38 protein-coding genes and 2 pseudogenes are annotated in these 43,941 nt (G+C 68.8%); 16 read left to right on the top strand and 24 right to left on the bottom strand.

Annotated features, from left to right (window positions below; genetic code table 11):
• Nucleotides 1-50 precede the first annotated feature (50 nt).
• Both hmgA and fahA read left to right on the top strand, forming a co-directional pair.
• Nucleotides 51-1,262 (top strand): annotated as a pseudogene (gene hmgA / locus IE209_RS30265) (homogentisate 1,2-dioxygenase); the annotation flags it as partial.
• Nucleotides 1,259-2,581: a fumarylacetoacetase gene (gene fahA, locus IE209_RS30270; protein WP_017404927.1), complete on the top strand. Its 1,323-nt coding sequence runs from the start codon at nt 1,259-1,261 to the stop codon at nt 2,579-2,581. The pseudogene hmgA and the gene fahA, both read left to right, overlap by 4 nt.
• A 55-nt stretch (nt 2,582-2,636) precedes the next feature.
• On the opposite strand, the gene IE209_RS30275 is transcribed toward fahA, so the two are convergent.
• The 3 genes from IE209_RS30275 to IE209_RS30285 form a co-directional block, all read right to left on the bottom strand.
• On the bottom strand, nt 2,637-2,933 hold the full coding sequence (locus tag IE209_RS30275; RefSeq protein ID WP_017404926.1) for a hypothetical protein: 297 nt from the start codon (nt 2,931-2,933) through the stop codon (nt 2,637-2,639).
• A gap of 405 nt (nt 2,934-3,338) precedes the next feature.
• The gene (locus IE209_RS30280; RefSeq protein WP_026062255.1) at nt 3,339-4,505 is read right to left on the bottom strand and encodes an ABC transporter substrate-binding protein; all 1,167 of its coding nucleotides are present in this window, start codon (nt 4,503-4,505) and stop codon (nt 3,339-3,341) included.
• Nucleotides 4,506-4,836: 331 nt separating this feature from the next.
• A complete protein-coding gene (locus tag IE209_RS30285; RefSeq protein ID WP_017404924.1) occupies nt 4,837-5,748 on the bottom strand; it encodes a LysR substrate-binding domain-containing protein in 912 nt (303 codons plus the stop codon).
• A gap of 125 nt (nt 5,749-5,873) precedes the next feature.
• Between IE209_RS30285 and IE209_RS30290 the strand changes: the two genes are divergently transcribed.
• From IE209_RS30290 to IE209_RS30330, 9 genes are all read left to right on the top strand, one after another.
• Nucleotides 5,874-6,533, top strand: a complete 660-nt coding sequence (locus tag IE209_RS30290) for a substrate-binding domain-containing protein (RefSeq protein ID WP_017404923.1) — start codon at nt 5,874-5,876, stop codon at nt 6,531-6,533.
• Nucleotides 6,534-6,566: 33 nt separating this feature from the next.
• Nucleotides 6,567-7,601: an amidohydrolase family protein gene (locus tag IE209_RS30295; RefSeq protein WP_059400368.1), complete on the top strand. Its 1,035-nt coding sequence runs from the start codon at nt 6,567-6,569 to the stop codon at nt 7,599-7,601.
• A gap of 1 nt (nt 7,602) precedes the next feature.
• Nucleotides 7,603-8,286 (top strand): 4-carboxy-4-hydroxy-2-oxoadipate aldolase/oxaloacetate decarboxylase, encoded by a 684-nt coding sequence (gene ligK / locus IE209_RS30300; protein WP_059400367.1) that lies wholly within the window; start codon nt 7,603-7,605, stop codon nt 8,284-8,286.
• An 11-nt stretch (nt 8,287-8,297) separates the two neighbouring features.
• Nucleotides 8,298-9,230: a DUF1932 domain-containing protein gene (locus tag IE209_RS30305; protein WP_017407889.1), complete on the top strand. Its 933-nt coding sequence runs from the start codon at nt 8,298-8,300 to the stop codon at nt 9,228-9,230.
• Nucleotides 9,227-10,147, top strand: a complete 921-nt coding sequence (locus IE209_RS30310; RefSeq protein ID WP_059400366.1) for an amidohydrolase family protein — start codon at nt 9,227-9,229, stop codon at nt 10,145-10,147. Before IE209_RS30305 ends, IE209_RS30310 begins: the two co-directional genes overlap by 4 nt.
• 12 nt (nt 10,148-10,159) lie before the next feature.
• A complete protein-coding gene (gene ligA, locus IE209_RS30315; RefSeq protein WP_059400365.1) occupies nt 10,160-10,609 on the top strand; it encodes a protocatechuate 4,5-dioxygenase subunit alpha in 450 nt (149 codons plus the stop codon).
• A gap of 1 nt (nt 10,610) precedes the next feature.
• Nucleotides 10,611-11,483 (top strand): class III extradiol dioxygenase subunit beta, encoded by an 873-nt coding sequence (locus IE209_RS30320; protein WP_059400364.1) that lies wholly within the window; start codon nt 10,611-10,613, stop codon nt 11,481-11,483.
• A 40-nt stretch (nt 11,484-11,523) separates the two neighbouring features.
• Nucleotides 11,524-12,483 carry a Gfo/Idh/MocA family oxidoreductase gene (locus IE209_RS30325; protein ID WP_059400363.1) on the top strand — a complete coding sequence of 320 codons (960 nt, stop codon included), beginning with the start codon at nt 11,524-11,526 and terminating at the stop codon, nt 12,481-12,483.
• Between the two features lie 78 nt (nt 12,484-12,561).
• A complete protein-coding gene (locus tag IE209_RS30330; RefSeq protein ID WP_017404468.1) occupies nt 12,562-13,563 on the top strand; it encodes an aldo/keto reductase in 1,002 nt (333 codons plus the stop codon).
• A 155-nt stretch (nt 13,564-13,718) separates the two neighbouring features.
• Here IE209_RS30330 and IE209_RS30335 read toward each other — a convergent pair whose 3' ends face one another.
• The 6 genes from IE209_RS30335 to IE209_RS30360 all read right to left on the bottom strand — a co-directional run bounded on the left by IE209_RS30335 (nt 13,719) and on the right by IE209_RS30360 (nt 19,991).
• Nucleotides 13,719-14,456 (bottom strand): maleate cis-trans isomerase family protein, encoded by a 738-nt coding sequence (locus IE209_RS30335; RefSeq protein WP_017404467.1) that lies wholly within the window; start codon nt 14,454-14,456, stop codon nt 13,719-13,721.
• Nucleotides 14,457-14,469: 13 nt separating this feature from the next.
• Complete coding sequence (locus IE209_RS30340; protein WP_189690613.1) at nt 14,470-15,465, bottom strand: Bug family tripartite tricarboxylate transporter substrate binding protein; 996 nt, start codon at nt 15,463-15,465, stop codon at nt 14,470-14,472.
• Nucleotides 15,466-15,526: 61 nt separating this feature from the next.
• Nucleotides 15,527-16,318 (bottom strand): amidohydrolase family protein, encoded by a 792-nt coding sequence (locus tag IE209_RS30345; protein ID WP_017404465.1) that lies wholly within the window; start codon nt 16,316-16,318, stop codon nt 15,527-15,529.
• Between the two features lie 119 nt (nt 16,319-16,437).
• On the bottom strand, nt 16,438-16,962 hold the full coding sequence (locus tag IE209_RS30350) for a cupin domain-containing protein (RefSeq protein WP_017404464.1): 525 nt from the start codon (nt 16,960-16,962) through the stop codon (nt 16,438-16,440).
• Between the two features lie 21 nt (nt 16,963-16,983).
• On the bottom strand, nt 16,984-17,961 hold the full coding sequence (locus IE209_RS30355) for a Bug family tripartite tricarboxylate transporter substrate binding protein (protein ID WP_059400362.1): 978 nt from the start codon (nt 17,959-17,961) through the stop codon (nt 16,984-16,986).
• 908 nt (nt 17,962-18,869) lie between these two features.
• On the bottom strand, nt 18,870-19,991 hold the full coding sequence (locus tag IE209_RS30360) for a porin (RefSeq protein WP_026062147.1): 1,122 nt from the start codon (nt 19,989-19,991) through the stop codon (nt 18,870-18,872).
• A gap of 926 nt (nt 19,992-20,917) precedes the next feature.
• On the opposite strand from IE209_RS30360, the gene IE209_RS30365 reads away from it, so the two are divergent.
• The 4 genes from IE209_RS30365 (at nt 20,918) to IE209_RS30380 (ending at nt 26,855) form a co-directional block, all read left to right on the top strand.
• A complete protein-coding gene (locus IE209_RS30365; protein WP_026062146.1) occupies nt 20,918-21,910 on the top strand; it encodes a Bug family tripartite tricarboxylate transporter substrate binding protein in 993 nt (330 codons plus the stop codon).
• 12 nt (nt 21,911-21,922) lie between these two features.
• Nucleotides 21,923-23,731 (top strand): thiamine pyrophosphate-binding protein, encoded by a 1,809-nt coding sequence (locus tag IE209_RS30370; protein WP_059400360.1) that lies wholly within the window; start codon nt 21,923-21,925, stop codon nt 23,729-23,731.
• Entirely contained in the window at nt 23,728-25,230 is a 1,503-nt protein-coding gene (locus IE209_RS30375) for an aldehyde dehydrogenase family protein (RefSeq protein WP_017404458.1), read from the top strand. Before IE209_RS30370 ends, IE209_RS30375 begins: the two co-directional genes overlap by 4 nt.
• 629 nt (nt 25,231-25,859) lie before the next feature.
• Entirely contained in the window at nt 25,860-26,855 is a 996-nt protein-coding gene (locus IE209_RS30380) for an alpha/beta fold hydrolase (RefSeq protein WP_017404457.1), read from the top strand.
• Nucleotides 26,856-26,871: 16 nt separating this feature from the next.
• On the opposite strand, the gene IE209_RS30385 is transcribed toward IE209_RS30380, so the two are convergent.
• The 12 genes from IE209_RS30385 to IE209_RS30440 form a co-directional block, all read right to left on the bottom strand.
• Nucleotides 26,872-27,036 carry an aminotransferase class IV gene (locus IE209_RS30385; RefSeq protein WP_172739421.1) on the bottom strand — a complete coding sequence of 55 codons (165 nt, stop codon included), beginning with the start codon at nt 27,034-27,036 and terminating at the stop codon, nt 26,872-26,874.
• 162 nt (nt 27,037-27,198) lie between these two features.
• Nucleotides 27,199-28,482 carry a citrate/2-methylcitrate synthase gene (locus tag IE209_RS30390; RefSeq protein WP_017404455.1) on the bottom strand — a complete coding sequence of 428 codons (1,284 nt, stop codon included), beginning with the start codon at nt 28,480-28,482 and terminating at the stop codon, nt 27,199-27,201.
• A 376-nt stretch (nt 28,483-28,858) separates the two neighbouring features.
• A complete protein-coding gene (locus IE209_RS30395) occupies nt 28,859-29,362 on the bottom strand; it encodes a MarR family winged helix-turn-helix transcriptional regulator (protein ID WP_189690614.1) in 504 nt (167 codons plus the stop codon).
• 675 nt (nt 29,363-30,037) lie between these two features.
• Nucleotides 30,038-31,207, bottom strand: a complete 1,170-nt coding sequence (locus IE209_RS30400) for an alpha-hydroxy acid oxidase (protein WP_059400358.1) — start codon at nt 31,205-31,207, stop codon at nt 30,038-30,040.
• 9 nt (nt 31,208-31,216) lie between these two features.
• The gene (locus tag IE209_RS30405; RefSeq protein ID WP_026062140.1) at nt 31,217-32,191 is read right to left on the bottom strand and encodes a tripartite tricarboxylate transporter substrate binding protein; all 975 of its coding nucleotides are present in this window, start codon (nt 32,189-32,191) and stop codon (nt 31,217-31,219) included.
• A 179-nt stretch (nt 32,192-32,370) separates the two neighbouring features.
• A complete protein-coding gene (locus tag IE209_RS30410; RefSeq protein ID WP_229883141.1) occupies nt 32,371-33,264 on the bottom strand; it encodes a LysR family transcriptional regulator in 894 nt (297 codons plus the stop codon).
• A gap of 212 nt (nt 33,265-33,476) precedes the next feature.
• Nucleotides 33,477-34,655 carry a Gfo/Idh/MocA family protein gene (locus IE209_RS30415; RefSeq protein ID WP_026062141.1) on the bottom strand — a complete coding sequence of 393 codons (1,179 nt, stop codon included), beginning with the start codon at nt 34,653-34,655 and terminating at the stop codon, nt 33,477-33,479.
• Complete coding sequence (locus tag IE209_RS30420; protein WP_017404442.1) at nt 34,652-35,629, bottom strand: PDR/VanB family oxidoreductase; 978 nt, start codon at nt 35,627-35,629, stop codon at nt 34,652-34,654. Before IE209_RS30420 ends, IE209_RS30415 begins: the two co-directional genes overlap by 4 nt.
• A 9-nt stretch (nt 35,630-35,638) precedes the next feature.
• The gene (locus IE209_RS30425) at nt 35,639-36,616 is read right to left on the bottom strand and encodes a Bug family tripartite tricarboxylate transporter substrate binding protein (protein ID WP_017404443.1); all 978 of its coding nucleotides are present in this window, start codon (nt 36,614-36,616) and stop codon (nt 35,639-35,641) included.
• A 32-nt stretch (nt 36,617-36,648) separates the two neighbouring features.
• The gene (locus IE209_RS30430) at nt 36,649-37,638 is read right to left on the bottom strand and encodes an ABC transporter substrate-binding protein (protein ID WP_026062142.1); all 990 of its coding nucleotides are present in this window, start codon (nt 37,636-37,638) and stop codon (nt 36,649-36,651) included.
• 4 nt (nt 37,639-37,642) lie between these two features.
• Nucleotides 37,643-38,962 carry a Rieske 2Fe-2S domain-containing protein gene (locus tag IE209_RS30435; RefSeq protein WP_148748456.1) on the bottom strand — a complete coding sequence of 440 codons (1,320 nt, stop codon included), beginning with the start codon at nt 38,960-38,962 and terminating at the stop codon, nt 37,643-37,645.
• Nucleotides 38,963-39,006: 44 nt separating this feature from the next.
• Complete coding sequence (locus tag IE209_RS30440; RefSeq protein ID WP_088167133.1) at nt 39,007-39,468, bottom strand: bacteriohemerythrin; 462 nt, start codon at nt 39,466-39,468, stop codon at nt 39,007-39,009.
• A 362-nt stretch (nt 39,469-39,830) separates the two neighbouring features.
• Between IE209_RS30440 and nadC the strand changes: the two genes are divergently transcribed.
• The gene (gene nadC / locus IE209_RS30445) at nt 39,831-40,688 is read left to right on the top strand and encodes a carboxylating nicotinate-nucleotide diphosphorylase (RefSeq protein ID WP_103738775.1); all 858 of its coding nucleotides are present in this window, start codon (nt 39,831-39,833) and stop codon (nt 40,686-40,688) included.
• Nucleotides 40,689-40,788: 100 nt separating this feature from the next.
• On the opposite strand, the gene IE209_RS30450 is transcribed toward nadC, so the two are convergent.
• From IE209_RS30450 to IE209_RS30460, 3 genes and pseudogenes are all read right to left on the bottom strand, one after another.
• Nucleotides 40,789-41,844 (bottom strand): zinc-dependent alcohol dehydrogenase family protein, encoded by a 1,056-nt coding sequence (locus IE209_RS30450; protein ID WP_017404448.1) that lies wholly within the window; start codon nt 41,842-41,844, stop codon nt 40,789-40,791.
• A 47-nt stretch (nt 41,845-41,891) separates the two neighbouring features.
• Entirely contained in the window at nt 41,892-43,373 is a 1,482-nt protein-coding gene (locus IE209_RS30455) for an aldehyde dehydrogenase (RefSeq protein WP_017404449.1), read from the bottom strand.
• 137 nt (nt 43,374-43,510) lie between these two features.
• A pseudogene (locus tag IE209_RS30460) lies at nt 43,511-43,870 on the bottom strand (ABC transporter substrate-binding protein); the annotation flags it as partial.
• Nucleotides 43,871-43,941: the final 71 nt, after the last annotated feature.

Raw genomic sequence — 43,941 nt, forward strand, 5'->3', positions numbered from 1 at the left:
AGTGCTAGCTTTTCGTACCGTCACTTATTGCACTGAAAACGAGGAGACCCCCCCATGGGCGCAACTCCCCGCAGCGCGCGCCGTACGGCCTGTACGCCGAGCAGCTCTCCGGCACGGCGTTCACCGCGCCGCGCCACGCCAACCGCCGCGCCTGGCTCTACCGCATCCGGCCTTCGACGCTGCACCATCCTTTCGCCCTCGTGGATGCGGGACGGTGGACGAGCCGGGCCGGCGACGGCCCCGTGACGCCCAACCAGCTGCGCTGGGACCCGCTTCCTATGCCCGAGCGGCCGACGGACTTCATCGAGGGCATGACGACGATGGCGTGCAACGCGTCCTGCGCGGTCCACCTCTATGCCGCCAACCGGTCGATGGAGACGCGGTTCCTGTACGACGCCGACGCGGAGCTGCTCCTCGTGCCCCAGGCTGGTCGCCTCGAGCTGGCAACGGAAATGGGCCGTCTGCAGCTCGAGCCCCAGGAGATCGCCGTGATCCCCCGGGGCGTGCGCTTCCAGGTGCGGCTGCTGGACGCCCAGGCGCGGGGCTACGTGTGCGAGAACTTCGGCGCCGCCCTCAAGCTGCCGGACCTCGGTGTCATCGGCTCCAACGGGCTGGCGAATCCCCGGGACTTCTGCACGCCGGTCGCGGCCTACGAAGACCGCGAAGGCGACTTCGAGCTGGTCGCGCGCTTCCAGGGAAACCTGTGGAGCGCGCGCATCGGCCACAGCCCGCTCGACGTGGTCGCCTGGCATGGCAACCACGCGCCCTACAAGTACGACCTGCGGCGGTTCAACACCATCGGCTCGATCAGCTACGACCATCCCGATCCGTCCATCTTCCTGGTGCTGCAGTCCGTCAGCGACACCCCGGGCGTCGACACCATCGACTTCGTGGTGTTCCCGCCGCGCATCCTCGTGGCCCAGAACACGTTCCGGCCGCCCTGGTACCACCGTAACGTCGCGAGCGAGTTCATGGGGCTGATCCACGGGGCCTACGACGCCAAGGCCGAGGGCTTCGTGCCCGGCGGCGCGTCCCTGCACAACTGCATGAGCGCGCACGGACCGGATGCCGACACCTTCGCCAAGGCCAGTGCCGCTGACACCTCCCGGCCGGACTACCTCACCGAGACGATGGCCTTCATGTTCGAGTCGTGCGACGTCTTCAGGCCGACGACGTTCGCCCTGGAGACCGCCCAGCTGCAGGAGGACTATTTCCGCTGCTGGCAGAACCTCGGGAAGCACTTCGATCCGGCGCGGCCATGACGCGGGTGAACGAAACCCACGCGCCGGACCTGCGCAGCTGGGTCGGGTCCGCGAACGAGGACACGACGGATTTCCCGATCCAGAATTTGCCCTTCGGCGTCTTCCGCCGGCGCGGCTCCTCCGGGCCGTTTGGGGGCGGCGTGGCCATCGGGGACCAGATCCTCGACCTGGCCGCCGCGGCCGCCAGCGGCGCACTCGCCGGCGATGCGCGGGATGCCGCGGTGGCCGCCTCGCGCAAGCGCCTCAACGACTTCATGGCCATGGGGCCCGCCGCGTGGTCGGCGCTGCGCCTGGCGCTCTCGCGCGCGCTGCGCACGGGAGCCACGGAGCGCGGCAGGTTGGAGGGATGCCTTCTTGCCCAGCGCTCGGCCGAATACGCCCTGCCCGCGGCCATCGGCGACTACACCGACTTCTACATCGGCATCCACCATGCCACCGCCGTCGGCCGGTTGTTCCGGCCGGACGCACCGCTGCTTCCGAACTACAAATGGGTTCCCATCGGGTACCACGGCCGCAGTTCCTCCGTGGTCGTCAGCGGCGAACCGATCTACCGCCCGCTCGGCCAGAGCAGGGCCGAGGCCGGCGACCCGGAATTCGGTCCGAGCAGGCGCCTGGACTACGAACTGGAGCTCGGTTTCCTGGTGGGCCCGGGCAACCGGCGCGGCGAGCCCATTGCCATCGGCAGCGCCGAGAGCCACCTGTTCGGGGTCGCGCTGTTCAACGATTGGTCGGCGCGCGACATCCAGCCCTGGGAGTACCAGCCGCTGGGGCCCTTCCTGTCCAAGAACTTCGGCAGCACGCTCGCCCCGTGGGTCGTGACATTTGAGGCGCTGGCGCCGTTCCGGGCCGCTTGTCCGCGTGCGCCCGGCGACCCCGAGCCATTGCCCTATCTGAATTCCGAACGGAACCGGGCCAGCGGCTCGGTCGATGTGCAGCTCGAGGTGCTGCTCCAGACCGAGGCGATGGCCCGGTCGGGCCTGCTGCCAGCGCGCCTGTCGCGCTCGAGCTTCGTGGAGGCCGCCTACTGGACCCCCGCCCAGCTCGTGGCCCACCACACGGTCGGCGGCTGCAACCTCGCGCCTGGCGACCTGCTCGGATCGGGCACGCTGTCCGGGCCACATCCAGAACAGGCCGGCTCGCTCCTCGAGCGGACTGCCGGTGGACGGCAGGCCATCGCCCTGCCCTCGGGCGAGCACAGAACCTTCCTGGAGGACGGCGACACCGTCATCCTGCGCGCCTGGTGCGAACGCAGCGGAGCGCGACGCATCGGCTTCGGCGCATGCGCCAGCACCATCCACGCGCCGAAGCGCGCACCCTAGCCTCGCCGCGCGCTGCCCTGCACTGCCAAGCTGGCACCCGGGCGCGTCCTGCAATTCAGCGGCGAGGCAGGTTGGGACACTCGCTGACCGGCGTCGTGTGCCCGGCCGCCAGGCGCTGCGCGCATGCCGGCGCGTGGTCGCAGAACGTGCACCGGACTTCCGCCGCCCGGGTCGCCGGCAGGTCGTCCTGGGTCCTTGCCGCCTGCACCTGACGCCGGGCGGTGAACTTCCGCAGTTCCAGCGCGCCGGGATGCCGGAGCCTCCACCACTCGGGTTGCAGGTTCAGCCACAGCAGCGTGGCCGCACCGCCAAGAAGCGTCAAAATCACGAGAATCCCCAGAAGCTTGTCCATGATCGTTCCTTTCTGCCATCGTCGGCGGATGCAGGCTGGGCGGCCCTGCAGGTTCTGCCGTCTCCGCAGGCGCAGGCGATTTTTTGTTAGTCGCCTAACTATTAATCTAGGCCTGCCGCGGCCGGCCGTCAACCGCCGCGGGCGGCGTCCTGGACGAATGTTGATCTCGCGCAAACCCGGACGCACCCGCGCCGCCCTCCGACGCGGGGGATCCGCGGGTACGGCCGGAAGCGATCCACCGCTGCGGCCCTCCTCTCCCGCCGGCGGATGTCGTGCGCCGCAGACCCATCCGCGCCCCGAGGCACATGCAGGTACGGCCGGGGCACATGGCCGGTCGCTCCACGCGCGGCGGCGCGGCCGCCAATGCGCAGCGGCGCTGGGATCCGAGCCGTCCCGGCCGCGTACTCAGCGCAGCATGCGTCCGTTGTGCGTCATCACCAGGATGTCGGCCACGTCGATGCCGCTGGCGATCTTTCCCTCGGTCGGCGCGGAGAAGGAGACGCCGCCGAGGGACACCCCCTGCATCGCGCGCAGGGTGGCCTGGAGCGCGGGGCGCGTCAGCCCGGGTGCGCGCCGCAGGCCTTCCAGCAGCACCTGCGCGTTGATGTAGCCTTCGAACGAACTGAGGGACAGCCGGTCGTAGTTCCGGGCCTTCATCGCTGCCTGGTATTCGCGCGCCAGGGGAAGCAGCGTCGCATAGGGGTTCGGCACGACGCTGGAGAAGGCCGTGCCAACCGCATCGGCGCCCACTTGCTCCCACACCGAGCGCTCATCGACCGTGGAAAGGCAGACCATCTGCGCCCACAGTTTCGTCGCCACCTTGGCGCGGATGGCGGCGATCCCGGTCGCGGTCACGCCACCGACCACTACTACGTCGGCGCCGCTGCGCTCGATGCTCCGCGCCTGCTCGGTGTAGTCGGTGGCGTCCCGCGCATAGGGCACGGCGGCGACGAGCGGCAGTCCCTGCGCCTTCAGCACCGACTCGAACTGCGCGCGGAACGCCGTGCCCGAGTTGTCGGTCGCGTGCAGCACGGCGAAGCGGCTCCGGCCAATGGTGGGAAACAACGCGGCGATCGCGCGGGTCTCCGCGTCGAACGTCGCTCGCACATGGGTGACGATCTCGGTCCCCGGGCGGCGGAATGCATCGTTTCCGTGCAGCACGCCGACGATCGGCACGCCCGCGCGGGTCGCCGCCGGAATGGCGGCGCCGATGATCGGGCCGCCGAACAAAGAGGTCACCGCGACGACGGATTCCCTTGCCGCCAGCGACCCGATGGCCTCGACGGTCTTCTCGGCCTGGTACCCGTTGTCGATGGCCAGGAGCTTGACGGGCTGCCCCCGGATCCCTCCAGCGCGGTTCGCCTGTTCGAGCGCTCCGTCCACGCCCTGCCTGATCATCTCGGCCTGGCGCGCCTGTCCTCCCTGCAAAGGAAGCAGCATCGCGATCTGGATCTCGCGCGCCGCCGCCCGCGCTCGGAACGGCAATCCGACGGCCGCCGCTGCGAGCACCCCTCCGATGCACGAAAAGGTGCGGCGCCGCGCTCGGTCGGTACCCGTAGGTTCAGTGTTCATTGTCTGCCTCTCTCCATCATTGGTGCGCGCGATCGGTGCCGCAGCCCCACGCCGGCCGGTCGCGCTGACTTTTTGCGAGGCGACTCTAAACACTTTGTCGCGCGCTTGATAGATTGAGTCTCAGTCAATGTGAGTCCGCCGCGCGGGTGCGACTTCCGCACGGACAGAGGCCTGCATCGCCGGGCGGGGTACTGCCCGCATGCGTCCTGCATCTCGCCGAGGGCGGCTGCGCCGCACCGGGCCATATGCGCCGAAAGGCCGTGGCCTGCAAGGCTGTCACCACGGACGGCCCGGCGGGCATCGGACACGCCGAGCCGGGCCGACCGGGCCTTCACGCCGGCCGGAGGACTTCGGAGACCGTCAGCCGCACCAGGTCCAGCGTGGTCTTCTGGACCTGCGTGGCGGGGCGTTGCAGGCTGGTCGCCAGGGACAGCGCTATGCGCAGCGGCGGCGCACCGATGACCTGGGCGCTGTAGGCAGAAGGAACAGGCGAATTGAGCAGCGCGTTGCGCGGCAGCACCGCGTACCCGGCCCCGTCGGCCACCATGTCCAGGATGGCGGCGACCCCGTCGATCTCCAGCGCGATCTCGGGCCGGCAGCCGATGAGCGCCATCTCGGCTTCCACGTGCATGCGGATCGCGTTGGGGCGCGAGGGAATGACCAGCGGCAGCCGCGCGAGCTCGGCGAGCGCGATGGGGCCGGGCGGCGGGTCCTCGGCCAGCCCGCGCGGGCGGGCGCGCACGAGCAGCAGATCCTCGTCCATGAGGTGCGACACATCCACATCGCGCACCGGCTGGCCGTTGTAGAGCACGACGATGTCCAGGCGACCGCTGACCAGTCCTCTCAGGAGTTCGCTCGAAAGCCCTTCGCTGATCGAGAGCCGAGCCTCCGGCAATTCCTTGCGGAAGGCGCGCATGAGCGGCACCGCCATCGCGCGCGCCACGCTGCTGGGCAGCCCGATGGCGACGGCGCCCGAGACGCCGCCGCGCAGGCGCTCCATGTCCTCCCGCGCCCGGGCCATCTGGTGCAGGATGCCCCGCCCATGGTCGACCAGCAACCGGCCCGCCTCCGTGGGCGTGACGCCGCGGCCATTGCGCACCAGCAGGTTCTGGCGCAGCTCCACCTCCAGCAGGCGCACCTGCCGGCTCAGGGCCGACTGGGCCATGCCGAGGGCCGCCGCGGCATGGGTGAAGCTGCCCATTTCGGCGACCCGCACAAAGTACTCGAGCTGCTTCAGATCCATCGACAAATGAGATATCTGGTAGACCAATCCGCCACTTCTTGTATAGCTGGAATTGCAGCAGAATACCCCAAAATACTTAGCCACCAAACAATCCTATGAATGCTCCGCTTCGTGGAATCTCCTCCATGGCCACCCGCCAGGTGTTGGCCGAGCTGCTGGCCGCCTACGAGCAGCAGACCGGCCAGCGCGCAGCCATCGAGGCCGTGGGCGGCGTGGACGCGGCCAAGCGGGTGCAGGCCGGCGAGGCTTTCGACGTGGTGGTGCTTGCCTCTGACGCCATCGACAAGCTCATCGCGGCCGGCGCCGTCGTGGCCGGCAGCAGGACCGACTGGGTGCGCTCCGGCGTGGCCGTGGCGGTGCGCGCGGGCGCGCCGCTGCCCGACATCGGCTCGGAAGACGCAGTGCGCAGTGCCGTGCTGGCCGCGCGCAGCATCAGCTATTCCACCGGCCCGAGCGGCGTGGCGCTGGCGAAACTGTTCGAGCGCTGGGGCATTGCCGACCAGGTGGCCGGCCGCATGGTGCAGGCCCCGCCCGGCGTGCCCGTGGGCTCCCTGGTGGCACGTGGCGATGTGGAGCTCGGCTTCCAGCAACTGAGCGAGCTGCTGCACGTGGAGGGCATCACCATCGTGGGCCCGCTGCCGCCTGCGATCCAGATCACCACCATTTTTTCATCGGGCGTCGCTGCCTCCAGCCAGCAGCCCGAGGCCGCCAAGGCGCTGCTCGACTTCTTCGCATCGCCAGCGGCGGCCGAAGCCAAGCAACGCCAGGGCATGGACCCTGCCTGAACCCGAACACCAAGATCCAAGGAGCACAACGCAATGAGCCTCATCATCGACTGCCATGGCCACTACACCACGGCACCCAAGGCGCTGGAGAACTGGCGCAACCAGCAGATCGCCGGCATCAAGGACCCGGCCGCCATGCCCAAGGTCGCCGATTTGCAGATCAGCGACGACGAGCTGCGCGAGTCCATCGAGACCAACCAGCTGCGCCTGATGAAGGAGCGCGGCAGCGACATCACGCTGTTCTCGCCGCGCGCCAGTTTCATGGCCCACCACATCGGCGACTTCAATGTCTCCAGCACCTGGGCGGCCATCTGCAACGAGCTGTGCCACCGCGTCTCCACCCTGTTCCCCGACAACTTCGTGCCCGTGGCCATGCTGCCGCAAAGCCCCGGGGTGGACCCCGCGACCTGCATCCCCGAGCTGGAGAAGTGCGTCAAGGAATACGGCGCGGTGGGCATCAACCTCAACCCCGACCCCTCGGGCGGCCACTGGACCAGCCCGCCGCTGACCGACCGCCACTGGTACCCCATCTACGAGAAGATGGTGGAGTACGACCTGCCCGCCATGATCCACGTGAGCACCAGCTGCAACGCGTGCTTCCACACCACGGGCGCGCACTACCTGAACGCCGACACCACGGCCTTCATGCAGTGCATCCAGGGCGACCTGTTCAAGGACTTCCCCACGCTCAAGTTCCTGATCCCGCACGGCGGCGGTGCCGTGCCCTACCACTGGGGCCGTTTCCGCGGCCTGGCGCAGGAGATGAAGAAGCCCCTGCTCGAAGACCACCTGCTGAACAACATCTTCTTCGACACCTGCGTGTACCACCAGCCGGGCATCGACCTGCTGAACACCGTGATCCCGGTGAAGAACGTGCTGTTCGCCTCCGAAATGATCGGCGCGGTGCGCGGCATCGACCCCACCACCGGCCACTACTACGACGACACCAAGCGCTACATCGAAGCGTCGAAGATCCTGAGCGGCGACGACAAGCACCAGATCTACGAAGGCAATGTGCGCCGCGTGTTCTCCCGACTCGATTCACGACTGAAGGCAAAGGGGCTCTGACATGTACGAATTAGGCGTTGTCTACCGCAACATCACCCGCGCCGATCGCGCAGCCGCTGACGGCCTGGCTGCCCTCGGCTCGGCTACCGTGCACGAGGCCATGGGCCGCGTGGGCCTGCTCAAGCCCTACATGCGCCCCATCTACGGCGGCCAGCAGGTCAGCGGCACAGCCGTCACCGTGCTGCTGCAGCCCGGCGACAACTGGATGATGCACGTGGCGGCCGAGCAGATCCAGCCCGGCGACGTGGTGGTGGCGGCCGTCACCTCCGAATGCACCGATGGCTATTTCGGCGACCTGCTGGCCACCTCGTTCCAGGCGCGCGGTGCGCGGGCGCTCATCATCGACGCCGGCGTGCGCGACGTGAAGACCCTGCAGGAGATGAATTTCCCCGTGTGGAGCCGCGCCATTTCCAGCAAGGGCACGATCAAGGCCACGCTGGGCTCGGTCAACATCCCGGTGGTGTGCGCCGGCATGTGGGTCACGCCGGGCGACGTGATCGTGGCCGACGACGATGGCGTGGTCTGCGTGCCCGCCGCGCGCGCCGCCGAGACGCTCGAGGCCGCGCGCAAGCGCGAGAGCTTCGAGGGCGAGAAACGCGCCAAGCTCGCCTCGGGCGTGCTCGGCCTGGATATGTACAACATGCGCCCCGGGCTCGAAAAGGCCGGGCTGCGCTACATCGACTGAGGACCTACGCCATGCCCATCCCCGCATCGGCGCAGGACTGGCACATCGGCCTCGTCGGCTACGGCGAGGTCGGCCGCATTCTCTGCGAGGACCTGCGCGCCCAGGGGCTGCGCGTCTCGGCCTACGACCGCAAGCTCGGCGGTGCGCTACAACGGCCCTTGTTGGAGCACGCGCGGGCCCATGGCGTCGAGTTGCTCGACAGCCACGCCCGGCTCGCGGCCACTGCCGACTTCGTGATCAGCGCCGTCACCGCCAGCCAGACGCTGGACGTGGCCCGGGCGTGCGCTCCGCAGGTGCGCAAGGAAGCCTTCTATCTGGACTTCAACTCGGCCTCCCCGGGTGCCAAGCAGGCGGCCGGCGCGCTGATTGATGCGGCCGGTGCCCGGTACGTCGAAGGCGCGGTGATGACCAGCATTCCACCTTACCGCATCAAGGTCCCGCTGCTGCTGGGCGGCGCCTCGGCCAGGGCGCTGGCCGAGGCCATCGCGCCGCTGGGCTTCGTCGCCAAGGTCGTCAGCGACCGGCTGGGCGTGGCCTCGGCCACCAAGATGTGCCGCAGCGTGATGGTCAAGGGCCTGGAGGCGATGGTGATCGAGAGCTTCACGGCCGCGCGGCACTACGGCGTGGAGGACGCGGTCATCGCCTCGCTCCAGGAGACCTTTCCCGGCATCGACTGGGAGAAGCAGGGCGCCTATTTCTTCCAGCGCGTGATCGAGCATGGCCGCCGCCGCAGCGAGGAGATGCACGAGTCCGCGAACACGGTGCGCGAAGCGGGCATGCCCGCCTTCTCCGCGCAGGGCACAGCCGAGCGCCAGGCCTGGATGGCGGACCGCGCGGACGCCGGGTCGTTCGGCGAACGCGGCGCTCCGGGATTCGCGCGCGCCGCCGACTGGCGCGCCGAGGCCGACCGCCTGTTGCAATCTCTCAAGGAACCCACCGCATGAGCACTTTCACGAAAACCCCAGGCTGGCTCGACTGGTACGCCGGACCCAGCAAGCCCCGCTTCCAGGTGCCGCCCGGCAGCGTGGACGCGCACTGCCACGTGTTCGGCCCGGGCGCGGAGTTCCCCTACGCGCCCGAGCGCAAGTACACGCCCTGCGATGCCTCGAAGCACGAGCTGTACGCGCTGCGCGACCACCTGGGCTTTGCCCGCAACGTGGTGGTGCAGGCCACCTGCCACGGCGCCGACAACCGCGCCATGGTCGATGCCTGCCTGTCCAGCGGTGGCAAGGCGCGCGGCGTGGCCACGGTCAAGCGCTCGGTGACCGATGAAGAATTGCAGGCCCTGCACGCCGCCGGTGTGCGCGGCGTGCGCTTCAACTTCGTCAAGCGCCTGGTGGACTTCACGCCCAAGGACGAGCTGCTGGAGATCGCCGGCCGCATCGCCAAGCTCGGCTGGCATGTGGTGATCTACTTCGAGGCGGTGGACCTGCCCGAGCTGTGGGATTTCTTCACGGCCTTGCCTACCACCGTGGTGGTGGACCACATGGGCCGGCCCGACGTGACCAAGCCCATCGATGGGCCCGAGTTCGAGCTGTTCCTGAAGTTCATGCGCCAGCACCCCAACGTGTGGAGCAAGGTCAGTTGCCCCGAGCGCCTGTCGGTCACCGGGCCGAAGGCGCTCAACGGCGAGCAGGCGGCCTACCAGGACGTGGTGCCGTTCGCGCGAAAGGTGGTGGAGGAGTTCCCCGACCGCGTGCTCTGGGGCACCGACTGGCCGCACCCCAACCTCAAGGACCACATGCCCGACGACGGCCTGCTGGTGGACTTCATCCCCCACATCGCGCCCACGGCCGAGCTGCAAAAGAAGCTGCTCGTGGACAACCCCATGCGCCTGTATTGGCCCGAAGAGGCGAAGTAAGGAGAGCGCGCCATGTCCCTCGACAAACCCTACCTCGACGTGCCCGGCACCATCATCTTCGATGCCGAGCAGTCCCGCAAAGGCTACTGGCTCAACCAGTTCTGCATGTCGCTGATGAAGGCAGAGAACCGCGAGCGCTTCAAGGCCGACGAGCGCGCCTACCTCGACGAATGGGCCATGACCGAGGAACAGAAGCAGGCCGTGCTGGCCCGCGACCTCAACTGGTGCATGCGCACGGGCGGCAACATCTACTTCCTGGCCAAGATCGGCGCCACCGACGGCAAGAGCTTCCAGCAGATGGCCGGCAGCATGACCGGCATGACCGAGGAGGAATACCGCAACATGATGGTCGGTGGCGGCCGCTCCCCGGAGGGCAACCGTTTTCTCGGCGAGGACGGCGACGCCCAGCCGCAACACCAACCCCAAGGCAAGGCCGGCCATAAAACCACGGGCAGCAACTGACATGGCCAAGATCACCGCATCCGTCTACACCTCCCACGTGCCCGCCATCGGCGCCGCCATCGATCTGGGCAAGACCCAGGAACCGTACTGGCAGCCGCTGTTCGCGGGCTACGACTTCTCCAAGGAATGGGAAAAGGCCCAGAAGCCCGACGTGGTGTTCCTGGTCTTCAACGACCACGCCACCGCGTTCAGCCTGGACATGATCCCGACCTTCGCCATCGGTACGGCCGCCGAGTACCAGCCCGCCGACGAAGGCTGGGGCCCGCGCCCTGTGCCCGCCGTCCACGGCCATCCGGCGCTGGCGGCGCACATCGCGCAGTCCGTCATCCAGGACGACTTCGACCTCACCATCGTCAACAAGATGGACGTGGACCACGGCCTCACCGTGCCGCTGTCGCTGATGTTCGGTCAGCCCCCCCAGTCCGACTATCGCTGGCCCTGCAAGGTCATCCCGTTCGCCGTCAACGTGGTGCAGTACCCCGTGCCCTCGGGCAACCGCTGCTTCCAGCTGGGCAAGGCGATCCGCAAGGCCATCGAGTCGTTCGACGAAGACCTCAACGTGCAGATCTGGGGCACGGGCGGCATGAGCCACCAGCTGCAGGGCCCGCGCGCCGGCCTCATCAACAAGGACTGGGACAACCGGTTCCTGGACCGCCTCATCGCCGAGCCCGCCGAGCTGGCCAAGGTGCCGCACATCGAATACGTGCGCGAGGCCGGCAGCGAAGGCATCGAGCTGGTGATGTGGCTCATCGCCCGCGGCGCCATGGCCGACGTCGCTGGCGGACCTGCGCCCAAGGTGGTGTACCGCTTCTTCCATGTGCCCGCCAGCAACACCGCGGTGGGCCACCTGATCCTGGAGAATCAGCCCGCCTGAGGCTGGCTGATTTCGAATCAACCCGTAAAGGACCCCCACCATGACCATCAAAGTAGCCCTGGCCGGCGCCGGCGCCTTCGGCATCAAGCACCTGGACGGCATCAAGAACATCGACGGTGTCGAAGTCGTCTCCCTCGTCAGCCGCGACCTGGCCAAGACCCGGGAAGTGGCCGACAAGTATGGCATCCAGCACGTGACCACCAAGCTCGAAGACAGCCTGGCCATCAAGGAAGTGGACGCGGTGATCCTCTGCACCCCCACGCAGATGCATGCCAGCCAGTCCATCGCCTGCCTGGAAGCCGGCAAGCACGTGCAGGTCGAGATCCCGCTGTGCGACGTGCTGGCCGACGGCGAGAAGGTCGCCGCCCTGCAGAAGCAGACCGGCCTCGTCGCCATGTGCGGCCACACCCGCCGCTTCAACCCCAGCCACCAGTACGTGCACAAGAAGATCAAGGCGGGCGAGTTCAATATCCAGCAGATGGATGTGCAGACGTTCTTCTTCCGCCGCACCAACATGAACGCGCTGGGCCAGCCGCGCAGCTGGACCGACCACCTGCTGTGGCACCACGCCGCCCACACCGTGGACCTGTTCGCCTACCAGGCCGGCAGCCCGATCGTGAAGGCCAACGCGATCCAGGGCCCGATTCACAAGGAGCTGGGCATCGCGATGGACATGAGCATCCAGCTGCAGGCAGCCAACGGCGCCATCTGCACGCTCAGCCTCTCGTTCAACAACGACGGCCCGCTGGGCACCTTCTTCCGCTACATCGGCGACACCGCCACCTACATCGCGCGCTACGACGACCTGGTGCAGTCGCACAGCAAGGGCCCCGAGACGCCGGTGGACGTGAGCCAGGTCGACGTGAGCATGAACGGCATCGAGCTGCAGGACCGCGAGTTCTTCGCCGCGATCAAGGAAGGCCGGGAGCCCAATGCCAGCGTGGCACAGGTCCTGCCGTGCTACCAGGTGCTGAACGGCCTGGAACGGCAACTCAACTGAGTCCGCGCCATTTGGCACTGTATCGTTTCCACTGCCTGCACGGCAAGCGCCGCGGGCGTTCTTCCTGGGAGAAGCGCAATGCAGACACGCACCCTCGGCCCATTCGAAGTCAGCGCCATCGGTCTGGGCTGCATGAACCTCTCGCACGCCTACGGCGCGCCCGTCTCCGCCGACACGGGTGAGCGCGTGCTGCTGGCGGCGCTGGATGCCGGCGTGACGCTGTTCGACACGGCGGCGCTGTACGGCTTCGGTGCCAACGAGGAGTTGGTGGGCCGCGTCCTCCGGCCCCATCGCCAGCGCATCACCCTGTGCAGCAAGGGCGGCATGGCCGGCGTGAAGGGCGAGGACGGCGTGACGCGCCGCGTGATCGACGGCCGCCCCGCCACGCTGCGCAGCAACTGCGAGGACAGCCTGCGCCGCCTGGGCACCGACGTGATCGACCTGTACTACCTGCACCGCTGGGACAAGCAGGTGCCCATCGAGGACTCGGTGGGCGAGCTGTCGCGGCTGGTCGCGGCAGGCAAGGTGCGGGCCATCGGCCTGTCGGAGGTCTCCGCCGCCACATTGCACCGCGCGCACGCCGTGCACCCCGTCGCCGCCGTGCAGACCGAGTACTCGCTGTGGACGCGCAACCCGGAGATCGCGGTGCTCGACGCGTGCCGCGAGCTGGGCGCGGCCTTCGTTGCCTTCAGTCCCCTGGCGCGCGGCTTCCTCTGCGGCGAACTCGTGGACGTGGGTGCGCTCCACGAGAAGGACATCCGCCGCGCCATGCCGCGCTTCGCGCCCGAGGCCTACGCGGCCAACCTGAAGCTGCTGGACGGCTACCGCAGGATCGCGCGGGACGCGGGCTGCACCCCGGCACAGCTGGCCCTGGCCTGGCTGCTGCACCAGGGCGGCCACATCGTCCCCATTCCCGGCACCACGAGCGTGGAACACCTGCTGGACGACCTGGGCGCCGCCAACATGCGGCTGCACGCCGCGGTGATCGAGCGGCTGAACGTTCTGATCAACGAACTTACCGTGGTCGGCCAGCGCTACAGCGCGCAGAGCGCGAACGAGGTCGACACCGAAGCCTTCTGAACCGCGAAGGCCCCTGGCGTCCGCGAGCCCGCCTTCGCGGTGTTGCGGGCGCCCTGCTGCCGGTTCCACACGGTGCGAGGGCAGGAATGCCCAGGCGCGAGGTTGTGAGGTTCACCCCGCCCTCCTCCGGCGGTCGGGCCGCGCCCCGGACCGCGTCAGGGTGCTCCGGCGCGGGCCAGCAGGCGGCCGTAGCCTGGAACCCCCGGCAGCGCGCCAAGCTTGCGCATGCAGTACCAGGCCACCGCCGTGTTGCTCGTGACGACGGGCCGTCCCAGGGAACGCTCCAGGGCCTCGATGGTCTCGGCCGTCCGCACGGTGGTGCAACTGAGGACGTATGCGTCCGCCCGCGCATGGGCATGGCGCGTGGCGAACGCATGCCACGCCTGCGGCGCGATGGCCATCATCTCGCGGCCGGTGCGGCAATCCAGGCCGGCGTTGCCGAGGATCTCGAATCCATGCTCGGCGAAGTAAGCCGCCTCCCGGTCATTGACGGCCGCCGTGTACGGGGAGAGCAGCACCACGCGCCGCGCGGGCAGGGCCTGCAGCGCCGCCACCAGGGCCTGCGACGTGGCCACGCAGGGCAGCCCAGTCGCGGACTGGATGCGCGCGAGAATCGACGCCTCCAGCTCGGTGCTGTAGGTCGACACGGCGGTGCAATGGAACACCACGATGTCGACGCCCGCGTCCGCGAGCAGCTCGGCCGCCGGCTCGACATCCCGGGCCATGCCCAGCAGGCTCGCCTCCGAACTGTCCACGAGCTTCAGCCGCGTGACCGCGATGGCGATGTCGGCGGGAAGCATCGCGCGCAGTTGCGGCTCGGCGGCCTGGTTCACGGAGGGCAGCAGCACGCCGATGCGCCCGCCCGATCCGTAGTCGAGTGCTGGGGCGGTCATGCCGATGCGCCCTTCAGTTCAGCTTGAGCCCGAGCTCCTTGATCAGGGGCGCGTACTTGGCGGTCTCCCGCCGGATGGTCTCGTCCATCTCCTCGGGCGTGGTGCCCGCCGTCTCCAGACCGAACACCATGAGCTGGTCCCTGACTTCCTTGCGCTGCACGACCTCCACAACGTCCTTGTGGATCTTGTCGATGATCGCCCGCGGCGTGCCGGCGGGCGCGGACAGTGCATTCCACATCAACAGTTCGTAGCCCTTGAGCCCGGCCTCCGCCAGCGTCGGCACGTCGGGCAAGGCCGCGGAGCGGACCGGACCCGTCGTGGCCAGTGCACGGATCTTCCCGGACTGGATGTGCGGGACATTGGCGGCGATGCCGTCGAAGCTGACCTCGACGTCCCCCGAGAGCATTCCTTTGACGACCTCCGAGGCGCCGCGGTACGGCACCTGGACCAGCTTGATCCCGCTCTGCCGCGTGAACATCTCGCCTGCGAGCTGTGTGGACGTGGTGCTGGAGCCGTAGTTGATGCTGCCGGGCTGGGCCCGGGCGGCAGCCACCAGGTCGGCCACCGCCCTGAAGGGTGTCCGGTCGGTTGCGGTGAGCACCAGGGACTGGCGGGCGACGATCGAGATGGACGCGAAGTCCTTGATCGGATCGTAGGGCAGCCGCGAATACAGCGCCGGGTTCAGCGTGTAGGTCGAATCCAGGGGCATGAACAAGGTGTAGCCGTCGGGCGCGGCCCGGGCGGCCTCCTGCGCCGCGATCAGCGTGTTGGCCCCGCCCTTGTTGTCGACGACGACGGGCTGGCGCCACTTTTCGGACAGGCGTTGCGCGATCGCTCGGCCCAGCACGTCGGCGGGCCCACCGGCCGGGAAGGGCACGATCAGACGCACCGGCCTGGCGGGGAAGCTGGCCGCGGCCTGCGCCTGCGCAGCGGCGGGGAGGACCGGTAGCAGCAGCATCGGGACGAGCAGCGTGGCGCGCTGCGCCGCGCGGCGCAGCAGATGGAACATGGGCATGGGTGTCTCCTCTTTCTTTTGATCGCAGGGGGTCGGCGGCGCCGGGGCGGGCCGCTCAGAACCCGTACAACTGCTCGGGGTTGCGCACCAGGATCTGGTGGCGCTGTGCTCCGTCGGGCACCCAGGTCAGCATCTGGTCCAGCAGGTCCGTGGTGTTGGGCATCTCGCCCTTGAACGAGACGTGCGGCCAGTCGCTGGCCCATACCAGGCGGTCCGGCCGGGCGGCCAGCAGCGCCTGGACGTAGGGCACCATGTCCTCGTAGGGCGGAGGCAGCGCCGACATCCGGTAGCCGCAGGACAGCTTGACCCAGCACCGCCCCGTGTTCACCAGCCTCAGCAGCGCCTGGAAGCCAGGCTGCCCCACGCCGTCTCCCGGCCTGAGCGAGCCCATGTGGTCGATCACGACGTCGGTGGGCAGTTCGCGCAGGGTGGGCTCCATCTCGGCCAGCGGAGCTCGGCCCTGGTCATCCATGACGTGGAGCTGCACATGCCAACCCAGGCGGGCGATGCGCGCCGCCAGCGCGGGCATCTCGGCCAGCGGGACGGCACCTGCATGGCCGATGTTGTAGCGCACTCCCCGCACGCCGGCTTCGTGCAGGCGGTCCAGTTCGGCATCCTGCACCTCGGCCCGCAGCGCGACGATGACGCGCGCCGGCCGGCCCAGCTCGGCCACCGCCTCCAGGTGCCGCCGGTTGTCGGTGCCATAGCCGCTGGGCTGCACGAGCACCAGGCGCTCGACGCCCAGGGTGTCGTGCAGCGCGCGCAGCCGCGCCGGCAAGGCGTCGGGCACATCGAAGGCGCGCGTCGCGGCCACGGGATAGCGGTCGGCGGGGCCATAGACATGCACATGGCAATCCGCGGTCCCCGGCGGGCAGATCAGCCTGGGCTTGCGGGGAGCGGGATCGGGAGGCTGGCACAGCGGAATCTCCGCGGAAGCTCGCGCGCTCGTTGCAGGCGACGGGCCGCTCATTCGAAGATCCGATCCTCGTGCAGCACCACGGGCACTTCCTTGTTCTTCTCGGAATAGCCATCGAAGGGCTTGCCCTCCAGGTCGATGCGCGCGAGCACGTCGCTGTCGGGGTCGATGTGCGCGCCGATGCGCAGCATGACGAGTTCCTCGCGGTCTTCCTTGGCGTGGAACCAGTAGAAGGTGCCGGCCGGCAGCAGCACGCAATCGTTCCTGCCTGCCTCGCGCGTCTCGCCATTCGGCCCGTGGAACACCGCGCCGCCCTGCAGGATGACGAACACGTGGTCCTCGTTGGAATGCGCGTGGATCTCGTTCTCGCCACCGCTCGCGTAGGTCTTGAGCACCACGTTCATGTAGCGCGACGCGCCGAGGACCTGGTTGGTGCGGCCCTGCTTCGGCAACTGGGTCCGGATGTGGAAGAAGCTGGGCTGGCCCGGCTTGTTCAGGCGCGCCATCTCCGCGCGCCACTCCGCGGCGCTGTTGACGATCGGGGCGAAGCTGTGGCTGGGGCTGTTCGTGGTCATGGTGAATCTCCTTCGTGAATGTCAATCGATCCTGATGCCGGCTTCCGCGATGACGGGACGCCACCTCGCGGCCTCCGAGGCGATGAAGCTGCGCAGCGCCTGCGGCGAGCTGGCGTCGGCCAGCAGCCCGGCGCCCAGGAGCTTCTCCTGCACGTCCTTGGACGCGAGGGCTTGCGTCAGCGCGCGGTTGAGCTCGTCCACCACCGCAGCGGGCGTGCCCTTGGGCGCCAGCAACGCCATCCACACGTCGATGTCGGGCAGCTTGATCCCCACATCGGCCATCGATGGCACGTTGGGCAGCGTGGGGATGGGCTTGGCGCTCAGGCGCGCGAGCGGCCGCAGCGTGCCCTTCTCGAAATGGGGCATGGCGGTCGTGATGCCGTCGATGGTGAACGTGACGTCCTTGGTCAGCAGGCTCTGGGTCGTGCCCGCGCTGCCCTTGTAGGGCACCGAGACCACCTCCTTGCCCAGCGTGCGCTTGAGCAGCTCGCCGGAGAGCTGGGACGTGAAGGTGCCGAAGCCATAGCTCATTGCGGCGGCGCCGGCCTTGGACTGCGCGAGCAGCGCCTGCATGGACTGGGGTCCGGCCTGGTGGGTCATGACCACCAGGGGCGTGGTGGCCACCTTGCCGATCGGCTCGAAATCCTGGACGGGATCGTAGGGCAGCTTGGCGTAGAGGTACTGGTTCATCACCAGCGTGTTGTCGATGGCCATCAGCAGCGTGTAGCCGTCCGGCGCCGCCTTCGCGACGGCATCGGCGCCAATGATGGTGTTGGCGCCCGGCTTGTTGTCCACCACGATCGGCTGGCGCATCAACTCGCCCATACGCTGCCCGACGACGCGGGCCAGCAGGTCGGTGGGACCGCCGGCGGGGAACGGTACGATCATCCGGATCGGCCGGCTGGGATAGTCACGGGAAGCTGGTGCTTGTGCGTGCACCGGAATGGCGGCGCAAATGAGCGACACGGCGAGGGCCGCGGCGACCTGGAAGGTTTTCATGGGGTGTCTCCTGGGCGGTTGTCGATATCCGCGATTCGTTGTCGCGGACGATTTGTTGACCGCTGTCAATTCTGGGGGGCCGGTGCGTGCCCGGCAACGCAGGCTGGCCTATTCGCTGTATCGAAGAAATGAATTCGCCATGCTCCGCGCCTTTCGGAGGTCTCCGCCGTCGTCGGCGGTGGCCGGCCACAAAGGGACGCGTCGCCCTCCAGGGGCATGGGCCAGGCGTTCACGCCACGCGGCGCGCGGGCGACGACCGCCAGCATGGTCACCGCTGGGTGCAGGCACGGTTGCACGAAGCGCAGTTCGTGCTCGACATCAACGCGGACCGGTTCGGCGCTCCGGAGATCCTGGTCCTGCCCTTGCCCGCCGCGCTTGCCTGGCAGCGGGCGAGCGCATCCGCATCGCTGAGCACTAGGCCGAAGCGCAACGTGCAGTCCTGCGCGAGAAGGCGCCCGCCGTCGCTCAAAGCCCGGGCGGCGCGGCCGAACGGCACGCGCCAGCGCATCCGACGGTCCCGGGGATCGGCGGTCCGGGAGAGTCCATGTTCAGTGACTGCACGGACGACGCGACGGGCCCTCGGCCGCGGCGCGCGCTCACCAGGCCACCGCGCGAGCCGATCAAGGCGGCGCCGCCGCTCCGGGGCGCAGCTCCAAGCAGGCTCCTTGTGCCGCCCCCAATGCGCGCCACCTTGGCCACCGCCTCGGGCGCGGGACGGTCGGCCCGACCTCGCGCGGGAGACGATGCCCTTGCCCACCTTCTCGGCGCTTTCCCCGGGCAGGCGCCCGTGCACAAAAAAAGGCGCCGGGTTGCCCCGGCACCAAACCTTGGAGATAACAATGCGGGGATCCCGGCGCCCAGCCACCGCGGCCCATCGCGGGGCCGCAGCGGCGTGCCGCCGGTCGCCATCAAAAGTTGTGACGGACCCCCATGTAGATGTTGCGGGAGCTGCCGCTGGACGAGCCGACCAGCATGGCCGGGGCCTGGGCAGTGCCGGTGCCCAGCACGTACTGCGACCCGTTCTTGTTGCTGATCTGTCCCACGCCGAAGTACAGGCGCGTCCTCTTGGACAGGTCGTAGTCGCCGCCAAGCGAGATCCAGTTCGCGTCCCGGTTGCCCGTCAACGCCGTGTAGTCGGACCGGTCGTTGACGCGGGTGAACTGGGCAACGGCCGTGAACTGTCCGAACGGCACGCGCACGCCGAGGTTGGTCAGCCGGAATTCGCTCGTCGAAGCACCGGGCATGCGGGCGATTGCCCCGGTGCAGGTCGCGCAGGAGTTCTTCTCCACCGTCATGCCCAGGAAGAACTTGGCGAAGCGGGCGTCGTAGGAGCCGCCAACCACCATCGCCGAGACCTTGCCCGCAGCATCGTCCGGCCCCTCCTGCCGCTGGAAGCCCGCATTGAGGTCGAAGCCCCCGGCCTGGTAGCGCGCGGATGCGCCGTACCCGCGTCCGATCGTCGTCGAGTTCTCGCCGAAGGAGTACTGGCCGCGGAACTCGATGCCGCCCCAGCGCGGGGACACGTAGTTGACCGCGTTGTCCTGCCGCGCCGACACCCCCATCGGCAGCACCTGGCGCTGCGTGGTGGGGCTGACGTTTCTGGTGAGCGCGAGCAGCCCGCCGGCGCCTTCCCAGACGAAGGCGTCCACACTGCTCTGGACCATGTAGTACGGAGTGGGAATACGGCCCATCTGCAGCGTGCCGAACCGCGCATCGCTCAGGCCGACCGACGCCTCGCGCCCGAACGCGCGACCGCCTTGGCCGAGCGTGCCGTCGTCGAGGTTGATGCCCATCTCGAGGCGGAAGACGGCGGCAAGCCCTCCTCCCAAGTCCTCCACGCCGCGAAAACCCAGGTTGCTCCCCGCACTTCCGCCCGATACCAGCCGATTGACACTCGAGCCCCCCGATCTCGGCGAGTCCATCCCGGCATCCACCCGCCCATACATGGTCACGCTGCTCTGGGCATTGGCTGCGCCGCAAACGCACAGCAGCGCGGCGCATGCAACCGCATGCTTGGCCATTCCGTTCATAGTTGTCTCCTTCGTTGAACTTGGGGCTTGGCCCCGATTCCTCTTCTTCACATTGCGCCTGGCGTCTCATGGGAAAGCTCCACGCGCAGCCCGCCAAAGACCACATCGTTCGATGACTCGCGGGTTCATCGTGGTTCCTCCGGCTCGTTCAGTATAGATAGACGCCTAATCTTTTTGATAGTCGCCTAATCAAATTTTCCGGATTCAGAACGCCCGGCTGTGGCGGGCGTGCGACGCTTTCACGCCTGACCCGTTGGTGGCCGCGAAACACTGGCAGAGACCATCCCGCACGGCATCGGAACCAACCCGGATTGATTGGATGATCAATGCCTCGCGCCGGACTCCGCAGCATCCCGTCGGGTTCGAATCCCGTTGTCGCCGCAAGGAGCAATGGACGAACGAAGACGGTGCAACGTCGATTCACAACCGATGGGGTGCCTGGCCAGCGAGCCAGTCGCGCGCCGGCCTCTGCCCGCCGTTCACGGGCACGCGGGCACGTCCGCCAGCGGCGTTCTTCCAAGTTCCACGCGCTGCTTATCGGGCCATCGCCGGCCCGCTGCACCGGTGCGCGAGACCGTGGTCACCGTGCAGCGGCACACGGACATGCGGACCGGTTGTCAGGACAGTGCGGCGTCTTCACCAATGCCCGCGAGGCACGATGGAAGCCGAGCGCATTGGCCATGCGGGCGCACAGCGCACCTCCGGGCGCGAGAGCCCTGCGCACCCTGGAGGACAGGATGGCCACCGGGCGGCGCCGGTTGAACCATCGATCAACCTCGGGATGAACCCTAGCTCGCCACGCGGGCTGCCACGCCGCGTTGCTTCTTCATAGGTTGACCGCGCATTCAAGCTTGATGCACATCAACCTTGTTCCTAGGATCGGGATCTTCTTAGGGCACGTGTAGTTGCCTGCAACCGGAGACACCATGAAGAATCCATCAAGCCCCACTCGGCGCTCGCTGCTCGCGGCCGCCGCCATGATCGCCGCAGGCTTCGGCCACTCGGCCATCGCACAAGAGAACTATCCCACCAAGCCGGTCACCCTCATCGTGCCCTTCACTCCCGGCGGGAGCAACGACGTCATCGCCCGCGTGATCGGCCAGCGGCTCAGCCAGATCTGGAACCAGCCGGTCATCGTGGACAACAAGGCAGGCGCGGCCGGAAGCATCGGGACCGACCACGTGGCCAAGGCCCCTGCGGACGGCTACAAGCTGCTGATCACCAACAACAACACCATGTCCATCAATCCGGTGCTGTTGCCGAAGACGCCGTACGCCGTCGCGCGCGATTTCGCCCAGGTCACGCAACTCGGCGCGGTGCCGGTCGTGCTGGTAGCGAACTCGAACGTGAAGGCCACGACCGTGAAGGAACTCGTGGCGCTCGCGAAGGCCACTCCGGGCAAGCTCACTTATGCCTCGTCGGGCTCCGGCAGCCCGCAGCATCTGTCCGCGGAGCTCTTCAAGGCGATGACGGGCACCGACATCACCCACGTCCCCTACAAGGGCGCGGCGCCGGCCATCACCGACATGCTGGCCGGGCAGGTCGATCTGCAGTTCGGTGCCATCAACTCGCTGCTGCCGCACATCCGCACCGGGAAGCTGCGCGCGCTCGCCGTGGGTGGCACCCGGCGCGCCAGCCTGCTGGCCGATGTCCCGACCATGGCCGAGGCCGGCCTGCCCCAGTACGACAGCGAGATCTGGCTCGGCCTGGCGGCCCCCGCGGGGACCCCTGCGGCGGTCATCAAGCGGATCAACGCCGATGTCACCAAGATCCTGAACGAGCCCGAGGTGAAGGAGAAGCTCGCCGAGCAGGGTATCGAGACGCGGCCGAGCACGCCGCAGGAGATGACCAAGCTCGTCGAGAAGGACACCGCGCGGTGGGCGAGCGTCATCAAGAGCGCGGGCATCAAGGCCGATTGAGCGGAGCACCCATTGAATTCGAAGCAAGCCATTCCTTTGCGCCGCGACATTCCCGCAGCGGGCGCCGGCGCCGGCAGCCTGTGGGCCAGCGACGCCATCGCGGAGATGATCCGCGCGCTCGACATCCCCTATGTCCTCCTGAACCCCGGGTCGAGCTTCCGCGGTCTGCACGACAGCCTGGTGAACCACCTCGGCAACATCGACCCGCAGATGCTGGTCGTGCTCCATGAGGAGCATGCCGTCGCGATCGCCCATGGCTACGCGAAGGTCGCCGGAAAGCCGCTGGCGGCGATCGTTCACAGCAACGTGGGCCTGATGCACGCGTCCATGGCGATCTTCAACGCCTGGGTGGACCGCGTGCCCGTGTTGGTCCTGGGCGCGACGGGCCCGGTCGATGCGGCCAAGCGGCGCCCCTGGATCGACTGGATGCACACCGCGCAGGACCAGGGCGCGCTGGTGCGCGACTTCAGCAAGTGGGACGCGCAGCCGGCTTCCGTCGCCGCGTCGTACGAGGCGCTGCTGCGGGCCAAGCAGATCGCGCTGACCGCACCCGCCGGCCCCACCTACGTGTGCTTCGATGTCTCGCTGCAGGAGACGCGCATCGATGCGATCCCGGCGCTGCCGGACGTCAGCCGCTACCAGGTTCCCTCCCCCGCCGTGCCGGGCAGCGATGAGCTGGCCAGAGCCGCAGCGCTGCTGTCCTCCGCGGCCCGCCCGGTCATTCTGATGGGGCGGGTCTCCAGGTCTAGCGAGGGCTGGCGCCAGCGCATCGAGCTGGCCGAGAAGCTGAATGCGCAGGTCCTTACGGACCTGCGCGCCGGCGCATCGTTCCCCACCGACCATCCGCTGCACGCGGCCGTGCCGGGCGTCTTCCTGACCCCGGACGCGGCCGCCACGCTGCGCGCCGCCGACGTCGTGCTGAGCCTGGACTGGTACGACCTGAACGGCACGCTGCAGCAGGCGTGGCGCAACGAGAGCGTCGGCGCCAAGGTGATCCAGGTCTCGCTCGACCACTACAGCCACCGGGGCTGGAGCATGGACCACCAGGGCCTGCCGCCGGTGGACGTGTTCATGCCGGTGGAGCCGGACGTCGCCGTGCCCCTTCTCTGCGCTGCCTGCACCGAGCGCCCTTCGGCCCTCCAGGCCCCGAAGAGCCCGATGGCCATGCCCCCGGTTCCGCAAGACGGGACGATCAGCATCGCGATGGTCGCCGACGCCCTGCGCCGGGCCGCGGGCACGCAGCCCATCACCCTGATCCGTGTGCCACTGGGCTGGAGCGGCGAGATGGGCCACTTCCGCGATCCGCTGGACTACCTGGGCATGGACGGCGGCGCCGGCATCGGCTCCGGGCCGGGCATGGCCGTCGGCGCCGCGCTGGCGCTGCGTGGAACCGACCGACTGCCCGTGCTGATGACCGGCGACGGCGACTACCTGATGGGCATGACAGCACTGTGGACCGCCGCCAATGCTGGCGTTCCCCTGCTTACCATCGTCTGCAACAACCGGTCGTTCTTCAACGACGAGCTGCACCAGGAGCGGGTGGCCCGCGATCGCGACCGCCCGGTGCAGAACCGGTGGATCGGGCAGCGCATCGGAGATCCGGACCCCGATCTGGCCGCGCTCGCGCGCGGGCTCGGGCTGCAGGGCCTCGGACCGACGGACAGCCCGTCGGAGCTCGACGAGGTCCTGGCCCGCGCCGTCGCTGCGGTGCGCGATGGAGCGACCGTCGTCGTCGACGTGCACGTCACGCCGGGCTACAGCGCCGCGATGGCCTCCGGCATGACCCGCTCCCATGAGGACCAGGAAGGAGGCCAGCCATGACAGCGGCCCCCATCGTCCTGCCGGACAGCGGCGACCTGAGCCCCTACGTCCAGCGAGTCCTGCCCCGGTCGAGCGGGCTGTTCTGGGACGGCCGCTGGCATGAAGGAGCGGACCAGGCGATCGCGACCTTCAACCCGTCCACGGGCGAGCGTCTGGCCGACGTGACCTCGGCGGGTTCGGCGGAGGTCGACGCCGCGGTCGCCTCGGCGAAGGCCGCCTTCCCGGCCTGGGCCGAGACCCCGCCCCTGCAGCGCGCGGCGCTGCTGCGGGAGGCCGCGCGCCGCGTGCGGCTGCATTCGCGGGAACTGGCGCTGCTGGACGCCGCCAACTGCGGCAATCCCGTGCGCGCCATGCAGATGGACGCGGAGATCGCGGCCACCCAGCTGGACTATTTCGCGGGGCTGGTGCTCGAGATCAAGGGCGAGACCATCCCGACCGCGAACGGCGCGCTGAACTACACGCTCAGGGAGCCGCTCGGCCCCGTCGCACGGATCTTCCCGTTCAACCACCCGTTCATGTTCGCGGCAGGCAAGATCGCCGCGCCGCTCGCGGCGGGCAACACGGTCATCCTCAAGCCGCCGGAACAGGCGCCGCTGTCGACCATCCGGCTGATGGAGATCCTGGACGGCCTGTTCCCCCCGGGGGTGCTGAACTGCATCGCTGGCGGACGCGAGACGGGTGCCGCGCTGTCCGCGCACCCGGATGTGGCCGCCGTCGCGCTTATCGGAAGCGTCGGCGCCGGCAAGGCCGTGCTGCGGTCCGCCGCGGACACGATGAAGCGCACCTTGCTGGAGCTGGGCGGCAAGAACGCGATGGTCATCTATCCCGACGCGGACCTGCGCAGCGCGGTGGAGGGGGCCGTGCGCGGCATGAACTTCACGTGGTGCGGGCAGTCGTGCGGCTCCACGAGCCGCCTGTACGTGCACCGCTCCCTGCACGATGAATTCATGCAGCGCATGGCCGAGGAACTGGCGCGCAAACACCGGCCCGGCATCGCGACCCACCTGGACACGACGATGGGCGCACTGGCGAGCCGCGCCCAGTACGACCGCGCGCTGCACTACATCCAGGCCGGCATCGACGAGGGCGCCGTGCTCCTGACCGGCGGCCACGCGGCGCGCGATGCGCAGCTGAAGGACGGCCTGTTCATCGAGCCGACCATCTTCACGGGCGTGCGGCCCGACATGCGGATCGCGCGCGAGGAGATCTTCGGCCCCGTGCTCTCGGTGTTTTCCTGGGACGACGAGGACCGGATGCTGGTCGAGGTCAATGGCACGGAGCTCGGACTGACGGCCTCGGTGTGGACCACGAGCCTGAACACCGGCCTGCGCGCCGCCAAGCGGATCCAGTCGGGCTACGTGTGGGTCAACGAGTGTTCGGTGCACATCCCTGGCGCGCCGTTCGGCGGCTACAAGCAGTCCGGCGTCGGCAGGGAGGAGTCCAAGGAGGAACTGCTGGAGTTCACGCAGCTCAAGAACGTCAACGTGAAGCTCGGCTAGAGACCATGGTTGCTCGATAGGTTGCCAAGAGGCTCGTCGTCGGCATCGTGGATTGCGCGCTTTCGTGTACCGGGCAAGATGCGACGCGCTCTCCAGCCACGATCCGTATGAACACAGGTCTTCCTTCGCCTGTCGAGCGACCACCCTGTCCAGCGCCCGGCCCGCCGGAATGCTAAAGGGGCCCGCGCCATGCGGAACGCTGGTTCCGCCGCGCCCATCCACCGTACGGCCTGCCCCCAAGCGCAACTCGCATATCGCCTCGGGAAATCTCTCCTGCGAGTAGCCGGCCAGGTCGCTCCTCGAGCCCATCGACATCTGCGGCATGACGACGCAACACAGCTCCTCGAGGTCTGGGGCCAGGGCGTCGCTCCGCCCACGTTCAGTGAGGAGGTGCAGGTGCTGTCGCGGCGGCTGGACAGCGCACAACAGGGTTCGCCCCAGCTTTCATATTGTTAGTCGATTAACAATAATGGTCGGCATGGCCTGGCCGCGCTGGGCCGTCCTCGCCAGACGCTCCGGCGACCGTCCTGCACTGCCAGAGTCGATGCCAATGCCACAGAGAACCAGGAGACAAGATGCACAACACGCCCCCCGCCTCCCGCCGGAGGTTCTTCCGCACCAGTGCTGGCATGGGTGCCGTCCTAGCCGCGGCCACCAGCACCGGCGCCTCCGGCGCCAGCACGCCCCCCCACGCCGCCGTGCGGGTGCGCAGCGGCTTTGTGGCCGGTCCTTCGACCTACTACGAGGTTCTGGAGCCGGTCGCGAAGACCCGCAAGCCGCCCATGGTGCTGATCCACGGCGGGGCGCACACCGGCTCCTGCTACATGGCGACCGCCGATGGCCGCCCGGGCTGGGCGCCCTTCTTCGCAGCCCAGGGCTACCAGGTGGTGGTCCCTGACTGGGCAGGCACCGGTCGCAGCGGCTACATCCCCTACGACGACCTGTCGGGCGAGACGGTCGTGAAGGGCCTTGGCAAGGTGCTGGCCACGCTGGACCGCCCGGCGATCGTCATGACGCATTCGATGTCGGGCCCCTTCGGCTGGAAGCTGCTCGAACTCTTCGGCGACCGCATCGTCTCCCTGGTGGCAATCGCACCTGGCGGGCCGGCCAACGTCAGCGCGCCGACCGAGTTCCTGTCCAGCACGTCGGACGACGTGGAAGTCCGCTTGGCACCCGGCGCTCCGGTGCTCAAGCTCAGCCGCAAGCTGCCCTTCGTTGCCGAACCGGGCTGGGCCACGAAGAAGCTGGTCGGCAGCAGCACGCGCTTCCCGCGCGAGCACCTGGACAGCTACCTGGCCAGCCTGACCGTCATTCCGCCCCGCCTGCTGCTAGAGCGGGTGAACTATGAGAACAGCGCGCCCCGTGTGACCGACCCCTCGGGCTACAAGGGCAAGCGCGTGGCCCTGATCATGGGCACCAACGACGCGGACCACACGGCCGCCATCGACAAGCCCATCGTCGACTGGCTGAACGACATCGGGGCGCGCGCGGAATTCATTCCGCTGGGCGACCGGGGCATCCAGGGCAACGGCCACATGATGATGATGGAGAGCAACAGCGACCAGTTGGCAGCCGGTATTGCCGCCTGGCTGCAGACCGGCAAATTCAGCGCCTCGGCGTCCTAGTACCTCCGGGCAGTGCTCAGGCCAACTCCGCCGTGATCCAGCGGCGCAGGCTGTTGGAGTAGGCCAGGTCGGTGACGCGCGGCAGGTCTTCCACCCGCACCATGCCCTCTTCCAACCACCACCGCGCGGACGCACCGCTTAGCAGGCGGCAGCGCAAATGCGGAGTGGCCATCGCCGTCATCGGGGCTGCCCCTCGCAAAGAGGGAGACGCACGAGTTCGCAGCGGCAGGCCGGTTGCCGCGGGCCCGCAATGCCCGGCGTCCAGTCCGCTCCTCCAGAGGATCGCCTCTCGGCTCCGAGCGACACAGGGCGGCGCTAGCGACGCGCACGGGCCCTGCCACGCTCATGGGCGGGGGACGTAACGGGCGCGCGGCCGCCAGAGGCCGGTCACGCCGCGCTGCTCCTGCACATGCGCAGCCCAGCCGGCCATGCGCGCCACCAGGAAGAAGACCGCTGCCGACCAGACGGGAAGCCGGAGCGCCCGCACCAGGCAGACGACGGCGAACTCATGCCTTGGATGGTCCGCGAGATTCTCCTTCGCCCAACCGACGAAGTCGGCGACCTGTCGCATGTTGAAGGAGTCGTCAGCCAGTTCGGTGGCGATGGCGAGCAGGTGCTTCGCGCGCGGGTCGCCGCCCAGGTAGAGCGGATGCGTGAAGCCGGGGATCCGCTGCGCCCGCTGGTGCAGGCGCAGGGCCTTGTCGCGCAGCGCCGTCGCGGACGGCCTTGCGGTGAGGAACCGGTCCACGACCGCATAGTGCCCGGCGATCTCGGTCCCGGCGCTTGCGCAGATGCCCACGGCAATGCAGTCGAAAAGGTTCGCGCCTCCCGAGGCAGCCGCCCGGACGGCCAGGGTGCCCGGCGGCAGTTCGTGGTCCGCGAGGAGCACGAGCAGCGCGTTCACCGCGCGGATCCGCGCTGGCGTGGTTTCGCATCCGAAGGACCGGATCAGCGTCGAAGCGATCGATTCGGAGCGCTCCGGCAGCGTCAGCGCGCGGGCCGGGCCGACGCATCCCAGCGCTTGCGCCACGGCACAGATCAGCAAGCGCGCCTCTTGCACGACGCCCGCGTCCAGACCCCCACCGCCCGACATCCTGCGGCTGCGCTCCAACTGGAGAGCCAGCATCGCGAGCGATCCGTACACGCGGTGAGGATCGGTACCGTGCAGTATCCGCAAACCGGCCTCGCGGGCCAGTGCCTGGTCGCGCGGAGGGATTCTCCAGGCGCCGGCCCTCGCGACATCGAGAGGAGCGCCCCAGAGCAATTCGCAGACCCGCTCGAACGGAACGCCTTGCCGCGCGAGGTCGCAGGCCAAGTAGCCCCGGTAGGCTGGACCCGCCTCGGTGATTTCCGTGATACCGCTGCTGACGATGGGCGGCCCATGGTCCATCGCACCGGCTGCCGCCGCGGCATGGCCTGCACGGGCGGCCGCGCGCGCCATGACCCGTTCGATGTCCGAGCGGCTGTACAGGTGCGCCTTCGTTCCGGGCTGGGGCACGCTGCGGATGGCCCCCCTGCTCACATAGGCGTAGAGCGTCTGCGGGCGGACGCCCAGAAGGGCAAGACTGGCTTTCGCATCCAGGAAATCCGGCTGCCGGCACGACGTGGGATCGGGGCATGTGCTCATGTGGGCTCCGCGCGATTCCAGCGTTCGACGGCACGTAAATCCCGAAACCGCGCTATGTCTCCGTAGGTCTAATCATTAGGTCTCTAATTATCTCACAGGCTGCCAGGCAGAAGACGGCGGCACTGGCCCGGCGGGTTCCGGCGTGCGTTCCATGGGGCATCCATGCCACTCGCCTGTGGCGCGCGGGGTCCACTGGGTGGCATCGTCGACTCGTCGACCCACATCGAGACCGATGCGGCGCGGCTGGCCGCTCGGGCGCACTGCGCCGCGGCGGGACCGATGCATTTGAGGGATTGGGGAGAGCGTGGCACTGCCGCGAGGCGCGGTGCGCTTCCATGGCGCGCCGCACCCAGGGCGCGGCCATCGGCAGCGCGGGCTACGGTCTTGCGGATGACTGAGCGGCGCCTGTCCGCTTCGGATCATCCTGAATGCACTCGTCGCTCGCCAGGTTGTCGATGATCTTCAGCAGCGAGCGCCGCACGATGCTGATGTGGGCATCCGTCAGGGATCTGATGGCGAGCGCGTTGACCTCCTCGGCCAAGGGCACGAGCTTCGCCTTGAGGCGCTTGCCCGCCGGCGTCAGGAAAACGTAGATGCTCTTGCGGTTGTCGGGAAGCTGCTTTCGCAGGACGTACCCGAGCTCCTCCATGGCCTTCAGGGCGATCGCCGTGGTGGGCGCCATCACACCGGCCTCCGCGCTCAGTTCTGCCTGGGTGAGCCCATCCTTCTCCCAGAGAATCCGCAGGAAGGTCCAATGGCCGAGTTGGACGTCGTGGCGCGCAAGACGGGTCTGCAGCGATCGAAGAAAGGAGCGCGTCGCGTCCTTCACCAGATGCGCTAAACGGTCGTCGGGAACGCCCTCATGCCAGTGCTGCAGCATACGGCTCGCTACCTCCGCCGACTCTTTCCCTGCCTTTTTTGCCAATTTTCATTCCTCAATGCATCCCAACGGACGCTCTGCCCGGCCGACCCCCTGCAAGACAGCGGCGATCGGCGTACATGAACGAGCCGACGGACACGAAGAAGCGGGAGGAGGTTGAAAAGGTGCTGCCCAGGCCAAGCGGACCGCACAAATATAGCACCGTACATTCTGCTGTTCTCAGTAGGCGGCATGCTGATCCAGATCACAAAACCATGCGGTTGCACGGGCAATGCCGGGACGATGCCCAACGCCTTCGTTCTGGCAGGCCATAGACTTTTCGCCCCGCGTCGCACGCTTGGCACCAGGCTACGCGCGCACTTCGGCGCGTCAACCTTCAGCGAGCGGCTTCCCGTCCGCTCGAGACAGCGGCGGCCGATTGGCTTCAGCGCCCCGCTCCGCGGCTGCGCCGCCCGGGATGCGCGTGCGGGAGTTGCGCACCTCTTGACCAGACCACGGTGCCTGCGACACGCGGCCCGCAGCTTGCGCCTGCGGGTATCGCGAACTGCCGGTCCCGGCGGCATCACCGCCCCCGCCGAGGAGGTCTATGCCGCCCCTGCCAAGGGGCCTGTGCCGCCGATGCTGCTTCGGTCCTTCTCCGGCGCCGGCCGGGAAACTGCAGTTTTTCCCGCCGCGTCATGCCGGCTGCAGGCCAACGTGCTGGTGCCCCAGCGCGTCCACCGAGTCCACCCCCAACAAGCCCATGACGCGGTCCGTCTCCTGCAGGAGGATCTCGAGCGCGCGACTTGCGCCGGCCTCCCCCGCCGCAGCCACGCCGTACAGGGGCGCCCGGCCCAGCAGCACGCCGCGCGCGCCAAGGGCGAGGGCCTTGACGATGTCGGAGCCCCGCCGAAAGCCGCTGTCGACCAGGACGGGCATGCCCCCGGCAGCGGCGGCGACCGAGGGCAGCATGTCCAGCGTGGCGGGCAAGCCGTCAAGGCTGCGCCCGCCATGGTTGGACACCACGACGGCGTCCGCCCCATGGGAGGCGGCCAGGCGCGTGTCGTCCGCGGTGAGGATGCCCTTGACCACCAAGGGGCCCGCCCACTGCGAGCGAAGCCAGGCGACATCCTCCCAGCTGTAGAACGGATTGCGCTGCGCGCGGGTATAGGCGGCCAGCGCGTACGCGTCGGAGCCCGGTGGCAGGAACTCAGCCAGGTTCTCGAAGCGCGGCATGCCGCGGGCGAACCATGTGGAAACGACCCATCGCGGATGGGTCGCCGCGTCCCAGACGATGCGCGGAGAGAAATGCAGTGCATGGGCGAATCGGTTCCGCACATCCCGCTCACGGTTGCCCGGGATCAGCGAATCGACCGTGACCATGAGCGCGCAGTAGCCGGCCGTGTGTGCGCGCGCCAGCAGCCTGGTCGCGACCTCGCGTCCGCCCCACGGATAGAGCTGGAAGAACTTGGGTCCAGCCGATGCCCTGGCCACGGCCTCGATGTCGTTGTTCGAGCCGGCGGACAGCGAGAACGCCACGCCCGCCGCTGCGGCCGCGCGCGCCAGCATGAGGTCCGCGTCCGGCACGTAGATGCCGTTGAGGCCCGTCGGCCCGATCATGAAGGGCGCCGCGAGCCGCTGCCCGAACAGCGTGATGGACAGGTCGCGCGAGCCCTTGCCCGTGACCATCCGCGGCAGGAGGTGATAGCGGTCGAAGGCGGCGCGGTTGCGCCGCAGCGTCACTTCGTCCTCCGCGCCGCCTTCCAGGTAGTCCCAGATCACCTGCGGCAGCCGCCTCTTGGCCAGCCGGCGGAGATCCTCGATGTTGACGACCGACGGAGGCTGCAGTTTGCGGTGTGAATGCATGCGCCTCGCCTACTCCGCGCGGATTCCCGCCGCCTGGATGATCGGCCGCCAGCGCGCGATCTCGCTGGTGATCAGGTCCATGAACATCTGCGGCGGCCCGGGCGTGACGTCGACGCCCTGCGATTGCAGGCTCGCGCGCGTGGAAGGGTCGGCCAGGGCCTTGTTCAGCGCCGCGGTCAGCTTGGCGACGACCGTGTCGGGCGTGCCCGCCGGCGCCATGATCCCGTACCAGGCGCTGGCTTCCACGCCGGGCAGCCCGGCCTCGCCGGGGGTCGGCACGTCCGGCAGGGCCGGGGAGCGCTTCTCGCCCATGACGGCCAGCGCCTTCACGCGGCCGGCCTGGATCTGCGGCAACGCCGACACGAGCGGCTCGAAGATCACCTGGATCTGGCCGGCGATGAGGTCCGTGATGGATCCCGCGCTGCCCTTGTAGGGCACATGCGTCATCTGGATGCCCGTGCGCAGCTTGAATAGCTCGCCCGCCAGGTGATGGGCGGAACCCGTGCCGCTCGAGCCGTAGTTCACGGCGGTGGGCTGGGCCTTGGCGCGCTCGACCAGGTCGCGCAGCGACCCCGCCGGGAAGGCCTTGTTCGCAATCGCCACGAGGGGCATCATGCCGATCTGCCCCACCGGCCGGAAATCCTTCACGGGATCAAACGGGAGCTTGTCGTACATGCTCGCCGCATAGGCGTGCGCCGAGGGCGTCACGATCAGCGTGTAGCCGTCGGCCGGAGACTTCGCGACGATGCCGGCCGCGAGCGTGCCGGCGGCCCCGCCCCGGTTCTCGACGATTACGGGCTGCCCCAGCGAATCCCCCATCTGCTGGATGAGCGACCTGGCGATCACGTCCGTGGGGCCGCCGGCCGGCGCGCCCACGAACAGGCGGATCGGCTTCGTGGGGTAGGCGGCGCTCTGCGCCTGGGCGCTCGGCTGCAGCTGCAAGGCCAGGCTCGCGACGACGAGCGACAGCATGCGAAATCTCATGAGGTATCTCCTGAATGGTTCTTGGAAGCGGAAAGGATCCCGGCGCTTGCGCCCGGCCGGGTGCCTCCGGGGCGATCCCGGATGCTCGGTCCAGCGGACTGGCCCGCCGACCTGGGAACAAGCGAAGCGCCGCCCGCGGCACGCGTGGGGAAGGTGGCCGGCTGCATGACGGCACGCTCCTAGTCAAGCACCCGCCTCTGCAGCGTGTCCCGCACCAGTGTCCGCAGCCAGCGGTGCGCCGGATCCTCGTGCTGGCGCCTGTGCCATATCTGGATCACCTCCACGCTGGGCGATGCGAACGGCAGCGGCAGGGCCGCGATGCCTTCCTTGCCCTCGAACGCGCCGGCGAGGTCCATGGGAATGATGGCCGTCAGGCCGGTCTGCGGGATGATGGTCAGCAGGCCGAGGTAGTGGGGAATCGTGGCCACCACGTTGCGGTGGATACCCATCGCGGCCATGGCCTTCTCGATGACCTCCTGGCTGCGGCCTTCCGTTCGCACTGCGATGTGGAGCGCCGACTGGAAGGAAGCGAGGTCCAGCTCGCCGCGCGCGGCGAATTCCTTGTTGCCCGTGATGCACATGAACCCGCTGTTGCGCAGGAGCCGCTGCTGGAAGACGCCGCCGTTCTTAATGTCGGGGAAGTACCCGATCGCGAGATCGACGCCCCCCGATTCCAGCCCCTCCTCCAGCTTCTCCACGATCGGCGAGACCGTCCGCAGCCGCACGCACGGCGCCTGCTTGCGCACGGCATTGATCACCATCGGCAGATAGCAGGTCTCGCCGACATCCGTCATGCAGATCGTGAACAGGCGCGACGAGGTGCGCAGGTCCAGCGCCACCTTGGAGAAGATCTGGCGGCGTGCCAGCTCGAGGGCCTGGCGGATGGGCTCCGCGACTTCCAGCGCCTTTGCCGTCGGCTGCATCTCGTTCTTGACGCGCACGAACATGGGGTCGTCGAACGCCTTGCGCATCTTCGACAGCGCGTGGCTCATCGAGGGCTGGCTCAGCTGCAGCCGCTCGCCGGCCTTGGAGACGCTGCGGGTCTCCATGAGCGCCTCGAAGACGACGAGCAAATTGAGGTCCTCGTGGGACGGTTGCATCTTGGCCTACCCTTTGGCTGGATCGATGGGAATCTCCCCGGTCTGGCGCGGCGCGCCATGAAACCCGGGCCGCCGCGAGGTGCGGGCCGTGGCGCCTGGACCGCCCCCGGCGGCCCGCACGCGCCGGTGCCTTCTCCGGCCACGGCCTGCACGCGGAGCGCCACGGCGCACGCAAGGGCGCCGCCTCAGCGCAGCAGCTCCACGTCCTTGCCCGAGCCCGCCGACTCGAGCAGCGCCAGGCACACCTCCAGCGTGGAGCGCGCCCATTCGCCGTCATGCAGCGGCGCGGTCCCGTTCACCACGGCCTCGTACAGTTCGTCGATGACCTCGAAGCGGGGCACCGCGGGCCGGCCCAGCGGCCGCCGCTCCTTCGTGAGGTCCCCGTACACGCAGACGCTGTCGGGCAACGGACGGATATCGCCGCGCTCGCAGGACACCACGACCGGCCCGAAATGCTGGTGCCACGCCGGCGGCGCGCCCGCGGACGCGGGCACGTAGCCGGGCCCGCCATAGGTGCCGGCCGCCTTCAGGCGCGCCTCCTCCTCCGGCGAACCCACGGTCGCCAGCTTGCGGCGCGCGGCGCCGTACGCCTCGGGCGACTTCTCGGCGCCCATCTCGCCGATCCAGCCGCACCATTCGTCCGAGTCGAAGTGCCCGTAGCCGTTGTAGCTGACGCTGGCGAACGCCCCGCCCTCGAACCACAGCAGGGCCGAATAGGCGCCCTGGGTCGGGCGCCTGGGGTCCCAGTCGCCTGTGATCGCGCGCACCCGGCTGACCCGCGTGCCGGCCAGCAGGCGCACGATGTCGACCTGGTGGGCGGCCTGGCTGAACACCACGCCGCCGCCCTCCTCCGTGCGCAGCTCCTCGGGACGCCGCGGCCGGTAGAGGAAGTCGGTGTAGTTGAGCGCGTGGATCATGCGCACCCGCCCGAACTCACCGCCCAGGGCGATCTCGCGCGCGCGCAGGTACGGCGTGTCGAAGCTGTGGCAGTGGCCGACGATGAGGTGCACGCCGGCGTCCCGGCAGTCCCGGATCATCGCGTTGCAGTCGCCGAGGGACAGCGCCATGGGCTTTTCCACGAGCACGTGCTTGCCGTGCCGGGCGGCGATGCGCGCCTGCTCCGCGTGGAACTGGTGCGGGCTGGCGATGTAGATCGCCTCGACGTCCGGGTTGGACGCCAGGCCCTCGATGTCCGGGTACACCGGCGCATCGAAGTCGCTCGCGAAGCGCTCGCGCGCCGGCTCGCGCGGGTCGCAGGCCGCCACCAGCCGCACGCGCGCGTCGCGCTGGAGCGTGGGCAGCATGAGCGTGAAGGCGCGGCCGAGTCCGGCGACGCCGAGTCGAAGTGGGCGGCCGGCGTTCACAGGTCGATCACCAGTTCGTCGGACTTGGCCCGGGAGACGCAGATCATGATCTGGCTGTCCATCTCCTCGGGCAGCAGCACCATGTCTCGGTGGTCGGCCTCGCCGCTCAGCAGCTTCGTGCGGCAGGTGCCGCAGGTGCCGCTCTCGCACGAGGACGCCGCGTTGCAGCCGTGCTCGTGGAGGACCGACAGGATGGACTTGCCGACGGGCACCTCGAACGCCGCGCCTGAGCTGGCCAGCTTCACCAAGAAGGGCTTGTCGTCGGGCCGCACGCCCCCGCCCTCGTTGAAGCTCTCGAAGTGCACGTTGGCCGGCGACCAGTGGCCCGTCATGTCGCGCACCGCCTCCATCAGCGCGCGCGGGCCGCAGCAGTACACGTGGGCCGTGTTGGGCTTCTCCAGCACCGGCCAGAGGTCGAAGGCGCGCGCGGGGTCCCCGTGGCTGTGGTGGATCCGCACGCGGCTCTTGAGCTCGGGGGCGCCGAGCTCCTCGCGGAAGGCCGCAGTCTCGGGAAAGCGCGTCAGGTAGATGAGCTTCCACGGTGCCGGCGGCAGTTCGCCGAACGAGCGGATCATGGACAGGATCGGGGTGATGCCGATGCCGCCCGCGACGAAGAGGTAGCCCTTGGCGTTCTCGACCAGCGGGAAGGCATTCGAAGGCAGCGACGTGGGCAGCGTATCGCCCTCATGCAGTTCCTCGTGCATGGAGAGCGAGCCGCCCTGCCCCTCCGGATCGCGCTTGACGGCGATGACGTAGCGGTGGCGCTCCGCGGGATCGTTGCACAGCGAATACTTGCGCAGCATGCCATTGGGGGCCTGGACCTTGACGTGCGATCCCGGCGTGAACGGCGGCAGCTCGCTGCCATCGGGCTGTACCAGCTCGAAGCTGCGGATGTCGCGCGCCACGTCGAGGATCCGCGCCACGCGCAACGGCATCTGCGTGTCGGAATGGGTTTGGGGTGTGGTGAGCGTCATGACGCGCGACTACTCGGCCTTCAGCTGCGCCCGCGCGGCGGCGTCGGTCACCTGGGCCTTCTCTGCACGCAGCGCCCGCGCGAGCTGTTCGGGCGTTCCGCCCGCCGGGTCGACGCCCGCAGTGCGCAGCTGCTCGATGACCTCGGGGACCTTCACGATCCTGTTGATCTCGGCATTGACCTTGGAGATGACCTCGCTCGGCGTACCGGTCTTCGCCAACACCGCGACCGTGAATGCGAAATCGAAGCCGGGGATCTTTTCCGCCAGGGTAGGCATCTGCGGTGCCAGCGGGGAACGCGTCGTCGAATTGGTGGCCAGAAGGCGCGCCTGGCCCGACTTGACGAAGCCCATGAGCGACGGCGGCGAAGCGAACACCATGTCCACCTGTCCGCCGATCATCGCGGGGACCGAGACGGCGCTGCCCCTGAACGGAATGTGCGTCATCGAGATGCCCAGGCTTGCATTCATCGCCTCCATCGTCAGGTGGTGGATGCTGCCGTTGCCGGCGGAGCCGTAGTTGAGGCCCCCTGGCTTCGCCTTGGCCAGCGCGACGAGTTCGTCCAGCGTGTTCGCCTTGACGTTCGCGTTGACGGCGAGGAACAGCGGGGCCTTGCCGACGAGGGCGATCGGCACGAAGTCGTTGGCCGCGTCGTAGGTGATCTTCTTGTTGATCAACGGCGTGATCGACAGCATCGGCCCATCGGTCACCAGCAGCGTGTAGCCGTCAGCCGGGGACTGCAGGATCGCGGAGGCGGCGACCGAGCCACCCGCACCGGGCCGGTTGTCGACGTAGACCGCCTGCCCCAGCGTATCGCCCAGCGACTTGGCGATGATGCGCGCCACCGTGTCGGGAAGGCCGCCGGCGGCATAGGGAACGACGAGCTTGATGGCGCGGCTCGGATAGGCCTGGGCATGGGCCAGGGAGCCGAATGCGAGTTGGGCGATGCAGGCCAGGCCAACCAGCCAGGCGGGGATCTTGTGCTTCATGGTGGGTGTCTCCAGTTGTGGGTGGTGCGGGATCAGATGCTGTAGGTCTCGTAGGTCGCGGGGTGGAAGAGCTCGCTGACCGGCACGTGGCGCGATGACAGGCCCTGCTCGTAGTGGGCCCGCACGAAGGTCTCCAGCGTCCTGGCCGAGGCCGCCACGCCGTACGACCAGAAGTCGTCCCCCATCGCCTCGCGGGCAGCCTGCAGCTGCTCCTCGACGAAGGGCAGCGTGACCTTGGTGGCCGAGGTGTCCGACAGCAGCTCCAGCGCGGCGGCCTTGGACTGGGTGAAGGCCTTGACGAGCGCGGCGGGAAGCCAGGGGTGCTTGGCGGCGAGTTCCTTCCTGACGGCCGCCACGTGCATGATCGGGAACACGCCCGTGCGCCGGTAGTAGTCCTTGGCCACCGCGGTCGGGTCGTCGAACAGCCAGCCGATGTTCGGGTTGGCGAGCGCCGACCGGCTCGGCGGGCGCGGCGCCATGAAGCCATCGATCTCCCCGCGGTCGAGCATCTGCGAGATCGTCGCCCCCTCGGGCGCCTGCTCGATCCGGACGTCGTCCGGCAGCTGCAGCTTGACCTTCTCGGGCCGCCCCGGCGTCTCGATGCCCCCGCGCACCCAGGTCACGTCGGAGGGGCGCACGCCGAAGTCGTCCTGCAGGATCGCGCGCGCCCACACGTTGGCGGTGAGCTGGTATTCGGGCAAGCCGATGCGCTTGCCCTTCAGGTCGGCCGGCTCGCGGATGCGGTCCTTGCGCACGTAGATCGACGTGTGCCGGAACGCCCGCGAGAGAAACACCGGTAGCGCGATGTAAGGGCACTCGCCCCGCGAGTGCTTCACCAGGTAGCTGGAGAACGAGAGCTCGGTGATGTCGAAATCGACGCTACGCATCGCCCGGAAGAACATCTCCTCGGGATTGAGGAGCATGTACACGGGATCGACGCCGTCGATCTGAACGCGGCCGTCGAACAGCGCGCGGGTGCGGTCGTAGTCGCCCATGGCGACGGAGAGTTGGAGTTTGCTCACGGGATCAGGACTTCACGGAATAGGAGGGTTCGAACTCGGGACGGTTTTCGCCGTCCAGCCAGACATAGCGGGTCTCGTAGGTGCGCCAGTCGGTCGTCTTGGGGACGATGGCCTGGAAGGAGCAGACGGCCGGCGTGGCCGCCTCGGCGCCGGTGCCGATGGCAGGCGCCCCCTGGTCGAAGGCTTGCACGGCCTCGAGCATCTGCTTGCGGAATTCCACGATCGCCAAGTCGCTGGCGCCCAGACGGTCATGCGTGCGGTCGGCGATGGCGCCCATGGTCAGCCACATCGCCACGTCCTGGTTCGGGAAGCCGGTGATGCCCGTGAAGTTGCCGGCCTTCATGGCGTTGCGGTCCTGCCAGAACTTGTTCGCCTCGTTGCGCAGGGGGCGGTAGTTCTGGTCCAGGTCGACACCCACCGTCTGGCGCAGGAACTTGCGCCAGGTGTCGGTCTCCGGCGTCTGCGACGGGTGGCCCCAGGCGATGAAATAGAACGCCGTGCTCGTGTCGTCCATCGGCACGTTGATGTTGGCCACGTTGTAGAGGTTGTTGGGCGGGATCAGGGCCGTGGCCGGTGCCACGAACACCGTCGAGCGCACGTAGTCGTTCTCCGCGGCGTTCGTGATCGGGCGGCGCAGCGCGGCATAGCGGAAGCCGAAGCCGGTGCGCTGCACCTGCATGCGCGGCGCCTTGTCGGTGGACGGGCGCAGCCAGGTCTTGTCCGTGGCCTTCGCGCCGTCCACGCGCGCAGGAACCATGTCGGAGGAGTGAAGGCTGGAGCTGTGCGCGGAGTCGATGGCACCCTCGAGGATCTGCGCCCAGTTGCACGGCAGCAGCACTTTCGCGATGCTCACCCGCGTGTCCGCCGTCGGCGCCCACGGCGGCGGCTGGAATTCGGGCATGGTCTCCTTGGGCCCCATGTAGGCCCACACCATGCCAGCCCATTCCTTGGTGGGGTACGCGGTGTGCTTGACCTTGTCGACCATGCCGCTCGAAGCCGGCTCGGAAGCCATCTCCAGCACGTTCCCGTCGACGTCCATCTTCCAGCCGTGGTAGAGGCAGCGAAGCCCTCCCTCCTCGTTGCGGCCGTAGACCAGCGACGCGCGACGGTGGGGACAGTACTCATCCATGACGCCGACCCGGCCGTCGCTGTCGCGGAAGACCACAAGGTCCTCGCCGAACGCCCGCGCCTTCACCGGCGTGCCGTCGGGTTCGCTCACCTCTTCCACGAGGCAGATGGGCATCCAGTGGCGGCGCATCAGGCGTCCCATCGGGGCGTCGCCTTCGACGCGGCAAAGCAGTTCGTTCTCTTCGTGAGTCATCATGATGTCATCTCATCTCTAGTGGTGGTTGCTTCAGGGGGGTTGAACTAGCAGGCCAGGGCGGCCTCGGGCTTTCGGCCCACGCGCAGCACCACGGGCTTGGCGCCGTGCTGCAGCTTGCAGAGCCAATGGGTGAGTGCCGAGTCGAGGTGCTGGACGTGGGGCGGAAACCAGGCCGCCAGCTCGTCCGCCACGCGGCGGGCCACCTCGACCTCCCCGCGCGCCAGGCGGGCACGCACGCCGCGCAGCGTGGACAGCACCGCTTCGTGCTCGCTGATGTGGCAGTCGCGCGGCGGAAACGCCGTCGTGCGCATCAACTCGTTCTCGGCCGCGAAGTGCGAGGCCGCATGCTGGAGCACCGCGTCCAGCGCCTGCGCCATCTCGGGCGCGGCGGCGCACCGCATGCGCTCGATCAGCTCGGCCAGTTGCTCGTGCTCGCCATCGATCGCCGCATGCCCGAGCAGTAGCGAGTCTGACCAGATCGGCGCCGAGGTTTCAGTGGGGTTCATGGCGGGGAATGCGGGCACCGTCTGGCGGTGCCCCGTTTTGTTAGTCGCCTAATGATTTTAGGGGCACACGTTGATCCGGGCAACGGTTTTCCCTACGGGGTTTCCCTAGAATCATTTGGTCTCTAATAATTTTGTAAACTCGGACTCGATGTGTACGCATGGCGGTGCGTGTGCGTGCGTGCGCACCGGTTCGGCCGACGGGCAAACGTCTCCTCCAGTCGCGCGCATGAGCGAGGTGAGGCCGCAAGCCATGCTCCGGCGCCGGTGGCCCCGGTGGCTGGCGCTCCGCCGGCCCACGCAAGCACAGGCGGCACGGCCGCGCCGGGACGCGGCCTCCCCAGGATGAACAAAAAGGATTGAACGTGAGTGAGAGAGAGTTTCTGAAGCAGGTGCACCAGGACGTCGAGCGTGCCTTGGACGAGGATGTCGGCCCGGGAGACCTGACCGCGGAACTGGTCCCGGCGACCGCCCGCGCCACGGCCACCATCACGTGCCGCCAGGCGGCGGTCGTCTGCGGCCGGCCCTGGGTCGAGGAGATACTGCACCGCCTGGCGCCGACGGCGCGGGCCGACTGGCGCGTACCCGATGGCGGCACCTGCGTGCCCGGGCAGGCCGTCGTGGTGATCGAAGGCGTGGCGCGCGAGCTCCTCACCGCGGAGCGCACCTGCCTGAATTTCCTGCAGACGCTCAGCGGCGTGGCGACCAAGACCGCCCGCTATGTCAAGGTGGTCGAAGGCACGCGCGCGGCCGTCCTAGATACGCGCAAGACCATCCCCGGCCTGCGCGCCGCGCAAAAGTACGCCGTGCGCTGCGGCGGCGGCCAGAACCACCGGATGGGCCTGTACGACGCCGTCCTGATCAAGGAGAACCACATCGCGGCAGCGGGCGGCCTGACGGCCGCGTTCCGCGCGGCGCAGGCGCTCAAGGGCCGCGTGGCCTTCATCCAGGTGGAGGTCGAGACGCTGCGGCAGTTGCAGGAAGCGCTCGACGCGGGCGTGGACATGGTGCTGCTGGACAACATGCCCCTGGAGACCGTCCGTGAAGCGGTGCGGCTGGCCCAGGGCCGCTGCAGCCTGGAGGTCTCCGGCGGCGTCACCTTCGAGACGCTGCGGGCCTACGCGGAGACCGGCGTCGACCGCATCTCCGTGGGCGCGCTGATCAAGGACGTGACGGCCGTCGACTTCTCGATGCGCTTCAGCGAGCGGCCGCTGGAGGCCTGAGCCGGGACCGCGTCGCGTCGGCGCGCATGCCGGCGACCGGACGGGCCCGTGCGCCGGGCCGTGGCCCGCATACGCCCCCGGTACCGGCGCCCCGCCGCCATCAGAGCAGGAACACGCCCTTGCCGCCCACGCCCTGGTCGAACAGCCGGTAGGCCTCCTCGGCCCGGTCCAGCGTCCAGCGGTGGGTGTACAGCTGGCCGACGTCGAGCCCCTTGGCGGCGACGAAGGCGGCGCACTCGGCCTGGCCGGTCGTCGAGAACGTCCACGACCCCATGACCGTCATCTGGCGGCGCAGCAGCTCCGGACTGACGTTGATGCGCACCTCGCCGCCCTCGCCGACGAAGCAGCAGGTCCCCCAGGTCTTGGCCGCACGGATGGCCGCGCTGCGCGCGGATGCCGCCCCCGAGGTCTCCAGCGACTTGTCGACGCCCTGCCCGCCGGTCAGCTCCAGGATGGCTTCTGCGACATCGCCGTCGCCCGACGGGGCGAAGGCCACGTCGGCGCCCAGTCGGCGTGCGTGCTCGAGCCGCTGCTCGTTCGTGTCGATGGCGATGACGCGCGCATTCATGGCCCGCGCGAACTGCGTGGCCGACAGGCCGACGGGCCCCTGCCCGAAGATGGCGATGGTGTCTGCCGCGGACAGGTGCATGCGCCGCAGCGCCTGGTAGGCGGTGCCGGTTCCGCAGGCGATCGCCGCGCCGGCCTCGAAGCTCAGCGAATCCGGCAGCGTGACCACGGTGTTCGCCGGCACCTTCAGGTAGGGCGCGTGGCCGCCGTCGTCGTTGTTGCCGTACACGCGCACCATCGGCTGGACGTTGCGGCACAGCTGCTGCCAGCCGGTGCGGCAGTGCGCGCAGGCGTTGCAGCCCTGGTAGTGGTGCACCATGACCCGCTGCCCGACCCGCGCGAGCTGCGCCGGCACGGCCGAACCGACCGCGCAGACGATGCCCGCGGGCTCGTGGCCGGCGATGGGCGGGCGGCCGATCAGCGATGGCATGTAGGCAGGCTGGTCCAGCGGCCTGCGGTAGTTCTGCAGGTCGGTGCCGCACATGCCGGACGCCTTCATCTCGATGACGACGTCCAGCGGCCCGGGCGTCGGGTCCGGCACCTCGAGGTACTCGATCTTGCGGTTCCCGGGAAATACGACACCTCTCATCGTGGCTCCTATGCGATGGATCTGTGGCTGTGCGGCCGGGAGGGTGCCTAGGCCTTGAAGGCGAACGGGTCGCGCACCTCGTCGCCGAGCTCGCACCAGACGCTCTTGGTCTGCAGGTAGTGGTTCACGGCCTCGGTGCCGTTGACGCGCCCGATTCCGCTGGACTTGTAGCCGCCGAAGGGCGAATTGAAGGCCAGCGTGCGGTAGGTGTTGAGCCAGACCGTTCCCGCCTCGAGCCGCCGCGCCATCAGGTGCGCGCGCCGGAAGTCCTTGGTCCACACCCCCGCGGCCAGCCCGAACTCCGAATCGTTGGCCAGGGCGAGGACCTCGTCGTCGTCTTCGAAGGGCATGACCGCGAGGACCGGCCCGAAGACCTCCTTGCAGATCACCGGATTGGCCGCATCCGCCCCGCCCAGGATCGTGGGCGCGAAGAAGTAGCCGCCGTCGAAGCCTGGCACCGCCAGGCGTTCGCCCCCGCAGAGCACGCTGGCCCCTGCGGCCACGGCCTCGCGCACGATGGCCTGGTCCTTGTCCAGCTGGGCCTTGCTCGCGACGGGCCCCATCTGGGTGGCCTGCGCCAGCGGGTCGCCGACCGCGATCCGGCCCGCCCGCCGCACCAGGCGGGAGACCAGTTCGTCGTAGATGCGGCGGTGGATGTAGGCGCGCGAGCCCGCCACGCAGGTCTGGCCCGCCGCCGCGAAGATCCCGGCCAGCACCCCGATTTCCGCGCGGTCGATGTCGGCGTCCTCGAAGACGATGTTCGGGCTCTTGCCGCCCAGCTCGAGCGTGCACGGGACGAGCTTCCTGCCCGCCTCGGCGGCGATGGCCCGTCCCACGTCCGTGCTGCCGATGAAGGAGATCTTGCGGACCTGCGGGTGTCCGACGAGCGCCTCCCCGGTTTCCCTCAGCCCCGTCACGACGTTGAGGACGCCGGGGGGGATGCCGACGCTTTCCGCCAGCCGGGCGATCTCGATCGCCGAGGCCGACGTCACCTCGCTGGGCTTGACGACGATGGTGTTGCCCGCGGCGAGCGCGGGCGCGGCCGACTCGATCATCAGCAGCGTCGGAGAGTTCCAGGGCACGATGACGGCCACCACGCCCAGGGGCTCCTTGAGCGTGTAGTTGAGCACCGACGTCTGCGCGACCGGAATGACCGCGCCCTCGATCTTGTCGGCCATGCCGCCGAAGTAGCAGAGCCAGTCGCGCACGATGCGCGCCTGGGTCTGCATCTCCGAGGCCAGCTTGCCGTTCTGCGTCGCCTCGAGCGCGCCGATGTGCATCGCGTTCTCCGCGATCGCGTCGCCCCAGCGCATCAGCAGCCGGCCGCGCTCGGTCGCGGACATGCGGGACCAGGGGCCGCGGAATGCCTTGGCGGCCGCCGTCACCGCCCGGTCCACCTGGTCGGCGCCGGCGATGGCGAAGTCGCCCCAGCGCCGCCCGGTCGTGGGGTTGAAGGACTCGAAGGTACGTCCCGGCTCGGCCGCGACGGCCTCGCCGGCAATGTGCAGGCCGTAGCTGCGGGCGCCCATCTCGTGATTCGGCAGCGAAGTTGACTGCGACATGGTGGCTCGGATCCTCTTTCTGAACAAACGGGGTGGACACGGGCGGCCCTTGCGGGGGCGCGCCGCGCGGCGGCGCCACCCGACCGGGCACGGCCGCCTCTCGCCTACAGCGGACAAGCCGCCAGGTGCGGATCGGCCGTGCCCTCGAGCACGACCTCCTTGGACTTGAGGCTCCAGACGGGTCCGCTTCCATCGACTTCGACCGCGACGAACCGGTCGACCGGGAAGCCGTTCTTTCCGATCCGGTACTGGACCCCGCGAACGGACCGGTAGGCCGCCTTGCGCAGCGCCGCGCTCAGCTTCGCGGCTTCCTTGGTGTTGCCGCCCAGTTCGTCCACGGCGGCCTTCAGCTGCGTGACCATGTCGTAGGACGTCGCGGCGTAGTTCGACGGCAGGCGGCCGTACTTGGCATTGAATTCCTTGACGAAGCGCTTGTTCTCGGCGTTGTCCAGGTCCGCCGCCCAGAAGTCGGCTGTTTCCGAGCCGGGGTCTCCTCGTTTTCAGTGCAATAAGTGACGGTACGCAAAGCTAGCAC

It is taken from the genome of Pseudorhodoferax aquiterrae (assembly GCF_014652235.1).
Taxonomy (GTDB): Bacteria; Pseudomonadota; Gammaproteobacteria; order Burkholderiales; family Burkholderiaceae_C; genus Pseudorhodoferax; species Pseudorhodoferax aquiterrae.

Bases quoted from the DNA above. Each gene is read 5' to 3' on its own strand.
- fahA (WP_017404927.1), top strand. From the start codon at position 1,259: ATGACGCGGGTGAACGAAACCCACGCGCCGGACCTGCGCAGCTGGGTC.
- IE209_RS30275 (WP_017404926.1), bottom strand. From the start codon at position 2,933: ATGGACAAGCTTCTGGGGATTCTCGTGATTTTGACGCTTCTTGGCGGT.
- IE209_RS30280 (WP_026062255.1), bottom strand. From the start codon at position 4,505: ATGAACACTGAACCTACGGGTACCGACCGAGCGCGGCGCCGCACCTTT.
- IE209_RS30285 (WP_017404924.1), bottom strand. From the start codon at position 5,748: ATGGATCTGAAGCAGCTCGAGTACTTTGTGCGGGTCGCCGAAATGGGC.
- IE209_RS30290 (WP_017404923.1), top strand. From the start codon at position 5,874: ATGGCCACCCGCCAGGTGTTGGCCGAGCTGCTGGCCGCCTACGAGCAG.
- IE209_RS30295 (WP_059400368.1), top strand. From the start codon at position 6,567: ATGAGCCTCATCATCGACTGCCATGGCCACTACACCACGGCACCCAAG.
- ligK (WP_059400367.1), top strand. From the start codon at position 7,603: ATGTACGAATTAGGCGTTGTCTACCGCAACATCACCCGCGCCGATCGC.
- IE209_RS30305 (WP_017407889.1), top strand. From the start codon at position 8,298: ATGCCCATCCCCGCATCGGCGCAGGACTGGCACATCGGCCTCGTCGGC.
- IE209_RS30310 (WP_059400366.1), top strand. From the start codon at position 9,227: ATGAGCACTTTCACGAAAACCCCAGGCTGGCTCGACTGGTACGCCGGA.
- ligA (WP_059400365.1), top strand. From the start codon at position 10,160: ATGTCCCTCGACAAACCCTACCTCGACGTGCCCGGCACCATCATCTTC.
- IE209_RS30320 (WP_059400364.1), top strand. From the start codon at position 10,611: ATGGCCAAGATCACCGCATCCGTCTACACCTCCCACGTGCCCGCCATC.
- IE209_RS30325 (WP_059400363.1), top strand. From the start codon at position 11,524: ATGACCATCAAAGTAGCCCTGGCCGGCGCCGGCGCCTTCGGCATCAAG.
- IE209_RS30330 (WP_017404468.1), top strand. From the start codon at position 12,562: ATGCAGACACGCACCCTCGGCCCATTCGAAGTCAGCGCCATCGGTCTG.
- IE209_RS30335 (WP_017404467.1), bottom strand. From the start codon at position 14,456: ATGACCGCCCCAGCACTCGACTACGGATCGGGCGGGCGCATCGGCGTG.
- IE209_RS30340 (WP_189690613.1), bottom strand. From the start codon at position 15,465: ATGTTCCATCTGCTGCGCCGCGCGGCGCAGCGCGCCACGCTGCTCGTC.
- IE209_RS30350 (WP_017404464.1), bottom strand. From the start codon at position 16,962: ATGACCACGAACAGCCCCAGCCACAGCTTCGCCCCGATCGTCAACAGC.
- IE209_RS30355 (WP_059400362.1), bottom strand. From the start codon at position 17,961: ATGAAAACCTTCCAGGTCGCCGCGGCCCTCGCCGTGTCGCTCATTTGC.
- IE209_RS30360 (WP_026062147.1), bottom strand. From the start codon at position 19,991: ATGAACGGAATGGCCAAGCATGCGGTTGCATGCGCCGCGCTGCTGTGC.
- IE209_RS30365 (WP_026062146.1), top strand. From the start codon at position 20,918: ATGAAGAATCCATCAAGCCCCACTCGGCGCTCGCTGCTCGCGGCCGCC.
- IE209_RS30375 (WP_017404458.1), top strand. From the start codon at position 23,728: ATGACAGCGGCCCCCATCGTCCTGCCGGACAGCGGCGACCTGAGCCCC.
- IE209_RS30380 (WP_017404457.1), top strand. From the start codon at position 25,860: ATGGGTGCCGTCCTAGCCGCGGCCACCAGCACCGGCGCCTCCGGCGCC.
- IE209_RS30385 (WP_172739421.1), bottom strand. From the start codon at position 27,036: ATGACGGCGATGGCCACTCCGCATTTGCGCTGCCGCCTGCTAAGCGGT.
- IE209_RS30390 (WP_017404455.1), bottom strand. From the start codon at position 28,482: ATGAGCACATGCCCCGATCCCACGTCGTGCCGGCAGCCGGATTTCCTG.
- IE209_RS30395 (WP_189690614.1), bottom strand. From the start codon at position 29,362: ATGCTGCAGCACTGGCATGAGGGCGTTCCCGACGACCGTTTAGCGCAT.
- IE209_RS30400 (WP_059400358.1), bottom strand. From the start codon at position 31,207: ATGCATTCACACCGCAAACTGCAGCCTCCGTCGGTCGTCAACATCGAG.
- IE209_RS30405 (WP_026062140.1), bottom strand. From the start codon at position 32,191: ATGAGATTTCGCATGCTGTCGCTCGTCGTCGCGAGCCTGGCCTTGCAG.
- IE209_RS30420 (WP_017404442.1), bottom strand. From the start codon at position 35,629: ATGACGCTCACCACACCCCAAACCCATTCCGACACGCAGATGCCGTTG.
- IE209_RS30425 (WP_017404443.1), bottom strand. From the start codon at position 36,616: ATGAAGCACAAGATCCCCGCCTGGCTGGTTGGCCTGGCCTGCATCGCC.
- IE209_RS30435 (WP_148748456.1), bottom strand. From the start codon at position 38,962: ATGATGACTCACGAAGAGAACGAACTGCTTTGCCGCGTCGAAGGCGAC.
- IE209_RS30440 (WP_088167133.1), bottom strand. From the start codon at position 39,468: ATGAACCCCACTGAAACCTCGGCGCCGATCTGGTCAGACTCGCTACTG.
- IE209_RS30450 (WP_017404448.1), bottom strand. From the start codon at position 41,844: ATGAGAGGTGTCGTATTTCCCGGGAACCGCAAGATCGAGTACCTCGAG.
- IE209_RS30455 (WP_017404449.1), bottom strand. From the start codon at position 43,373: ATGGGCGCCCGCAGCTACGGCCTGCACATTGCCGGCGAGGCCGTCGCG.